Annotated in this window: 49 protein-coding genes and 1 other annotated feature (2 of these 50 cut by a window edge); of the genes, 44 read left to right on the top strand and 5 right to left on the bottom strand. The window is 46.3% G+C overall.

Annotated elements, in window-relative coordinates:
* The 5 genes from J2T20_RS05015 to leuS all read left to right on the top strand — a co-directional run.
* A protein-coding gene (locus tag J2T20_RS05015) for a cysteine desulfurase family protein (RefSeq protein WP_307586171.1) crosses the window boundary here: on the top strand, positions 1-152 show its final stretch. It extends 1,000 nt beyond the left edge of the window; the window shows 152 of its 1,152 coding nt (coding positions 1,001-1,152); the start codon falls outside the window, past its left edge; it ends in the stop codon at positions 150-152.
* A 31-nt stretch (positions 153-183) separates the two neighbouring features.
* Positions 184-705, top strand: a complete 522-nt coding sequence (locus J2T20_RS05010; RefSeq protein WP_307586169.1) for a PRC-barrel domain-containing protein — start codon at positions 184-186, stop codon at positions 703-705.
* Positions 706-719: 14 nt separating this feature from the next.
* The gene (locus J2T20_RS05005) at positions 720-929 is read left to right on the top strand and encodes a hypothetical protein (protein WP_307586167.1); all 210 of its coding nucleotides are present in this window, start codon (positions 720-722) and stop codon (positions 927-929) included.
* A 172-nt stretch (positions 930-1,101) separates the two neighbouring features.
* The gene (locus J2T20_RS05000) at positions 1,102-2,169 is read left to right on the top strand and encodes an AI-2E family transporter (RefSeq protein ID WP_307586165.1); all 1,068 of its coding nucleotides are present in this window, start codon (positions 1,102-1,104) and stop codon (positions 2,167-2,169) included.
* Positions 2,170-2,243: 74 nt separating this feature from the next.
* Positions 2,244-2,504: a binding site (T-box leader), on the top strand.
* A gap of 141 nt (positions 2,505-2,645) precedes the next feature.
* Complete coding sequence (gene leuS / locus J2T20_RS04995; RefSeq protein ID WP_307586279.1) at positions 2,646-5,096, top strand: leucine--tRNA ligase; 2,451 nt, start codon at positions 2,646-2,648, stop codon at positions 5,094-5,096.
* Between the two features lie 84 nt (positions 5,097-5,180).
* Here the strand turns inward: leuS and comER are convergent, their stop codons facing one another.
* Positions 5,181-6,032, bottom strand: a complete 852-nt coding sequence (comER, locus tag J2T20_RS04990) for a late competence protein ComER (protein WP_307586164.1) — start codon at positions 6,030-6,032, stop codon at positions 5,181-5,183.
* Positions 6,033-6,178: 146 nt separating this feature from the next.
* Here comER and J2T20_RS04985 point away from each other — a divergent pair, with 146 nt between their 5' ends.
* The 6 genes from J2T20_RS04985 to J2T20_RS04960 all read left to right on the top strand — a co-directional run bounded on the left by J2T20_RS04985 (position 6,179) and on the right by J2T20_RS04960 (position 12,736).
* On the top strand, positions 6,179-6,643 hold the full coding sequence (locus tag J2T20_RS04985) for a ComEA family DNA-binding protein (RefSeq protein ID WP_307586162.1): 465 nt from the start codon (positions 6,179-6,181) through the stop codon (positions 6,641-6,643).
* A gap of 55 nt (positions 6,644-6,698) precedes the next feature.
* A complete protein-coding gene (locus J2T20_RS04980; RefSeq protein WP_307586161.1) occupies positions 6,699-7,217 on the top strand; it encodes a deoxycytidylate deaminase in 519 nt (172 codons plus the stop codon).
* 81 nt (positions 7,218-7,298) lie between these two features.
* Complete coding sequence (locus J2T20_RS04975) at positions 7,299-9,947, top strand: ComEC/Rec2 family competence protein (RefSeq protein WP_307586159.1); 2,649 nt, start codon at positions 7,299-7,301, stop codon at positions 9,945-9,947.
* A 102-nt stretch (positions 9,948-10,049) separates the two neighbouring features.
* The gene (locus J2T20_RS04970; RefSeq protein ID WP_307586157.1) at positions 10,050-10,589 is read left to right on the top strand and encodes an RNA polymerase sigma factor; all 540 of its coding nucleotides are present in this window, start codon (positions 10,050-10,052) and stop codon (positions 10,587-10,589) included.
* Positions 10,586-11,653 (top strand): hypothetical protein, encoded by a 1,068-nt coding sequence (locus tag J2T20_RS04965; RefSeq protein ID WP_307586155.1) that lies wholly within the window; start codon positions 10,586-10,588, stop codon positions 11,651-11,653. The genes J2T20_RS04970 and J2T20_RS04965 overlap by 4 nt, the downstream gene beginning before the upstream one ends.
* Positions 11,654-11,719: 66 nt before the next feature.
* Positions 11,720-12,736 (top strand): LacI family DNA-binding transcriptional regulator, encoded by a 1,017-nt coding sequence (locus J2T20_RS04960; protein WP_307586154.1) that lies wholly within the window; start codon positions 11,720-11,722, stop codon positions 12,734-12,736.
* Positions 12,737-13,400: 664 nt separating this feature from the next.
* On the opposite strand, the gene J2T20_RS04955 is transcribed toward J2T20_RS04960, so the two are convergent.
* Positions 13,401-14,351: a sugar kinase gene (locus tag J2T20_RS04955; protein ID WP_307586152.1), complete on the bottom strand. Its 951-nt coding sequence runs from the start codon at positions 14,349-14,351 to the stop codon at positions 13,401-13,403.
* Between the two features lie 339 nt (positions 14,352-14,690).
* On the opposite strand from J2T20_RS04955, the gene J2T20_RS04950 reads away from it, so the two are divergent.
* The 4 genes from J2T20_RS04950 to holA all read left to right on the top strand — a co-directional run bounded on the left by J2T20_RS04950 (position 14,691) and on the right by holA (position 19,043).
* A complete protein-coding gene (locus tag J2T20_RS04950; protein WP_307586277.1) occupies positions 14,691-15,329 on the top strand; it encodes a bifunctional 2-keto-4-hydroxyglutarate aldolase/2-keto-3-deoxy-6-phosphogluconate aldolase in 639 nt (212 codons plus the stop codon).
* Positions 15,330-15,959: 630 nt separating this feature from the next.
* Entirely contained in the window at positions 15,960-16,508 is a 549-nt protein-coding gene (locus J2T20_RS04945; protein WP_036658113.1) for an RNA polymerase sigma factor, read from the top strand.
* Positions 16,505-17,725, top strand: coding sequence for a zf-HC2 domain-containing protein (locus tag J2T20_RS04940; RefSeq protein ID WP_307586150.1), 1,221 nt, complete (start codon positions 16,505-16,507; stop codon positions 17,723-17,725). The genes J2T20_RS04945 and J2T20_RS04940 overlap by 4 nt, the downstream gene beginning before the upstream one ends.
* A gap of 298 nt (positions 17,726-18,023) precedes the next feature.
* Entirely contained in the window at positions 18,024-19,043 is a 1,020-nt protein-coding gene (holA, locus tag J2T20_RS04935; protein ID WP_307586148.1) for a DNA polymerase III subunit delta, read from the top strand.
* 146 nt (positions 19,044-19,189) lie between these two features.
* Here the strand turns inward: holA and rpsT are convergent, their stop codons facing one another.
* The gene (gene rpsT, locus J2T20_RS04930; protein ID WP_307586146.1) at positions 19,190-19,462 is read right to left on the bottom strand and encodes a 30S ribosomal protein S20; all 273 of its coding nucleotides are present in this window, start codon (positions 19,460-19,462) and stop codon (positions 19,190-19,192) included.
* 179 nt (positions 19,463-19,641) lie between these two features.
* On the opposite strand from rpsT, the gene gpr reads away from it, so the two are divergent.
* The 19 genes from gpr to J2T20_RS04835 all read left to right on the top strand — a co-directional run bounded on the left by gpr (position 19,642) and on the right by J2T20_RS04835 (position 41,117).
* Positions 19,642-20,643, top strand: coding sequence for a GPR endopeptidase (gpr, locus tag J2T20_RS04925; protein ID WP_307586144.1), 1,002 nt, complete (start codon positions 19,642-19,644; stop codon positions 20,641-20,643).
* 200 nt (positions 20,644-20,843) lie between these two features.
* Positions 20,844-22,187, top strand: coding sequence for a stage II sporulation protein P (locus J2T20_RS04920; protein WP_307586143.1), 1,344 nt, complete (start codon positions 20,844-20,846; stop codon positions 22,185-22,187).
* Positions 22,188-22,222: 35 nt separating this feature from the next.
* Positions 22,223-22,630: a hypothetical protein gene (locus J2T20_RS04915; protein WP_307586141.1), complete on the top strand. Its 408-nt coding sequence runs from the start codon at positions 22,223-22,225 to the stop codon at positions 22,628-22,630.
* 139 nt (positions 22,631-22,769) lie between these two features.
* Positions 22,770-24,581: a translation elongation factor 4 gene (gene lepA, locus J2T20_RS04910; protein WP_307586139.1), complete on the top strand. Its 1,812-nt coding sequence runs from the start codon at positions 22,770-22,772 to the stop codon at positions 24,579-24,581.
* Between the two features lie 418 nt (positions 24,582-24,999).
* Positions 25,000-26,175: a radical SAM family heme chaperone HemW gene (gene hemW, locus J2T20_RS04905; RefSeq protein ID WP_307586137.1), complete on the top strand. Its 1,176-nt coding sequence runs from the start codon at positions 25,000-25,002 to the stop codon at positions 26,173-26,175.
* A 122-nt stretch (positions 26,176-26,297) separates the two neighbouring features.
* A complete protein-coding gene (locus tag J2T20_RS04900; RefSeq protein ID WP_307586275.1) occupies positions 26,298-26,756 on the top strand; it encodes an N-acetyltransferase in 459 nt (152 codons plus the stop codon).
* Positions 26,757-27,059: 303 nt separating this feature from the next.
* Positions 27,060-27,359 carry a hypothetical protein gene (locus J2T20_RS04895; protein ID WP_307586136.1) on the top strand — a complete coding sequence of 100 codons (300 nt, stop codon included), beginning with the start codon at positions 27,060-27,062 and terminating at the stop codon, positions 27,357-27,359.
* A gap of 163 nt (positions 27,360-27,522) precedes the next feature.
* Positions 27,523-28,554 carry a heat-inducible transcriptional repressor HrcA gene (hrcA, locus tag J2T20_RS04890; RefSeq protein ID WP_307586134.1) on the top strand — a complete coding sequence of 344 codons (1,032 nt, stop codon included), beginning with the start codon at positions 27,523-27,525 and terminating at the stop codon, positions 28,552-28,554.
* Positions 28,555-28,591: 37 nt separating this feature from the next.
* On the top strand, positions 28,592-29,176 hold the full coding sequence (gene grpE / locus J2T20_RS04885; RefSeq protein WP_307586133.1) for a nucleotide exchange factor GrpE: 585 nt from the start codon (positions 28,592-28,594) through the stop codon (positions 29,174-29,176).
* Positions 29,177-29,311: 135 nt separating this feature from the next.
* A complete protein-coding gene (dnaK, locus tag J2T20_RS04880; RefSeq protein ID WP_307586131.1) occupies positions 29,312-31,159 on the top strand; it encodes a molecular chaperone DnaK in 1,848 nt (615 codons plus the stop codon).
* 108 nt (positions 31,160-31,267) lie between these two features.
* The gene (gene dnaJ, locus J2T20_RS04875; RefSeq protein WP_307586129.1) at positions 31,268-32,392 is read left to right on the top strand and encodes a molecular chaperone DnaJ; all 1,125 of its coding nucleotides are present in this window, start codon (positions 31,268-31,270) and stop codon (positions 32,390-32,392) included.
* Between the two features lie 506 nt (positions 32,393-32,898).
* On the top strand, positions 32,899-33,270 hold the full coding sequence (locus J2T20_RS04870; RefSeq protein WP_307586127.1) for a hypothetical protein: 372 nt from the start codon (positions 32,899-32,901) through the stop codon (positions 33,268-33,270).
* Between the two features lie 34 nt (positions 33,271-33,304).
* Complete coding sequence (locus tag J2T20_RS04865) at positions 33,305-33,496, top strand: YfhD family protein (RefSeq protein WP_307586125.1); 192 nt, start codon at positions 33,305-33,307, stop codon at positions 33,494-33,496.
* A 169-nt stretch (positions 33,497-33,665) separates the two neighbouring features.
* Positions 33,666-34,031: a hypothetical protein gene (locus tag J2T20_RS04860; RefSeq protein WP_307586123.1), complete on the top strand. Its 366-nt coding sequence runs from the start codon at positions 33,666-33,668 to the stop codon at positions 34,029-34,031.
* A 151-nt stretch (positions 34,032-34,182) separates the two neighbouring features.
* Positions 34,183-35,280 carry a GntR family transcriptional regulator gene (locus J2T20_RS04855; protein WP_307586121.1) on the top strand — a complete coding sequence of 366 codons (1,098 nt, stop codon included), beginning with the start codon at positions 34,183-34,185 and terminating at the stop codon, positions 35,278-35,280.
* A 636-nt stretch (positions 35,281-35,916) separates the two neighbouring features.
* A complete protein-coding gene (gene araD / locus J2T20_RS04850) occupies positions 35,917-36,606 on the top strand; it encodes an L-ribulose-5-phosphate 4-epimerase (RefSeq protein ID WP_307586119.1) in 690 nt (229 codons plus the stop codon).
* 25 nt (positions 36,607-36,631) lie between these two features.
* On the top strand, positions 36,632-38,305 hold the full coding sequence (locus J2T20_RS04845) for a ribulokinase (RefSeq protein WP_307586117.1): 1,674 nt from the start codon (positions 36,632-36,634) through the stop codon (positions 38,303-38,305).
* A gap of 66 nt (positions 38,306-38,371) precedes the next feature.
* Positions 38,372-39,862 (top strand): L-arabinose isomerase, encoded by a 1,491-nt coding sequence (gene araA, locus J2T20_RS04840; protein ID WP_307586115.1) that lies wholly within the window; start codon positions 38,372-38,374, stop codon positions 39,860-39,862.
* Positions 39,863-39,953: 91 nt separating this feature from the next.
* Positions 39,954-41,117 (top strand): sn-glycerol-1-phosphate dehydrogenase, encoded by a 1,164-nt coding sequence (locus tag J2T20_RS04835; RefSeq protein ID WP_307586113.1) that lies wholly within the window; start codon positions 39,954-39,956, stop codon positions 41,115-41,117.
* Positions 41,118-41,632: 515 nt separating this feature from the next.
* On the opposite strand, the gene J2T20_RS04830 is transcribed toward J2T20_RS04835, so the two are convergent.
* Positions 41,633-42,577 carry a helix-turn-helix domain-containing protein gene (locus J2T20_RS04830; RefSeq protein WP_307586111.1) on the bottom strand — a complete coding sequence of 315 codons (945 nt, stop codon included), beginning with the start codon at positions 42,575-42,577 and terminating at the stop codon, positions 41,633-41,635.
* Positions 42,578-42,712: 135 nt separating this feature from the next.
* On the opposite strand from J2T20_RS04830, the gene J2T20_RS04825 reads away from it, so the two are divergent.
* From J2T20_RS04825 to J2T20_RS04790, 8 genes are all read left to right on the top strand, one after another.
* The gene (locus J2T20_RS04825; RefSeq protein ID WP_307586109.1) at positions 42,713-44,497 is read left to right on the top strand and encodes an ABC transporter ATP-binding protein; all 1,785 of its coding nucleotides are present in this window, start codon (positions 42,713-42,715) and stop codon (positions 44,495-44,497) included.
* A 31-nt stretch (positions 44,498-44,528) separates the two neighbouring features.
* Positions 44,529-45,095, top strand: a complete 567-nt coding sequence (locus tag J2T20_RS04820) for a DNA-3-methyladenine glycosylase I (protein WP_307586107.1) — start codon at positions 44,529-44,531, stop codon at positions 45,093-45,095.
* A 39-nt stretch (positions 45,096-45,134) separates the two neighbouring features.
* Positions 45,135-46,193: a 50S ribosomal protein L11 methyltransferase gene (gene prmA, locus J2T20_RS04815; RefSeq protein ID WP_307586105.1), complete on the top strand. Its 1,059-nt coding sequence runs from the start codon at positions 45,135-45,137 to the stop codon at positions 46,191-46,193.
* A 2-nt stretch (positions 46,194-46,195) separates the two neighbouring features.
* A complete protein-coding gene (locus J2T20_RS04810; RefSeq protein WP_307586103.1) occupies positions 46,196-46,876 on the top strand; it encodes a site-2 protease family protein in 681 nt (226 codons plus the stop codon).
* Positions 46,877-47,018: 142 nt separating this feature from the next.
* Positions 47,019-47,783 carry an RsmE family RNA methyltransferase gene (locus tag J2T20_RS04805; protein WP_307586101.1) on the top strand — a complete coding sequence of 255 codons (765 nt, stop codon included), beginning with the start codon at positions 47,019-47,021 and terminating at the stop codon, positions 47,781-47,783.
* Positions 47,784-47,786: 3 nt separating this feature from the next.
* Positions 47,787-49,136, top strand: a complete 1,350-nt coding sequence (gene mtaB, locus J2T20_RS04800; protein ID WP_307586100.1) for a tRNA (N(6)-L-threonylcarbamoyladenosine(37)-C(2))-methylthiotransferase MtaB — start codon at positions 47,787-47,789, stop codon at positions 49,134-49,136.
* Between the two features lie 101 nt (positions 49,137-49,237).
* The gene (locus J2T20_RS04795) at positions 49,238-49,672 is read left to right on the top strand and encodes an NUDIX hydrolase (RefSeq protein ID WP_307586099.1); all 435 of its coding nucleotides are present in this window, start codon (positions 49,238-49,240) and stop codon (positions 49,670-49,672) included.
* 119 nt (positions 49,673-49,791) lie between these two features.
* Entirely contained in the window at positions 49,792-52,029 is a 2,238-nt protein-coding gene (locus J2T20_RS04790; RefSeq protein WP_307586098.1) for a hypothetical protein, read from the top strand.
* A 228-nt stretch (positions 52,030-52,257) separates the two neighbouring features.
* Here the strand turns inward: J2T20_RS04790 and J2T20_RS04785 are convergent, their stop codons facing one another.
* On the bottom strand, positions 52,258-53,244 hold the full coding sequence (locus J2T20_RS04785; protein WP_307586096.1) for a Na/Pi cotransporter family protein: 987 nt from the start codon (positions 53,242-53,244) through the stop codon (positions 52,258-52,260).
* Between the two features lie 99 nt (positions 53,245-53,343).
* Here J2T20_RS04785 and J2T20_RS04780 point away from each other — a divergent pair, with 99 nt between their 5' ends.
* Both J2T20_RS04780 and addB read left to right on the top strand, forming a co-directional pair.
* A complete protein-coding gene (locus J2T20_RS04780) occupies positions 53,344-54,723 on the top strand; it encodes a class I SAM-dependent rRNA methyltransferase (RefSeq protein ID WP_307586094.1) in 1,380 nt (459 codons plus the stop codon).
* Positions 54,724-55,100: 377 nt separating this feature from the next.
* On the top strand, positions 55,101-57,671 hold the 5' portion of the coding sequence (gene addB, locus J2T20_RS04775) for a helicase-exonuclease AddAB subunit AddB (protein ID WP_307586092.1). Its footprint extends 927 nt past the window's final position; only the first 2,571 of its 3,498 coding nucleotides appear in the window; its start codon is at positions 55,101-55,103; its stop codon lies beyond the right edge, outside the window.

The raw sequence follows: 57,671 nt of genomic DNA, 5'->3' as shown, positions 1-57,671 counted from the left end.
TATCCCATGTATTGAAAGCTATGGGTCTCTCATCAAATCTTTTGAATTCTGCGATTCGATTTAGCACGGGTTTGGGTAATACTAGTGAACAAATGGAATACGTTGCCCAAAAAGTTGAAACTATTTTGAAGAGGCTACGTAACAGAGACTAAGGTATTTTCCTTTGCGAGGGGACTAACCGATATGAAACTTCAGGATATGATAGGACTAGCTGTATTTGAGGTAGAAGAAGGTCAAGAAATTGGCACAATTGTCGACTGTATTGTCGATTCAAACTTGAATATTACGGGTATTGAACTTGAAAGTAAATCTTTCTTCACTAGTCATGTGAAAGTTGTAGCATGGAAAGACATCGTTGCCTACGGTGAAGATGCTGTCATGATTGCCAGTAAAGAGTCCATTGACAAGGCTGATTCAGACAACATACCCCATACTTTTCTTCTGGGGAAGAATAAATTGAAGGATTTGCAGGTAGTAACTACTGCCGGAGCGATCATTGGAAAAATATCCGATGTTTATTTTGACCAAAAGATGGGAAATACAATAGTAGCGCTGGAAATCAGTGATGGATTAGTGACTGATTTAATCGAAGGCCGCAAATGGCTGCCTTGTTCTGAAGATATGTCCATTGGGGAGAATGCATTATTGGTTCCGGCAATGAGCGAAGAACGGCTACAAAAAGCCATTAATATTGTTAACGGATAGGTGGAATGTTTTATATGAAGTGTCCAAACTGCAACTCCAAAGATATCGGAAAGATCGGCTCCCACCAGTTCTATTGCTGGGGCTGTTTCATCGAATTGACGGTAAACGGCGAGAAAATGTCGGTTTATCAAGTTGAAGAAGACGGCACACTCAGTTCTCTCGACGATTTGTTCTCCGGAGAGGAATACGTACAGGAATTTCCTCATATCCACGCGTCATCTTAATCTTTAGTAAACTATTAAGAAGTGTGGGTACATACAATAAACGTCTGATGCCTTACTGTTGTTATAACAGTGAGGTATTAGGCGTTTTTTTGTGATGATGGTTATTTTGCAGCAGCCTTACATATACTTATTTAGGAAAGCCAGTCCAGTTTTAGCCGCAGGAGGGAACGGAATGGAGCAATGGTCCCAAAGTAAGTGGCTTCGCCCAATGATCGGAGTACTCTTAACTTTGATTATCTTATACTTTGTTTGGCAGCTTCGTCCGATGCTGCAGTATATCTTTTTATTTTTGAAAGCCATTCTGGCGCCTTTTTTGGCCGCTATGATTATCTCTTATGTGCTTAATCCTGTTGTCAGTATGCTGGCCGCCCGCAAAATGCCGCGAAGTATTGCAGTGCTTTTAATTTACGCTGTTTTTTTAACCACGTTAGCGGTAATAGCCATCAACCTTATTCCAATGTTTATCACTCAGCTTGAGGAGTTGAATGAACACTTACCTGAAATGACACTGCATGCCCAAAGTCTGATGCGCAATATGAATACCCGTTTAATTCCCCCAGGTGTGGAAATGGGGATGAACAACTGGTTTTTTCAACTTGAAAACCGTCTTGCAACAGGGATATCCCATTTTCTTGATAATATCGGATCCACCATAAATTTGCTGTTTAACGCGTTTATCGTCCCGTTTTTGGTGTTTTACATCTTGAAGGATTTTGATGTATTCGAACGAACCGTAGTGTCGTGTCTGCCACGTTCCCGGCGTAAATCCATTGTTACAATGTTAAAAGATATAGACGAGGCACTGGGGAACTACATCCGCGGACAGTTTCTGGTTTGTATAATTATCGGGGTGCTTGCTTATATCGGCTATGCGTTAATTGGTATGCCATATGCCCTGCTTTTTGCCTGCGTGGTGGCTTTATTCGATATTGTGCCTTATCTGGGCCCTTTTCTGGGGGCGGCCCCTGCAATAGTAATGGCGTCGACCATTTCCTTTCGTTTGGTTCTGCTGGTTGCGGTTGTGAATACCTTGTGCCAAATGCTTGAGAGCAATGTTATCTCCCCGCAGGTCGTGGGCCGGACTCTCCATCTGCATCCTTTACTCATTATATTTGCGCTGCTTGTGGGTGGAGAAGTGGCTGGCATAGTAGGTCTAATTCTGGCGGTACCGTTATTTGCAGCAGGTAAAGTGGTTCTTCAGCACTTTATAGCTTATTATATGAAAAGAAAACATGTCTAGGGAACATTCACATTGACTGGGGCTGCAGCTTTTGTATATAATATTGTGGAATATTACGATTAGCATCGTGAATATATTTATCGTTGATGAGGAGCATTAATTTCGAAATCGTCAATACAGAGAGCCGGCGCTGGGTGCGAGCCGGTTGACGGAGCGGAATGAACTCACCTCGGAGTAACGGCGCAAATGTTGCAGAATCCGTCAATAGCGGACACCTGCTGGTTGAACGCCGTCGCCTCACCCCCGTTAAAGGGTGCAAAGTGAGTGGCAGAACAAAGCATGTTCAGCCGCTAACTAGGGTGGTACCACGGGAATTTAAACCTCTCGTCCCTAGCGTTTACGCTAGGGATGGGAGGTTTTTTTGAAATATAAGAAAGTATAAGTTTCACTTCATACTTGTTCCTTATATTTTTACGTTTCATGATATTTAACTAGGGTAGCAAACTTAACAGCAACACTCCAAGGAGGAGCCTATGATGAGCGACAATAAAGCAAGTGTAACTGCCGGACCTGGATACCGGGCACAGAACCTGGAGCCGAAATGGCAGCAGTTTTGGGAAGAGAACAAAACCTTTAAAACAGGTGAAGACCCGGGGAAACCGAAATTTTATGCGTTGGATATGTTTCCATACCCTTCAGGTGCCGGGCTCCACGTAGGCCATCCAGAAGGTTATACGGCTACTGACATTGTTTCCCGCTACAAGCGGATGAGAGGCTATAATGTACTTCACCCCATGGGTTGGGACGCATTTGGATTGCCTGCCGAGCAGCATGCTTTGGATACAGGTCAGCATCCGCGTGAAATTACATTTAAGAACATCGACAATTTCCGTCGGCAGATCAAATCGCTTGGTTTCTCTTATGATTGGGACCGCGAGATCAGCACTACTGACCCGGCGTACTATAAATGGACACAGTGGATTTTTATACAGCTCTATAATCGCGGTTTGGCTTATGTAGCAGAGGTTCCTGTAAACTGGTGTGAGGCGCTCGGAACCGTGCTAGCCAATGAAGAGGTTATTGATGGAAAAAGTGAACGCGGTGGTCATCCGGTTGTCCGTAAACCGATGCGTCAGTGGATTCTGAGAATTACGGAGTATGCAGAACGTTTGCTGGATGACCTGGAGGAACTGGATTGGTCCGAGAGCATCAAGGATATGCAGCGCAACTGGATTGGCAAATCAGTAGGAGCGGAAGTTACCTTTGCTATTGAAGGTTACGAAGCGAATCTGACAGTGTTCACGACTCGTCCGGACACATTGTTCGGAGCCAGCTATTGTGTGTTGGCCCCTGAGCATGAGCTGGTAGAAGTCATTACAACAGAAAGCCAGCGTACAGCTGTGGCAGAATACAAGGAGAAAGCTTCTCATAAGAGTGATCTGGAGCGTACTGACCTTGCTAAGGATAAGACAGGAGTATTTACTGGCGCTTATGCGATCAATCCGGTGAATGGCGCTAAGGTACAGATCTGGATCGCGGATTATGTTCTGGCCGGATACGGAACGGGAGCAATCATGGCTGTTCCAGGTCATGACACGCGGGACTGGGAGTTTGCGAAGCAGTTCGGTCTGGAAATCCTGGAGGTTGTGCAAGGCGGGAACATCGTGGAAGAGGCCTACGCAGGAGATGGACCGCACGTTAATTCCGACTTCCTGAATGGACTGGAAAATGCAGAAGCCATTGCAAAGATGATCTCTTGGCTGGAGGGAAAAGGAAGCGGCAAAGGCAAAGTGACCTACCGCCTCCGTGACTGGTTATTCAGCCGTCAGCGTTATTGGGGTGAGCCTATTCCAATTCTGCATCTGGAAGATGGATCAATGAAGACAGTGCCGGAAGACCAGCTTCCATTGCTGCTGCCGGACGTAGATCAGATCAGACCTTCTGGTACTGGTGAATCTCCATTAGCAAATGTAACGGATTGGGTAGAAACCGTGGATACAGAAACGGGAATGAAAGCACGTCGTGAGACCAATACAATGCCGCAATGGGCAGGCAGCTGCTGGTATTACCTGCGCTTCATAGATCCGCTTAATGATCGTGAGCTATGTGCGCCAGACAAGCAAAAGGAATGGCTACCCGTAGATCTGTACATCGGTGGAGCTGAACATGCTGTACTTCACTTGCTCTATGCCCGGTTCTGGCACAAAGTACTGTATGATATTGGAGTTGTACAGACTAAGGAGCCTTTCTACAAACTGGTCAATCAAGGTATGATTCTCGGAACGAATAACGAGAAAATGAGTAAATCCCGCGGGAATGTCATCAACCCGGATGAAATCGTAAACGAATATGGTGCGGATACACTCCGTCTGTATGAAATGTTTATGGGACCGCTGGAAGCCACCAAGCCATGGAATGAAAAAGGAACGGAAGGGATTCACCGCTTCCTGTCCCGTGTATGGCGTCTGTTCGTGAATGAGGATGGCAGTCTTAATGCCAAGATTACAGACAATGGCGGCAGTGACGAATTCAAACGGACATGGCATAAAACGCTTAAAAAAGTAACAGAGGACTTCGAAAGCCTACGTTTCAATACAGCGATCAGCCAATTGATGATTTTCACGAATGATGCCTACAAACAGGATACACTCCCGCGTGAAGCGATGGAGAATTTCGTGCAAATGTTATCTCCGCTGGCACCGCATCTTTCAGAAGAATTGTGGCAGTTGCTTGGACATGAAGGGGGCATCAGCTATGTAGCCTGGCCTTCTTACGATGAGTCATGGACAGTGGATGCAGAAGTTGAAATCGTCGTGCAGGTGAACGGCAAAATTATCCAGCGTGCCTCGATACCACAAGGTATGGGTCAAGAGGAAATGCAGGCCCATGCATTGGCACTTCCGAATGTAAGTGCAGCTGTAGAAGGCAAAACTGTACGCAAAATTATTGCAGTTCCCGGTAAGCTTGTAAATATCGTAGTGGGTTAAGCGAAGAACGCATGATTGCCCGCAGCAACGGATTATTCCGTGCTGCGGGCTTTTGTTTTCCTGGGAACAGAAGGTAATCCCGGATTAACGGTCCACTGGACTTTGGACAATACCGTCCCTTCCGAACAACATATCTAGCTTAAAGACATCCTCGTCATATTTGTCATGCGTAGTGGTGATTAGACGTTCAAAGACACCTTCCAGACTACAACGGAGATGACTCAACGCTTCAGCTGTGATGCCGCCGGGAACGGCTACACGTTCCTGAAGCATTTGCGGGGTGAAGTCACCCTTGGTCAGAAGTTTTCCAGTGCCTAACATCATTTCACCCGCCAGCGTACTAATCAGTGATTCATTGATGCCTGTCGCTTCGACTGCAGCTTCTATCCATCGTTCAATGAAATAGCTCAGGAATGCAGGTCCACAGCTGGAGAAGTCTGAGGCAATTCGGGTATGATTTTCGCTAATTTCGACCGGAACGCTGATAAATGACAATAGCTGAATCAGCATAAGCTTATCTTTTTTACTCAGTCGTTCTCCGAATACACAAAGAGAGGAGCCTCCTTTCATACGATGGGTAATGCTAGGGATGACTTTGGCAATCTTGGATGGCAGAACAGACTCCAGGTGATACAGCTGAACAGGACTCGTAATAGATACTACTATTTGATCTTTATGCAGAAGAGGGCCTATTTCATCGGTTATCGCTTTAAATTCCATAGGTTTGATACATAAGAAAACAATATCACTCAGGGTCGCAGTTTCACTGTTGCTACCACATATCAACATTCCCGGATGGCGTTCCGCAAGCTGAACCAATCTGTGCGGGCTCCGATTGCTGGCAAGTACTTCCTGAGGCTGCAATGCCCCGGAAGAAAGAAAGGCGTCAATCAGCAGGCTGCCCATACTGCCCGTTCCGATAAATCCCACCTTCATCCTGTGGTTCCCTCCTTCCATACTTATCCTTTTGGCATGAATTCTCTTCGTTAAATGTATGCGGCATAGACTTGGACACATGTCAGGTTAATGCGGTAAAAGTTATGAAAGAAAATAGGGTATCTCATAATAAGGAGGAATATGCGGTGAATATAAGAACTATAAGCATCGGTATTGCAGCGGCACTGCTTGGCACCGGACTATTATGGTATAGCGGAAACGGACAAAACAAGGGTATCGCCGGATGGGAAACGCTGAATTCAAGTATTGAACGAACCCTTGCTGAAGATAAGTCCAGCGGGACCCAGAACAAAGCCACAATTGCGGTAGAACCTATACAGAACCTTGATGAGGCCAACACAGACATGAAGGCTGCTGATTCTTCAAAAGAGGGGGAAGTTGTGGCCCCGGCATCTGAGGGTAAGGTAAATGTAAATACAGCAGAACAAAACGGGTTAATGGAGCTGCCGGGCATTGGAGCCAAGAAAGCGCAAGCCATCCTTGAATACCGCCAAAGCCACGGACCCTTTAAGGGAATGTCCGATCTGGGAAAGGTGAAAGGAATTGGACCTAAAATGCTGGAAAAGCTGAAACCCATGGTTTCGTTTTAAAGGGGATATGATACAATAGTTAACAACTTATTCTCGAAAAGATGGAGATTGAACAATGACGCAAGCCAACCGTAAAAATTGGGATACTTATTTCATGGATATTGCCTGCATGGTCTCAACCCGATCACGTTGTACCCGTCGTCATGTCGGGGCTGTGCTGGTTCAGGGCAAAAAGCTGCTGGGTACTGCCTACAACGGAGCTCCCATGGGGGTGCCGGATTGTTCAGAGGCCGGATGTATGGTTTCAGAGCAATATGAAATGGAACTGGTAGACGGTACTGAGACAATGGTGAAGAAACAACGCTGCATACGTACGATTCATGCCGAACAGAATCTGTTGTTGTTTACAGACCGCAGTGACAGGGAAGGAAGTACTGTGTATGTAACGGACGAGCCCTGCTGGACCTGCGCGAATATGCTGGCTAACAGCGGTGTCGTAGAAATCGTATATTACCGTCCGTATCGTAAGGATATGGAGAAGGTTCGGTCGATGATGGCATCTCAAGGAATTGTTTTTCGTCAATTGGAGAGCTACGAACCGCCGCAGGAAACTATGATCACAATTAAAGATTAGTTAGATCCGGAGGAGGAACCTCTGTTAACGCAGTTCGCTGCGAAGACAGGGGTTCTTTTTGCATTATTGAGGAGGATTGTTTTGAAAAGAAGACCACTTATGAGCTTCACTGTATGCTGGGTAGCCGGAAACGCCGTTGCTTGCGGAGTATCAGGCAGTTCTCTGTTAGTGGCGTGGGCTGGTGGGTTACTACTACTGGGTGCCTGGGCGATCTTGGGGGGATTGAGCTGGAAATACATAGCTGTCTTAGGGTTAGCTTTTATATTGGCTGGTGTGTACTGGGAGTGGACTGAGAGACATAATGTGACTGCTCTCCCGGCATCTTTAGTATTGGAATCAGTGGAGCGTGCCGAGGAAATTCCAGTCCAAGCTGAGGGATCTATTATTTCAACGGTTGAACGGGACGGTGACCGAGTGGATTTTACAATAAGAATTATAAGCATGTCCAGCCCTCCGTTTCCAACACCACCAACAAATGGAGCGTGGGTGAAGGTGAAGGGAGAAAAGGTGATTGTCCAGGTCAAGCTGGAAGCTGAACCTGAGATTATGGTGGCGGCAAAGTGGCGCAGAGGGGATCAAGTGGTTTTAAGCGGTTTACTGGTGCAGCCCTCGGCGGCTAGGAATTTTGGAGGCTTCGATTATCAGGCTTATTTGCTGGCGAAGGAAATTCATTGGATTCTAAAAGTTAATGGGACCCAACAAGTGGACGCTGTACAACCTACCTCCTGGAGCTTAACGACCCTTTTACGCTGGAATGATGGATTAAGAGCTGCCCTAAGTGAGGAAATGGATCGATTATATGAAAAGCGCAACGCCGGCTATATGAAGGGCCTTGTCATCGGAATCCAGCAGGATTTAGACCCGGAGACATTCAGGCAATTCTCTCAACTGGGATTAACTCATATTTTGGTGATCTCAGGTATGCACGTAGCGGTCTTTGTAGCCGTCCTTTTATTTATACTGATGCGGTTTCTACGTCTGACTAAGGAAACGGCTCAAACCCTTGTTCTGCTTCTGGTGCCGGTGTACGTGCTTTTATCTGGAGCGGGTCCCTCAGTCATCCGTGCTGGAATTATGGTCATGATTACGTTGTTGGCGGCCCGTGCAGGAGTGTTAAAAGATGGTTTGAATATTCTAAGTGCGTCTGCACTTTTGATGCTGGTCTGGAATCCGTACTTTTTACTTAGTGTCAGCTTTCAGCTATCCTTTCTGGTGACGCTGGGATTAATGACTTATGTGCCTCTAGCCAGCTCCCTACTGACAGGATTGCCCCGTTGGTTAGGAGGTGCTATAGCAGTTACTTTGATTGCCCAATTGGTCTCCTTCCCGTTAACGATTTATTACTTCAATCAATTTTCATTGCTTTCGATTGCGGCTAATTTCTTGCTGGTTCCACTCATCACTTTTGTCGTCCTGCCGTTAGGTGTGGCTGTTCTACTTCTTGGAAGGCTTTGGGGAGGGGCAGCCAACCTATTGGCCACTGTTGCGGAGTGGATTAACAACCTTACTTTTAATGCGGTGGAATGGATGAACGGCTGGTCAGTCGGGGTGACGATTTGGCAATCCCCTTCGCTATATTGGATCGGTGCGTATTACTTATTATTATATGGTTTGCTGTATGCATGTAAAAAACTACTCGAAAACCGCTATACACATTTGCCGTTGTATATGGAGGATGAGACGAGGCCGCTTGCGGGGCTTCATCCCCATCTGCTGTCAGACGGAGGAAGAACCAGACTGCCTAACTTTGACACTTCTTTCCCTTACCCCAATTTGCTTCCTTTACTTTGGAGTCCGGGTTCAGTATCCCTGCTGATATTGTGTTTCGCATTACTGATCTATAGAGGCTACCAGCCCGAGAACTATTCCGGTAACGGAGCGATAAGCTACTTTGATGTAGGGCAGGGCGACAGTATTCTCATTACAACCCCGGGAGGTTCTAATATTCTTGTAGATGGCGGGGGAACGATCAGCTTTGGTGAAAAAGAAGAATGGCGTATCCGCCGCAGTCCATTCGAGGTAGGTGCTAAAGTGCTGCTGCCCTTACTTAAAAAGCGCGGTATTCACCGTCTGGATGCGATCATTCTGACACATGGGGATCAGGACCACGCAGGAGGCCTGCAGGCTGTGCTGGAGGGAATCCCCGTCTCCGCGTTACTGTTCAATGGAACGATTGCAGAGGGTGAACCTTACATAAAGCTGATGAGGACAGCCTTGGATCGTAATGTACAGCTGTACGGGATTCATCAGGGAATGAAGGTCTCGCCGGATAGGAACACAGAGCTTTCCTTTTTGTGGCCGGAGTTGGAAGAGGGAGGCAAGCCGGGTGTTCTTCCCGTGTTGGAGGAGCAAAACCATGATTCTGTTGTATTCAGGCTGAGTATGAATGGCAGCCATTTTTTGTTCACGGGGGATATGGATAAAGAAGCGGAAGAAATGATTATAGAGAGGGATTCCAACAATTCAGCATCCTCACAACAGCATGTTGACGTTTTAAAGGCGGCACACCACGGAAGCAAAAGCTCCAACAGTGACGGTTGGTTAAAATATTGGAACCCGTCAACTGTGGTTATATCTGCTGGAGTCAATAATCTATATGGGCACCCTAGCGGCGAGGTTTTGGATCGGTTAGCTGCAAACAAGATACCTATATTACGTACGGATCAGCAGGGCGAGATTCAGATGGAAGTACATAAGGGAATTATTCGAGTACGGCATAAGGTGAATTAGGAGTCCTCTAGTCACTAAAGCAAAGATCTTTGTAATTATTTTTACAATTAGGGAACTTTTTACTCCTTCGAAAGTCTTATTAAGCAAGAGGTGAGATAACCATTGCAAAGGGATAACTTGCAGTTTGCCACGGCGTACGCACCGGAGATGACCTTGCGGGATTTGATGGAGGATTATGGAACAGATGTGTGGAATTATGCTTTTTTTCTGACGCGAAGCCGTGAGCAGGCCAATGATATCAGTCAGGAAGTGTTTCTGAAGGCGTTCAGAAATATCAGCAAGTATCGAGGACAATCTTCGGTGAAGACGTGGTTGCTGACAATCACAAGGAATACAGCCTTTAGTTGGAGTAAAAATAGCTTTTGGCGCAGATTTACAGCTCTTGGTAATCATCAGGGAACTATAAATCATTTCTCTGCCGAAAAGGAAGCGCTGGGAAAGCAGTATGCAAACCGGATCTGGGAGATCATCATGGAGCTGCCAGATCGTAACAGAGAAGTTCTGGTGTTGGATATTCAGTATGGGTTATCTATATCTGAAATGTCAGATTTGCTGAAGGTGGTTCCGGGAACGGTAAAATCCCGTTTAGCCCGGGCAAGAGACAAGGTACGAATGGCGTTAGAAAAGGAGGAGAAGGAATGAAGGGGCGATCCGAGGATAAGGAGCATGTAATGGTCGGTCACACAGACTGGTATAGACAGGCAGGCCGCAGACCTTTACGTGAGGAGGGTTTCACGCCTGAACTTATGCAGAGGATTGAAGCAGCGTCTGTCAGCCCTCATAAAGGAAACGCCAGATTTTCTAGAGGAAAAAGGCCTGTCTTCCTTCTCTTAGCGTCTGCTTTTGTGATTTGTATTCTAATTTGGCAGGCGGGCGGAATAAACGGTCTTCAAACCTTGATTCCAAAAGGACACCCTCTTCAAAAAGCTGCTGCTAGACCATCCTCAGAACCTACAGTTGAACCGCAGGTATATTCACCACCCGTTGGTTCCGCCGAATTTGAGTTTAGTGGTAAAAAATATTATATGCCGTTGCCTCTGGATCGGGATAAAAGAATCGCTTACGCGGTAGAAACCTCTCAGGGAATCCTGTGGTCACCGGCACCACATGGTGTGAATTACAATAAGTATTTATTTTTTCATCCGACGGAGCCTCGTGTCCTATATTTAAGCAGTAAAGAGAATTCAGAGCTATCCGCTACCTCCGCAACTAAAGTTTATAGTTACCCGCTTTTTGCCAGCGACGAGAATACCTATAATTATGTATCTGGAGTGTTTGGTGTTGGAGATTATGCGATTGTAATGAGCTATTCAAAAACTGTAGGAACTAAAGCCTCCTCAAAACAGATACTCTCGGTCGTGGATGTCAGAAAGGTAGTGCCAGGTGGAACCGTTGTTCCGAGGGAGTTATTTACTCTTGATGACCCAGCGTTAAATGTATACAGGTCTTTGACTGCTATTGATAAGCAACATGGGGAATTTATCATGCTCTTTAGTGTTGCTGACGGAGAAGGTGGGTATGGTTATAAGGCTGTTGTGTATGATTTTGATTCGGGACAAAAACATGAGCTAAACGCGCAATTTCAAATTCAGGAATCTACGGTTACTTATGAAACTGATGGAGAGAAACGGAATATAGAAATTTTTATAAAGACGGGGGAACAGTGGTATTTGGACTGGATGAATGAAGAACAGAACAGTAGATAATTTACTAAAAAAAAGCTATACTTTTTGATAAAGTGTTTTTCTTTAGAGAAGAGTGGAGCGAAACGGATGAAGAAACTAACGATTGAAGATGTGGCTCAAAAGGCGGGGGTGTCGAAGAGTACAGTCTCGCAATTTTTGAACAAACGTTTTAAATATATGAGTGAAGCGACGAAGAACCGGATTGCTGCGGTGATCGAGGAGTTGAATTATCAACCCAATGGACTGGCTCGCAGCTTGAAGCAGAACCGAACGCATATGGTCGGTATCATTGTCGCTAATATTGATTATTCATTGTCTATACAATGTATTCGTGCGATTGAAAATGAACTGCAGAGCCGCGGTATACAGGTTATTATTTGCAATGCTGATGAGAATGCAGAGAAGGAAAGCAAATACGTGGAGACACTGGTTGCCCGCCAGGTAGACGGATTAATTGTATTCCCGACAGGGAATAATCCATCCGTGTATACCCGGTTAATCGAGGCTCAATATCCGCTTGTATTTATGGACCGCCTTGTTGAGGGAGTCACTACGCAGAGCCTGCTGTTGGATAATGAAATGGCCGTTAAATTAGGGATTAGTGAATTGGCACGGAACGGGCACAAACGGATAGCACTGCTGTCACTTCCCCTTGGTGAGTATGCTATTACTCCTCGCAAGGAGAGAATGAGCGGCTACAAAAAAGCGATGGAAGAGGCTGGCCTCGCCCTGAATGAGGAGTATATCTGCAGTGTGCCGCGGGAAGAAATTGCAGGGGAAGTGAAACGTCTGTTGGGGCTGCCGCAGCCACCTACAGCACTGCTAGCCTCGAATGATATCGTCCTTGCTGAGATCTTAAAATATGCAAATCGAGACTCCATCGCCATTCCAGGTGACCTATCTGTAGTGGGAATAGACGACGCTGAATTCGCTCATATCTATAACCCGGTAATCACTACAATCCGACAACCGGCTTATGAAATGGGTATGCAGGCCGCCAAAATCATGCTCTCCAGCATTGAAGCTAATGGCTCCCACGTACCGATCACTTATCGTTTTCCGCCTTCGTTGCAGCAGGGGCAATCGGTTAGATCCATTAAGTAGCAATGAGATATAAAAGGAAGTAGAAGCAATTAGCAGCAAGCAGCAGTAAGTAGCAAGCCTTGCGCATTAAGCAGTAGAGGTCTAATTGGTAACTAAACAGATTATTTAGTGGGATTTCACTAGCAGATGGACTTAAACGGTCACTGGAGATAGGTAAGGGGAATTTTTCCCACTTAGAGAGTATAAATGGCTCCTCGGTTATCCGCGACAAATACGGTAAATCGTCTACCTATATAGGTTTCAATATATATAGTTGCATAACGTACACTTATAGTTCTCCCTTAGCACACTTTAGTGTGTTTAATTGCACTTTATACACTTATTTTTTGATATTCCGGGATTTAATCGGCATATTCGTGTTTTTAGTTGCACAAAGTACATCTATCCATACATCCAAGCGCCAAAAGCTAGAAATAAGTGTATAAAATACATCTATTTCACTGTTTGAACGTGTGAATGCTTAGAAGTGTGTATACGCGAACGTTTAGTTTAGGTGGATATGTGAATATGTGTATGTACAGGTCTACGGTTGCGTGAATGTACGAATGAGAGTATGTAAGCATGATGCATCTGTTTATCAATATCAATCTATATTTACTAAAAAAGGCCGTCCAAACATTAGTTTGGACGGCCTCTCTTCTATAATTGCTTATCTCCAGTTGTCTTACACTTCCTGATTCAAAAACGAAGCCAGACCTTCACGGGTAGGCAGGCCGTCCATGTCTCCAGGCGACATTACTGCCAAAGCGCCGATGGCATTGCCACGTTTGACAGCCTCAGCAACTGTGAGCTTCTCCAGCATTGCGCTGATGACTCCAACTGCAAAACCGTCCCCCGCGCCTACGGTATCAACAACTTCCTCTACTTTAAATCCTTGTACGTACCCTTCTTGCTCCTGAGACTTATAATATGCACCCTCAGGTCCCAGTTTGATAACAACGAGGGAAACACCGCGCTCCAGATAATAAGATGCGATTTCCTCCGGTGTATCCAGTCCGGTAAGGGTTTTACCTTCGCTTAGTCCTGGCAAAAACCAGTCACAGCGTGTAGCTAGATCATTAATGGTGTTCACCATGGTCTCGGTATTAGGCCACAGGGTTGGGCGGAGGTTAGGGTCTAGCGACACCGTTTTCCCTTGACCTTTCATAAATTCCATAGCATGTATGGAGAATTCATGACAGCTCTTAGATAGAGCGGAAGAGATGCTGGTTACATGCAGATGTCCTGCGGAAGCGAAATAGGCTTCGTCGAAATCTGCTAGGCTTAGCTTGGAGGCGGCGGAATTTTTACGGAAATATTCGACTTTAGGATCGCCAGTAAGGACCTTTGATTTAATCAGCATTCCTGTGGAATATTCTTTGGTAAAGGTAACGCTATCTGTGTTAATGCCTTCTTTATTCTGTGCGTCTACTATGAATTGGCCAAAGTTATCTTCACCAAGCTTAGTAACATAGCCTGTAGGATGTTCCAAACGGGATAAGCCGGTAGCTACATTGCTTTCTGCCCCTGCCAGTGCTTTGGAGAATGAAAATACCTCAGCCAGCGGTCCTGTCTCATTAGCATAAAACATAGCCATCGGTTCGCCGAAAGTGACTACATCCAGTTGTTTACTCATGTATAGTTCCTCCTCAGGGACTTATAATCCCTGTTTAATAAGTTGTAATTTGAAATTATCACATAAATCGGTTTTGTACAATAACGTATTGCTCATCTATTGAATGATTTAATAGATAAATTTATATCAAATAAATACCAAACCCTTTGTATATATCAGTTTTTAGACAAATTAATAAGATAATTATGTTTTTCACACAAAAATAGATTGACTGTTAGAGACATTATTATTACTATTTTCTTAGTGGTAATTGTGCTATTATTCGTAATTTAATAAAAAAGTTTATCAAAGTCAATGAATCAATGTTTATCATTGGTTACTGAAGAGAGGAAGTTAATGATGAAGAAGATAAAAGTGTTGCAAAATGTTGCCTCCGTCGGGGTAGTTGCTGTAATCCGGGCTGATAATGCTGAGGATGCCTTCAAAATGTCCGTAGCTTGTATCGAAGGTGGACTTAACAATATCGAGGTAACCTTTACTACACCGGACGCGGATGTTGCCATTAAGAAATTAGTTGCTGAATATGGCGAGCGTGCCGTAATTGGCGCAGGAACTGTGCTGGATCCGTTAACTGCAAGAATTGCAATTTTGGCAGGTGCTGAATTTGTAGTAAGCCCTTCTTTTGAAGAAGATACAGCTAAAATGTGTAACCTCTACGGGATTCCTTATATGCCTGGTTGCATGACACTGAGTGAAATGAAGGAAGCGCTGAAGCTTGGCGTAGATGTGCTGAAGTTGTTCCCGGGAAGTGCTTTTGGACCCGATTATGTAAAAGCAGTTAAAGGACCGATGCCTCATGTGAACATTATGCCAACGGGCGGCGTGGATCTGAACAACATGGATAAATGGATTGCGAACGGCTGTATCGCTGTTGGTATCGGCGGTAATTTGACCGCTCCTGCCAAGGATGGTCGTTATGATCTGATTACCGAACTGGCTGCAAAGTATGTAGCTAAGTTTCAGGAGATTAAAGGTTAATAAGTTTTCTTGGTGTTTGAATATATTTAACGGCTGTGAACCGCAGATTCGGTTGGCAGCCGTTTTTTTGTGCGGAATTTTAAGGAGTAAATTTACAAAATAAATCATATATCTAATCTGACTATTTAAATTAGTTGAATTCACTATGGCGTACATATAGAAGGAAGGGGTATTATGTTAGGGAAACGACGTGTACAGTTTTTATATCTGGTTTCATTACTATTTATAGTAGGCGGAATTATAAATCTGTTTAATGGCAATATAGGGTTTGCTGTGTTCTCTTTATTTATTGGGATTGTTTTTGGGATAGGCGGTAGGAAGGCAGCTCGTAAATAACTAATATAGAAGAGAGTGGGATTTGGTACACTCAGGGCCTCGGGTAATGACCTTGGGTCTTTTTTTGTGAACTATAATATTTGCCCGAGAAACGGTTGCCTCCTTATTTGGACGGTAAAGCTGTTTCTTCTTGATGTCAGTTTTGTAATGTAATTTACAGCAAGTTTTATTTGAATACCGGGTGCTTCCCCTGTATGCTTAATAAGGATTTATTTTTTAAAAATAATAATTACAGAATGCAACAATTCAGCAGTCTTGCGCGTCAGTAAGATTGCATAGAGAGGGGGAACCTTCGTGGTGGAGCAGGGACTCATCAGAGCCGCTCAAGCGGGCGATCGCGACGCTCTAATCACCCTATTGCGAGAAATTGAAGGACATGTATACAAAACGGCCTTCTACATTTTGCATAATGAACAGGATGCGTTAGATGCGTCCCAGGAGGCATTGATTCGGGTGTATACGAAGATTGGATCTTACGAGGAGAAAGCCCAGTTCAAGACCTGGGTTGGACGAATCGTGACCAATATTTGCATTGATAAGTTTAGAAGAGCTAAACCGACAGTGTCTATGGATGAACATGAAATGGTAATCAAAGACAAGCATGATGTTGAGCGTGAAGTGATGTCTGGTTATTTGGCCCAGGATATACAGGAGGCTATTGATCAGTTGCCTGAGCATCACCGAACGGTCATTGTACTCCGTTATATTCAGGACTTATCCTACAACGAGATTGCAGACTGTCTGGACTTACCCCTCAATACAGTGAAATCCTATCTGTTCCGAGCCAGACAACAGCTGCAAAATAGACTTCAAGAGTATCAGAAAGGGGGTGTGTCGGGATGAGATGCACGGAGGTGATTGAATGGATGCACCGTTATTTAGATCATGATTTGAGCATTGAAGAGAGTACTGAAATGTTTCACCATATAGATGATTGCCTTCCCTGTGCGGAAATCTTTGACAGGCTAACCACGCTTTCCAAGCAATTAGAACAGCTGCCGGACGTGAAAGCCCCTTTCAGTATAGTTGACTCTATTTTGCCTCGGCTTGATGAATTGGATCGCGGCCTTCTTGAATCTGGCAAGGGAGGATCAGAGGATCAAGTTGTAGTACCTTTCTCGCGTGAACCATTACAAGGCAAACGACAGAAAGGCTCCTCCAGCTCATCCATTGGTAGACGGACAGGTATTGGTGCGGTTGCAGCCGCTCTAATACTCGGGATTGCTATATTTAATATGCCGAAGGAAATGCCGGGTGCACAGGTAGATAGTATCATGATGAGCGACAGTGCGGCGTCTACGGATGAGAACAGTGCAACGGCTAGTAAGATGAACGAAAGTACTGAAGAAACTGGAGATCCTGCGGCAGACCAAGGAGCGGCGGAAAATAGCCCGGTTAACGACAACAGTAAGTTAGAAACGGCTATAATTGAGAGCCCCAACCCATCCATGGATGCTAAGGACGTTGCAGATTCCTCGCAAGGCGGGACGGAATTGGGTACGCCTGCAGCTGAAAATGCACCGACCGATAAGTCGTCCGATGTTATATCTCCGAAACAAACTGAGCAAGTAACCGATGCGCCGGAGGATGCCTCAGAGCATCGCAAGAGCGAACCGGCAGCGTCTGACCAGACAATCGCGCCTGATATGGATATCATGAAATCGATGAAACTCCCTCAGGGCGATAATTACGATCAAGGAATGATGAGTTTGCTTCCTCCTTCTAACGTTATAGGTGAATTATCATGGACTTCCCCTGATGGTCAATATGAGGTAATCGTAGAAGGTAAGCAGCTTATTATTTACACCGTTCCTCCGAATGGAATTGGCCTTGATAGGTTGCCTCTGACCTCTATTCCATTAGAGGGTAAATGGGTTACAGGGGAATGGGCGGCGAATAGCCTTGAGTTTAGATATGTGACCGATAATGATGGAACTATAGCTAAGAATGTGTATGTTATTCCAGATACGGGAACTACTACACCATTACCCAAGGGGACACCGGGTGTAACACCGGCAAATTCGGCAAGTAATGCCTCTGAGACACCGTCCGCAAAATAATTTATAAAGTGGAACTTTTTACGGGACTTCAGAATATACTATAGTAAGAGATCAGATGGTATATTTAGGAATATGGCCTTCTGATATTTAAAAAGTTTTGGAGAACATCGGTATGACCGTCGGCTGAGGAGTTTCTAGGGCTTCTCACGCCGTCGTTTATATAGATGCGCCGCTGGAACGGAGGAACTTTGGCCCTTGGGTTGGAGTTTCTCCGTTTTTGCATTTTAATATGTTACAATAAAAACTCATAAATAACTTAAAAAAGTGGAATACATGAATAGGAAAAGGAAGTGGCGGGATGGATGTCAAAACGGCGGTAAAAGACATCAAGCAAGGGAAGATTTCACCGCTGTATGTCCTGTACGGAAGCGAGAAATTTCGCATGAATGAGTTCGCAGCTGTTTTGGAGAATCAGCTTATTGCCAAGGAGGATCGTGATTTTGCGGTGATTCCATTCGATCTGTCGGAGACACCCATACAAGCCGTGATTGAAGAAGCGGAGACGGTTCCGTTTATGGTTCCACGTAAGCTGCTGTTGGTGCGGGATGCCTCTTTATTTACAGCTGGCAAAGAAAACGCCAAACTGGAGCATCGAATGGATTCCTTGACTGATTATATGCAGCAGCCTGCAGAGTTCAGTGTGATTGTATTTATGGTCAATAATGACAAGCTGGACGAGCGCAAGAAAATTGTTAAGGCTGTCAAAACAGCCGGAACCGTATTAGCTTTTAATCCACTCGGAGCAGATGAACTTCTTCGATGGGTAGAGAAGACGATCCGTGAAGGGGGTTGTGTCTCAGCCCCTGGAATGGCTGAGGCACTCATAGCGAGCGCTGGAACGGGACTGCAGGGATTATCCGGAGAGATTGATAAGTTATGCCTGTTTGCAGGTAAAGGCGGTACTGTGGATGCAGCGGCTGTAGAGAGTCTTGTCCACCGCGGGACAGAACAAACCGTATTTACACTGGTAGAGGATATTGCTAATCTACGTTTAGACAAAGCTCTTGACTCGTTGTATGAGCTGCTGAAGCAGCGTGAGGAACCTATTAAGATTGCCGCGTTGATTGCCAGACAGTTCCGCATTATTCTACAGGTTAAGGATTTATCGGGGCTGAGTTACTCCCAAGGGCAGATCGCCTCACAGCTGGGACTTCATCCTTACGCGGTCAAGCTTGCCGGTGAACAGGCGCGCAAGTTCGAGGGCAGACGGCTGAGACAAATATTAAGCGCTATGGCCGACCTAGATCACCAGATGAAGACGGGAGCTATAGACAAGGTATTGGGACTGGAGCTCTTCATGCTGCGCTTGGGAGCCTAATGACAAACAAAAGAGCCTATCAAACCCTTAGTAAAAGGGGATTGATAGGCTCTTTTTCCGTTTAGTCTTCGAAAATTGAGAACAAAAAAACCTAACCGTATGCAGGATAGCGGTCAGGTTCTTAAATTGCTCATTATGAGTACGTCTTACGCTTGCGCGCTAAGAGCGTTCAATTTCTTCGCCAAGCGGGATTTTTTGCGGGCAGCCGCATTTTTATGAACCAGACCTTTAGAAACGGCCTTGTCCAGCTTTTTGGAAGCAGCTAGGAAAGCAGCTTGAGCAGTTTCAACTTCAGTACCAGCCAGCGCGGTGTCAGCGGTTTTAACTGCTGTACGAAGCGCGGATTTTTGGGAAACATTAAGTGCACGGCGTTTTTCGTTCGTGTTGACGCGTTTTACTGCGGATTTAATATTTGGCATTGCATTCACCTCCTGTAAGACATTCGAAATCATCAAATGATTCACAACTTAAAATAGTTTAGCATGTGTGATAGTAAAAAGCAACACTAAAACTCTTCAAATTAAACCTTCCGGCTCTGTATAAACGACCGCTTTCTCTCGCACACTATCGACAAAAGAAAAAGGAGGCTGATATAACAATGGAACTGGATCTTCATCTGTACTCGGTGCGAACGGATTTGGCGCTGGAGGCGAAGGAATTAGCAGAAGGACCGCAAAGGAATCCCATCCCCGGTGTAAACGAAGAGGTGCAGGAAGCAGATGGCATCAAGATAACTCGGCTTCAAGTTGGCAATGAATCGGGCTCCCGGGCTATCGGGCGTACCATTGGGAATTATGTAACACTTGAAGTACCCGCATTGCGGGGAGGAGATACAGGTCTGCAGCAAAAGGTAACCGAGGTATTTGCCCGAGAGTTTGAGGATTTTATGACCCGTATCGGGATTGGTAAAAATTCTAAAGCCCTTATTGTGGGTCTTGGTAACTGGAATGTGACACCGGATTCACTGGGTCCGTTAGTGGTAGAGAATGCCCTTATTACGCGCCAATTTTATGAATTGGTTCCGGATCAGGTGGAGCCTGGATATCGGAACGTTAGTGCGGTAGCACCGGGTGTGCTGGGGTTGACGGGGATTGAATCCAGCGAGGTTGTCCAAGGGATTATTGATCGAACCCGACCGGATTTCATTATTGCTATTGATGCGCTGGCTTCGCGTTCATTGGAAAGAATCAATACAACGATTCAAATTGCCGACATCGGCATTCACCCCGGCTCGGGTATCGGGAATAAGAGAAGGGGATTAACTCGTGAAATTCTGGGTATCCCCTGTATCGCTATAGGTGTCCCGACGGTCTGCTATGCTTCAACTATTGTCAACAATGTTCTGGAAATGATGAAAACGCACTTTGGTCAGGGAACGCCTCATACCAAAAAAATCATGGGTATGTTGGATGAGATATCCGAGAATGAACGGCTGTCATTAGTTAAGGAAGTATTGGAACCGCTTGGACATGATCTGATTGTAACGCCGAAGGAAATTGACGAATTCATCGAGGAAATCGCCAATATCGTTGCCAGCGGACTTAATGCCGCTTTACATGAAGCTGTTGATCCCACTAATGTCGGTGCCTACACTCACTAACTAACAAGCGTAAATCCGCAAGCGCCAGATCAGGCGTAGGTGCGGGTTTGCGTTTTTTTAATAAAAAAATACAAACCATATCTATTAAATAGAATGAACTCTATTTTGTTTGTTATCCTATTCCGGTTCTAGCGATGCTCTTAAGTTCATAGATTTGAATTATAAGAGATTACAGAGGGCTTGGAGGAGGACACTGAATAATGAACAAAAAGTGGTTTCAGCTATGGAACATCGGTCGACTACGGGCAAGATTTCTGGATGTGTTGTCACTGGGGAAAACGATGCTGCTGCTTGCCGGGGGCTCTTTCGTATTTTTCATACTGTTAGGCGCGGGAGGTTTGGCAGGTCAGAAGCTGAACTCTTCCCCCATTCCTTCCATGAAAGGATTAGCTACTTCGCTGTCTAGCGGATTTTTTATGGAAATACTAGGGATGGAGATGCCGCATTTGCCTAAGGGAAAGGAATTTAGCGCCCTATCCGGTGACAAGGTTACTTCCTTTGTGTTTCAGCTCCTGACCAGTGTGAATCCTAATGATCCGAAAAGTCTGCTCTCACGCGAACTTCCAGGCCTTGCGGCTGATGAGCCCGTGCTGCTGCGGAATGCTTCTGGAGGCAGCGAGGACGCACCGGCTGATTACCACCCTGGCACCGATGAACTCACCATGGAAGAAGGTACCGCTACTCCAGATCCTTCTCTCAATGAGGGGGCGGACAAGCCTGAGGATACTGCTCCTCTTCCGCAAGCGACTGCATCTCCTGATACTGCAGGAAACGGAACGAAGGACAACAATGATAGTGAAACTAGCAATGGCCAGGATTTACTGGAGAAAAGAATCCTTATTTACCACTCACATCCCCGTGAAGCTTATAATCCGTTAATTGGAACAAATGGCGATAATCCGAGCTCCGCCCTGCCATCTAAGAATGTAATGCTTGTAGGATCCTACTTGGCAAAAAGATTGGAAATGCGCGGAGTCGGCACCATTCACTCGAAGGAAGATTACGCGACAGAAGTAGAAGACTACAGCTGGAACTTTTCCTATAAATATTCCAGGCAAATGATTAAGGCAGCCTTTGCCCAAAATGACGGATTAAATGAGTTAATTGACATTCACAGGGATTCTCAGCGGCATAAGAAGACGACCACCGTTATTAACGGAAAAAGTTATGCCCAGGTGTATTTTATCCTTGGACATGCGAATAAAGATTGGAAGAAGAATGAGGCGTTTGCGAACCAGATACACCAGCTCCTGGAGAAAGAATATCCGGGGATCTCACGCGGAATCTGGGGGAAGGCGGCAAACAAGGGCAATAACGGCGAATACAATCAGTCCTTGTCTCCTAACAGTGTGTTGATTGAGGTGGGCGGGATTGACAATACGGTGGAAGAACTAAAGCGTACCTCAGAAATCTTGGGTGATGCTATTGCGGATGTGTACTGGAGCAGTCATGAAGCTGAGAAAGTAAATGGAGCCAGTAAGTCAACGGACTCGGATACAACTAAAGGTAAGGCCACTGCGGGTACGGCCGCTGATGCTTCCTAGGCTATGGGGAGAACGTCTTCAGAAGGGGTGGAGAAATGTCTCGTTTCGGTAAAAAGTTATTTGTTGTTGGGATGTGGGCCGGTATCGGAATTCTGATAGGTATGCAGTTCGGCAGCATCGGTGAGGAGACGAAGGTCTCCCAGGTTCCCGGTTGGAATGTTGTAGCCGATGCAGCGCAGAACGCTAACACAACACCTCCTTCATCCAGTCCGACCTACGTATACGTCCCCGTAACTATAGACCCGACAACCGGAGCTGTTACAAGCCTGCCTCAACAAGAGGTAAAGGATTACAGCACACTAACGCCGGGGCAAATTCTTGTCCCCGAGGAGCAAAAGCCTAAGGTCGATGTTCTTGCAGACAAGACAGCGGGGCTGCTGCAGCAAGCCTCTCAGAAAAGCATCCGCTGGGTAGTTTCCTTGTTTGATTCCTCAGAAAATTAAGAAGATCTATGAAACAGCTGTCTTGCTGAGAAAGCGAGAGATGCTGTTTCTTTTTGGGAACGCAGATGCGGGATTGATGGGTAGGGCTTGTACTGTTATAATAGATGGATTAACAACAGGCTGTTTGTGGGGGTAAGGAATGACTGACGTACAGAAAAGACAACAACAAATTCGCAATTTCTCGATTATTGCCCATATAGACCATGGTAAATCGACATTGGCTGACCGAATACTCGAATATACCGGTGCGCTTAGCTCCCGTGAAATGCAGGAGCAGGTTCTCGATCAGATGGATCTTGAACGTGAACGCGGGATTACAATCAAGCTGCAAGCCGTTCGTCTCACTTATCGTGCGGATGACGGTCAGGATTATTTCTTGAATCTAATTGATACACCAGGGCATGTCGATTTCACGTATGAAGTGTCCCGCAGTCTTGCAGCTTGTGAAGGTGCATTGCTAGTAGTAGATGCGGCTCAAGGCATCGAAGCACAGACGCTGGCTAACGTATATCTTGCGCTGGATAACAATCTGGAAATTCTACCGGTTCTTAACAAAATTGATCTACCTAACGCTGATCCTGAACGGGTGAAGCAGGAGATCGAGGATGTAATTGGGCTGGATACCAGTGAAGCCGTTATGGCCTCCGCCAAAGCAGGCATCGGCATCAAAGAGATACTGGAGCAGGTAGTTAAGCAGGTTCCGGCTCCAACGGGTAATTCAGAAAATCCGCTTAAAGCGCTGATTTTTGATTCCCACTATGATCCGTACAAAGGTGTTATTGTTTATGTCCGCGTCATGGACGGAAGTATTCGTGCCGGCTCCAAAATCAAGATGATGGCCACCGAGAAGACCTTTGAGGTTATTGAGGTTGGTGCATTCATGCCGCGTATGACAATTGTAAATGAACTAAACGTAGGTGATGTAGGATTTATCGTCGCAGGCATTAAGCATGTGGGCGATACCCGTGTCGGTGATACCGTAACGGACACCAAGAACCCGACACCTGAGCCGCTGCCTGGTTACCGTAAGATCAATCCAATGGTTTATTGCGGTCTATATCCAATCGAGACTTCGGATTATAATGATCTGCGTGAAGCGCTTGAAAAGCTGCAGCTTAACGATGCTTCGCTCAGCTTCGAGCCGGAAAGCTCCAGCGCTCTCGGCTTCGGATTCCGCTGCGGATTCTTAGGATTGCTGCATATGGAGATTATTCAGGAACGGATTGAACGTGAATTCAATCTGCCGTTGATTACCACAGCACCGAGTGTTATTTACCGGATCTTGCTGACGAACGGTCAAACGATAACCATTGACAACCCGTCACACTATCCGGAAATCGGCACAATTGATTACATTGAAGAGCCATACGTAAAAGCTGCGATTATTGTACCTAACGACTTCGTTGGTACCGTAATGGAGCTTTGTCAGAATAAGCGTGGAGAGTTCGTCAACATGGAGTACTTGGATGCTAATCGGGTAACGATTACTTATGAGGTTCCACTGTCAGAAATCGTTTATGACTTCTTTGATCAGCTGAAATCGGGCACAAAGGGTTATGCATCCTACGATTACGAAATATCCGGCTACCGTCGCTCGAACCTTGTCAAAATGGATATCTTGTTGAATAACGAACAAGTGGATGCTTTGTCATTCATCGTTCACCGCGATCGTGCTTATAACCGCGGACGGATCATCTGCGAGAAGCTTCGCGGTATCATCCCCCGCCAGATGTTCGAGGTACCTATTCAGGCTTCCGTTGGCACCAAGGTGGTTGCGCGTGAGACCGTTAAGGCAATGCGTAAGAACGTACTGGCCAAATGCTACGGCGGTGACATTTCGCGTAAGCGTAAGTTGCTGGAGAAGCAAAAGGAAGGTAAGAAACGCATGAAGCAGGTCGGCAGCGTAGAGGTGCCGCAGGAAGCGTTCATGGCCGTTCTCGAGATCGACTAAACCAGTCATCTTAAGCGCGAACTTTGTTTGGCTGACCATGATGTATGTCCTCTGTCTACCTCAATGTGCAAAATACAGGTTGTAAGTCAACTTAGTTGCACTTTGTACACTTATAATGGGGTATACAGAGGAGTAACTCCCACTTAGTTGCACTTTATGCAGCTAAAAAGCAGAAAAAGGAACATGAAAACCCCAAATGCGGGATATAAGTGCACTAAATACAGTTAAACGGTTTACTCGGTGATTAAGGGGCTCGATAGTTGCAGAACATGCAACTATTGAGCCTTCATCTTCACCCGAAGGGGTACTAAACCGTTAAAAGCAGCTCATCCTTAACCATTGTCCTGCCAGGGAAGCCGTAAGGCTTCCCTTTTCTGCTACAATCAGAAGGAATTAATCTAAGCAAAGGAGACAGCTAATGTCTAACATCGCAAATAACAGCCGTCCCCCTGAGGCGGTATATATTCATATCCCATTCTGCACGAATAAATGCTTTTACTGTGACTTTAATTCATATGTATTGAAGGATCAGCCCGTCATGGATTACCTCCATGCTTTGGATCGGGAAATGGAACTTACGGTTAAAGAGAATCCGCCTGGAGTGATCAATAGTATTTTTGTTGGCGGGGGAACACCTACCGTACTGAAGCCGGATGAAATGGAATTTTTCCTGAAATCGATTCGCACACACTTTCCGAACTGGAATAAAGATATAGAGTTCTCTATGGAAGCTAACCCCGGAACTACCGTTCGGGATAAGCTGGAAGTAATGAAGGCTGGCGGAGTAAACCGGGTCAGCTTCGGTGTTCAGGCATTTCAGAATGAGCTTCTGGAGGGGATCGGCCGTATTCATAATGTCGACGACGTCTATCGGAGCTTGGAGAATGCGCGTGCGGTTGGACTGAATAATCTTTCAGTTGATTTGATGTTTGGTTTACCTAATCAAACGGTGGAGATGCTGGCGGAGAGTATCAAGAAGGCATTGGAGCTTGATCTTCCTCACTACTCTATATACAGTCTGAAGGTTGAGGAAAACACTCTTTTCCACACCCTATTCAATAAGAACAAGCTTCCGCTCCCTAACGAAGAGGATGAACTCCAGATGTACCTGCTGCTGATGTCTTCCATGGAAGAAGCGGGATACAACCAATATGAGATTAGTAATTTTGCAAAGCCTGGTAAAGAGAGTCTCCACAATATTACTTACTGGCGAAACGAAGATTATTATGGTTTGGGTGCAGGAGCACACGGTTATGCCCGACGCCAGCGTCACGTAAACATCAAAGGGGTTAATCCTTATATTGAGGCTTCCCGCAAAGGACTGCCGCGGTTGAATACCTATACCATTTCTGAGGAAGAGGCGATGGAGGATTTCATGATGGTGGGCCTTCGCATGCGTGCTGGGATATCAGGGGCTGCTTTCCAAGCGCAATTCGGTAAGACCATGGAGGATGTGTTTGGCAAGTCTCTGCATAAAATGTTGAATGCCGGCTTGCTTGAGCAAGAGAATGGCATCTATCGTCTAAGCAAGCAGGGAATTCTTTTTGGGAATGATGTTTTCGGAGAATTTGTAGGTGCGCTGACAGAGGTTTAATTTTAAAATAACTCTTGAATTCAAATTCACTCTGATGTATATTTATTCAATAATATCAACGGGGGGAGTGAAGCAGGGTGATTGCAAAGTTGGCCCGTCATGAATTTCACAACAAAAGTAGAATGGCGACATGCAGAAGTGCTACAGTGGAAGATATTGAGCCATTGTATCTTATGATAGAGGAGTATGCGCAAAAGGGGATTATGCTTCCCCGTTCCCGTGCTGCATTGCAGCGCCAGATTGATCTATTTGTCGTTGCTGAAATGGATGGAAAGGTTGTTGGCTGCGGATCACTCTGCAGGCTCGGCACTGACCTTGTTGAGATACGTTCACTTGGCCTCCGTGATGAATACCAAGGCAAAGGAATAGGCTCATTGATTGTGAAAGAGCTTACTGAAGAAGCCAGACGTCAGAAGATTCCGAAGATTATGGCGCTGACCTATGCCGTTGATTTTTTTCTCAGAAACGGATTTGAAATTGTAAAGAAAGAGATTTTCCCCGAAAAAGTATGGACCGACTGCGTGAACTGCTCGAAGCAGCATGCTTGTGATGAAATAGCGGTACTTAAAATGCTGAACTAATTCGATAAGTATATATAACAGACCACATTCTCATTGGACATTCAACTGTCTGCTGGGAGTGTGGTTTTTTGTTGCGGACATGTGCTACCTAGGACTATCTGGCATAATAGTAAATATACATACCTTCGTACTAGCTGTTATGGTAAAATAATCTTTTCAAAATAGATACAAAACGACTACATAACTGAACAGCTTCTATTATCATTTAAGGAGACGTATTGGCGACTCTACGCTTACTTACTTTAATTGCTACATTTATCCGGAGTATTGGTTTAAAAATAAACGAGTGGACTGGCGGTTATAGTGAAGCAAGGGGACGTTGTAGTACCTTTAGCTATATTTGAATTTAAGTATATGAACACTGCTTCGGACCGCTTGTTCTTTAAGGATGTAGATAAGGTACTAACCTTAGCGTATGAGGAAAAGTTATGTAAATTTTATCCAGGTTTTATTCAAGAGGCGGAATACACAGAAATGTCTGAGAACTACTCTTGGCTTACGGAGTATCAGAATACTCTAGGGTCAGGGAAGCTGATTGAAATGACAGGTGGCTTATACAAACCCAATGAACAGCCACAGTGGATTGTTCGCGAAGTGCTCTAAAGAAAGCTTCCTGCATCAGACATGATAAGAAAATAACGATACACAAGATACCGAACTGACTTGACAATGGCAATGTCAGTTTGGTATTTTTGTATTAGTGATTAGCACTCATCTCTGTCGAGTGCTAACGAATGTGAGCTACAGCCGATAGGAGGAAAATAACATGTTGACTGAACGCCAAAGAATGATACTTAATGCCATAGTTGATGATTATATTTCTTCGGCTGAGCCCGTGGGCTCACGCAGTATTTCCAAACGCGGAGATGTAGGATACAGTCCAGCTACGATCCGTAATGAAATGGCTGACCTGGAGGATCTGGGGTATCTCGAACAGCCGCATACCTCTGCAGGTCGAATACCGTCTCATAAGGGATATCGTTATTACGTGGATCACCTGGTACCGTGGAATTCCGCTGAATCTGCAGAAGTGGGCACCATCCGTGCTTTTTTCGCAGAGAAGCTGAATGCAATGGAGCAGGTTAATCAACACGCGGCGATGATTCTTTCTAATATGACGAATTACACTTCCATCCTGCTGGGACCGGAGGTTTTTCATACTTCTTTACGCCATTTTCAATTGCTACCTCTTAACGATACAACGGCAGTGGCCATTATTGTCACCAGCACGGGACAGGTAGAGAATCGCACGGTGAATATTCCGCCGGAGATTTCGGTTTCAGATATGGAGAAAGTGGTCAACATGCTTAACAGCAAGCTGGTCAATGTACCTCTCTACAAGCTGAAAAGTAGACTCTATTCGGAGCTTGGTGAAGAGATGCAGCGGCATATCTCCCACTATGAAGAATTAATGCAGGTGCTTGACACGGCACTTGAGAGTGATCAGGAGCAGCGGATTTACCTTAGCGGGGCAACGAATATGCTGAATCAGCCTGAGTTCAAGGATGTTGATAAGGTTAAACATATTCTTGATTTGCTTGAGGAGACACCCACTTTGCTTAAAATGCTGTCCCCGGTAGCCGGCGGAACGGGAATTCAAGTGCGTATAGGGACTGAGAACAGCCATGAAGCGATCGCCAACTGCAGTCTGATAACAGCAACTTATTCACTAGACGGGCAGGCATTGGGAAGCATAGGGATCTTAGGGCCGACACGAATGGAATATGCAAGGGTTATGGGTATTTTGGGCATTCTGTCTAGAGATTTGACAGCGATGCTGGCACACTGGTATAAGTGAACTTAAGTCGTGATTACTTTAAGGAGGTGAAGACAACTTGAAAGAGGAACAAGTTCAAGATTCCAACGAAATTCAAGATAATGCTATAAATGAGAACAAGGCAGCCGATACAGCTGAGACGGTCTCTGAGACCGATGCCTTCACGGCAGAGGAAATCAGTGAGGTTAGTGACGGGGATGAACTCAAGCGCCTGCAAGGTCTTGCTGACGAATTCCAGGGACGTACATTACGTGTACAGGCTGATTTCGATAACTTCCGCCGTCGTACTTTGAAGGAGAAAGAAGAATTAGCGCAATATGCTACTTCCAAGCTCGTAACGGAATTGCTTCCGGTTATGGATAATTTCGAACGTGCATTGGCAACGGCTCCGGCTACTCCCGAATTTGAAGCTTTTACAAAGGGCGTAAATATGATTTTCCGCCAGTTGGAAGGGGTTCTAAAGAACGAGGGACTTACAGCAATGGAAACAGTAGCACAGCCCTTTAACCCTGAATATCATCAGGCCATCATGCAGGTGGAGAGCGAGGAGCACGAAGAAGGTATCGTGACAGAGGAAGTCCAAAAGGGCTATCTCCTGAAGGGTAAAGTACTTCGTCCTGCCATGGTCAAAGTCAGCATGTAGTCTGTCTATATAGGCTGGCAGTTTCTGTCCGCCAACCAAGCGGCAGTATGATCTAATCGTGATTATAAGGTTACAGCACATAACTATTTTCCGAGGAGCACAGCTCTTAGTAAAAATTCAAGGAGGCAAAATACATTGAGTAAAGTAATAGGTATCGACTTAGGAACCACCAACTCTTGCGTGGCGGTTATGGAAGGCGGCGAAGCCGTTGTTATCCCTAACCCAGAAGGCGCGCGTACAACCCCATCGGTTGTAGGTTTTAAGAAAGACGGCGAGCGTGTTGTCGGTGAAACGGCAAAACGCCAAGCGATAACCAATCCGGATCGTACAATCAGCTCGATCAAACGTCACATGGGTACGGGCCACAAGGAAACTATTGATGGTAAAGACTATTCCGCTCAAGAAATTTCAGCTATGATCCTGCAAAAGCTGAAAGCTGATGCAGAAGCTTATCTGGGTCAGACAGTGACTCAAGCTGTTATAACGGTTCCTGCTTATTTCAACGACAGTCAGCGTCAAGCTACTAAAGATGCAGGTAAAATCGCAGGTCTGGAAGTACTTCGTATCGTAAACGAGCCTACAGCAGCAGCGTTGGCTTACGGTCTGGAGAAATCCGAAGATCACACCATCCTCGTATATGACCTTGGTGGCGGTACGTTTGACGTATCCATCCTGGAACTTGGCGATGGCTTCTTCGAAGTAAAAGCAACAAGCGGTGATAACCGTCTTGGTGGTGATGATTTTGACCAATTGGTTATGGATTACTTGGTATCTGAATTTAAAAAAGAACAAGGCATTGACCTTAGCAAAGATAAAGCTGCAGTACAACGCTTGAAAGATGCAGCTGAGAAAGCTAAAAAAGAACTTTCCGGTGTCATGACAACTACAGTTTCCTTGCCGTTCATTACCGTTGCTGACGGAGTGCCACAGCATTTGGAAATCAACTTGACCCGTGCGAAATTTGATGAGCTGACTGCAAGCTTGGTTGAGCGTACTTTGGGCCCAACACGTCAAGCATTAAATGATGCGGGTATGACTCCAGCTGATCTTCACAGAATCGTGCTTGTAGGTGGTTCTACACGTATTCCTGCAGTACAGGATGCCATTAAGAAGCTGACTGGTAAGGACCCTCATAAAGGTGTTAACCCGGATGAAGTTGTAGCCCTGGGTGCAGCTGTTCAAGCGGGCGTATTGACCGGTGATGTTAAAGACGTTGTATTGCTTGACGTAACTCCGCTCTCACTGGGTATTGAAACTGCAGGCGGCGTATTCACGAAGATGATCGAGCGCAACACAACGATCCCTACAAGCAAATCCCAAGTGTTCTCTACTTTTGCTGATAACCAGCCAAGCGTAGAAATTCACGTTCTGCAAGGTGAGCGCCAAATGGCGAACGGCAACAAGACACTGGGACGCTTTATGCTGAATGATATTCCACCGGCACAACGCGGAGTTCCGCAAATCGAGGTTACCTTCGATATTGATGCCAACGGTATCGTAAATGTATCTGCAACAGATAAAGGCACGAACAAGAGCCAAAAAATCACCATCACTTCTTCCAGCGGATTGAGCGATGCTGAAGTAGAGCAAATGATGAAGGATGCCGAGCTTCATGCTGAGGAAGACCGTAAGCGCAAGGAAATGGTTGAAGCGAAAAACGGTGCTGACCAACTCGTATATTCTACTGAGAAACTCATTAAAGACCTGGGCGATAAAGTAGAAGCTTCCGAAGTGGAAAAAGCAAACGAAGCTAAGGAAAAAGTAAAAGCGGCCCTCGAATCCGACAATCTTGAAGAAATCAATGCCGCTACAGAGGCGTTGACAGAGATTGTACAACAATTGTCCGCGAAGTTATACGAGCAGGCTGCAGGAGCCCAAGAGGGAGCGGCAGACGGTCAAGAAGCCCAGGACAACAACTTCAAGAAGGACAACGTAGTAGACGCAGACTATGAGGTTGTTGACGAAGATAAGAATCAAGGGTAACCTTAAACGATACCTGTGCTAAAAGGGGAAGGTCAAAACCGGAGCATCCCGTGTTTTGGCTTTCCTTTTGACTGTAATAGAGACATTTAATGTACGGAGGTGAAGGCAGTGGCAGATAAACGCGATTATTATGATGTGCTCGGCGTAGGCAAAGACGCTTCGGATGATGAGGTAAAGAAAGCGTACCGTAAGTTGGCACGGCAGTATCATCCGGACGTGAATAAAGCTAGTGACGCTGAGACGAAGTTCAAGGAAGTAAAAGAAGCTTATGACGTCCTTAGCGACGGACAGCAGCGTGCAAGATATGACCAATATGGACATATCGACCCTAATCAAGGGATGGGCGGCGGCTTCGGCGGCGGAGATTTCGGCGGTGGCCTGGGCGATATCTTTGATATGTTTTTCGGCGGTGGCGGCGGTCGTAGAGATCCTAATGCTCCGCAGCGCGGCAGCGATTTGCAATATACCATGACCATTGAATTCAAGGAAGCGGTATTTGGCAAGGAAACCGATATTACTATACCGCGCACCGAAACATGCGACACCTGCTTTGGCTCCGGGGCTAAACCTGGAACGAAACCAGATACTTGTAACGTATGTAAAGGCAGCGGCCAGCAGGAGTTTGTACAGAATACACCGCTTGGACAGATGCGAAATCGGCGTCCGTGCTCTCATTGTAATGGTTCTGGCAAGATTATTAAGGAAAAATGTAATACTTGCAGCGGTGCCGGCAAGGTGAAGAAACAGCGTAAGATCCATGTCCGCATTCCTGGCGGAGTGGATGACGGTGCACAGCTTCGTATGACGGGTGAAGGGGAAGGCGGCCATCGCGGCGGTCCTGCCGGAGACTTGTATATTATTATTCGTGTTAAACCACATGACTTTTTCGTGCGTGAAAATGATGATATCTTATGCGAGATTCCACTTACCTTCACACAGGCAGCCTTGGGTGATGAGATCGAGATCCCAACCCTGACGGAAAAAGTAAAACTTAAGATTCCTGCAGGAACCCAGACAGGTACCTTCTTCCGACTCAAAGGAAAAGGGGTTCCGCGTTTGCGGGGAACCGGTCAAGGCGACCAGCATGTCAGAGTAATCGTAGTCACTCCAAGCAAGCTAAGCGATGAGCAAAAGGAACTTCTGCGTCAATTCTCATCTCATGACGGCGCACATACGCATGAGCAGGAGCAATCCTTCTTTGATCGTATGAAGCGTGCTTTTCGTGGAGACTGATTAAGCGTTAATCTATAAAGTTTATGAAGGGGTGTCCCATAGCCATGTAATGGCTGCTTGGGACACCCCTTCGGCAAATTAGAGGGGAAAATGCTCATTAATACCGACCGAAACGCCATGAATTTGAGATTAAAGGGAAAATATCCCTAAAATTTCGCCCATATTGCTCCAAAGAGGTATATCCTCAAAATTAGCGGGCGAAATCCCCTCTAACTGCCTAAACGGGGTGCTGGGTGCAGAAATAAAGGGAGCAAACCCCTCTATTGGGCGTAACGGGTTTCTATCTTTCTCGTCACCTGTCAAGCATTGATTTTGGTGTTGAGGCGGAAAAGTTTCTACATTTCTTTCTAAGATTTCAAAAGAAACCGATCTGCTAAAGCCAGCCGTCCAATGGGACTGCTGGCTTTTTTGCTGTAATCTCTTGTATAAATGTAAAATGTTCTAGCCACACTAATTGCAGGTACGCTCCTAAGCGGTACTGACCTCAAAAGAGAGCGGGGATAAACTTGTCTGAAAAAAACATACTCGCATATTTTAAAAGTCCAGAGGAGGCTGAGGCGGTCTCACGTAAGCTGCAGTCGCTGAGAGTTATTGATATGTCCATTGACCGTTTTGGTAAATACCCGGGAGACCAGCGCTACTCGGGCCAAAACCCGCTTACAGGCGATATTACCAGTCTGGCAACCATGACACTCAATTCGTCGATCGACAGCCGTTCAGCCGGTATTTTGGCGTCTGCGGATGTAAGTGCCAGTGGGATGAGCCATGGCGGGGATGGGGGTCCTACAGGACGCGATATTTTATTGACCGTTGTAGTAGACTCGGAATCCTTTGATCAAGCTTTAAGGATCGTTGAGGAAGCCGGAGGATTGATTTGACCTATACATGTAATAGTAGAAAGGGGAGTGCGGAGTGGATAAACATTCGAAAATACCCTCGAAGACTGAAAAAATGAAAATGCTGTATGAAGCTAAAGCGGAGGATGTAGAGTTCTCAGCAGCCGAGGCGGATATGGATGATTTAGAGGCACAGGTTCGGGGTCAGCAAGCGGACAAACGGCAATTGCACGAGATTCTGCAAGAAGAACAAAAAGAGGTAGATTGACTTAAAAAATCTCTAGAAGAGTTTTCTTTACATGAGGAGAGCCCCTTACCCTTTTTACACATAAAGGGGTGAGGGGCTTTTTTAGGAGTAAGTCGCCCATTTTTCGGGCATTTTTGCATATAAGCATGTATAATTAGAGAGATATGTAAGCTGGGGGTGACATGGAAACATGATATTATGGATCGGTCTCGCGGTCGTCGTTATAGCACTTACCTTTTTAAATCAGAAGCAATTATATTCCTCAAAAGTAAAACGGGCATATCGTGAGCTTCGAGTCCTATCAGACAATGCCAGGAACGGTCAATCTACGCTTGAAGAATTGCCGAAGTGGGAGGCCAATCTGGCGGAGATGGAGAAGCATCCGAACGAGTATAACAAGCTGGAATATGAAGTTGGACTACGGCGCGCGTTTGTGATGTATTTGGAACGGCACTATCCACAGGATAAAAGACTGCCTGATCTACAGGAAGCTGCAGCCTACCAGAAGGATTCGGTCTGGGGGATTAAGATGGGCGATTACGGCCCCAAAAAATAAGGTGGAATCAATTAAAAGAGTCTGCTCACCAAGGATTTGAATACGGGAGTGGGCTCTTTTGTTATTCCTAAAAGATTAACATGTACATACAAGTGGCTTATGTTATAATAACTTGTATTACTTCTATTTCAGTAGCCTGAGGTGTATTTACATGACTGACAAACCAAAACCTAAATATATGCAGTTAAAGCTGGAGCTGCTGTCCTGGATTGAATCAGGGGTGCTGAAGCCGGATGACCAGACGCCTTCGGAGCATGAGATTGCCGCTCAGTTCGGCATGAGCAGACAAACGGTGCGCCAAGCGCTGGGGCAATTGGAGAAAGAGGGCAGACTGTATCGGCTGCAGGGTAAAGGGACTTTTGTCGCCCGGCAGGATACACGGCCCTTGCAGCAGAGCAATATGATCGGGATGATGACCACACATATCTCGGATTATATATTCCCCCATATCGTCCGGGGAGCTGAGGCCCAGCTGCGCAGCGGCGGGTACAGCATGATGCTGTCGAGCACAGACAATGACAAGGATAAAGAACGGGAGAATCTGGAGCTTATGCTGAGCCAGCCGTTCAAAGGCCTTATTATTGAACCTACCAAGAGCGCGCAGGGCAACCCGAATCTTAACTTGTACCTGTCCCTCGAAATTCATAGAATACCATTCATCATGATCAATGAACGCTACCCTGAGCTTCATTGTCCTTGCTTGAAGCTGGATGACGAAGCCGGCGGATTTATGGCAGCAGAACATCTTATGGAGCTCGGTCATCGGGACATTGCCGGATTCTTCAAAACGGATGATCTACAGGGCGCCAATCGGCTAAAAGGTTTTACAAGGGCATTTCATAAACATCGCCTGCCCTTAGGCAAGGATACGATTACGCACTACACCACAGAGGAGAAGCATACCGTGCCCTACAAGGCTGCGCTAACCATGCTTCAACAGCAGCAGCGACCTACAGCTTTCGTCTGCTATAATGACGAATTGGCGGTGCTTCTGCTTGAAGCGGCCCGTCAGACGGGACTTAGTGTACCGGATGATTTGTCTATTATCGGCTTCGATGACTCATCTCTGGCGACGGCGACTGAGGTCAAAATGACCACGCTGAGCCATCCCAAGATGGAAATGGGAGTGCAGGCGGCCAGTATGCTTATCGATATGATGGAGAAGCGGACGCCGGAGGCGCCGAAGGACATTATTTATAAGCCGGAGCTTATCATTCGCGGCTCCACGAAGTCTTTTGTAACCGTATAAAAGAATGTTAGCCATACAAATAATGAAAGAGGCTGTTCCATAAGTAGAATTTTCTACGAATGGGACAGTTCTTTTGTTTTTAAAACCGTAAAACGACAGCAGAGTAGGAATTCTCCTGTTGGTCCAAGGTATTTTAGATGTACAAAGAAATCGCTCCTTTATTTTGAAATGGTTGCTCGACACTTCCATTTTACGAAAGGGCGATTTCTTTTTGTGATTTTGGAAGAATTGTAGATACCTTTCCCACTTAAACAGCGGAGAGAACGGAATGATTGTGGAAAAGCGATAGCGTTCGCCCGAAAGTTTTCCGAAGGAAAACTAGCTTCGAAAGCATAAGCTGTGTCCGGATTTTCACCGCTAAGGGGAATAAATAAAATCTGGACTGGGCAGCGATTGGAGCAACGGTCCGTTCGTGGAGCGTCCTCACAAGCGCAACTGTCTATCCAACGCCAAAACAAGGGGTGTCCCAAGCAGCTATTCATGGCTTAAGGGATAGCCCTTTTTTAAAAAAAGGGTTAGTTTGTATGTACCTATTTATCATTTTCTAAAAAACTATAGATTAAATGTACGTACAAGTGTATAATGAGGTAGCAAAGTAAAACAGGATTCATACCTAACGCATAGGGAGGATTACGAATGTTAGAGCAGTTAAAGCAAGAGGTATTGGAAGCAAATCTAGACTTACCCCGATACAACTTGGTAACGTTTACATGGGGTAATGTGAGCGGTATTGACCGCGAAAAGGGACTTGTTGTGATTAAACCGAGCGGCGTGGAGTACGATAAACTGACCCGTGATGATATGGTGGTACTCGATTTGGACGGGAATGTCGTTGAAGGCAGCTATAGACCATCCTCTGATACAGCTACACACCTGGTGTTATACAAGGCTTTTCCTAATATCGGAGGAATTGTGCATACCCATTCACCTTGGGCGACAGGCTGGGCGCAAGCAGGTAGAGGTATTCCTGCTCTGGGTACCACTCATGCCGATTATTACTATGGTGAGGTGCCTTGCACACGGGCAATGACAGAAGCCGAAATTAAAGGTGCTTATGAGCTTGAGACGGGAAATGTCATCGTTGAGACTTTTGCGAATCTAGATCCGGATCGAATTCCGGGCGTGCTTGTACACTGTCACGCTCCGTTCAACTGGGGCAAGGACGCTCATACTGCGGTTCATAATGCAGTTGTACTTGAGGAAGTAGCTAAAATGGCTACCCAAAGCTATCAGTTGAATCCTAATTTACAGCCGATGAGCCAGCACCTGCTGGACCGTCACTTCCTTCGCAAGCACGGAGTTAATGCCTACTACGGACAAAGCTAATTTTATATAAAAGGAGAATTCACACATGAGCAAAAAATATGCAATCGGTGTCGATTATGGAACGCAATCCGGACGCGCTGTGCTGGTTGATTTGGCGGACGGTACAGAAGTTGCCGACCATGTGACCCCTTACCCGCATCACGTTATTGATGAGTTTTTGCCGGGTACCGGACAGAAGCTGGAATATGACTGGGCGCTGCAACACCCGGCAGATTATATAGAGGTATTAAAACGTTCTGTTCCTGAGGTTATCCGTGAATCAGGTATCGATCCTGCTGATGTTGTAGGGTTGGGTATTGATTTTACAGCGTGTACCATGCTGCCGGTGAATGAGAAAGGCGAGCCGCTGTGCTTGCTGCCGGAATATCAGGAAAATCCACATAGCTGGACCAAGCTGTGGAAGCACCATGCTGCGCAGGATGAAGCTAATGAGATTAACCGGATCGCTGCGGAGCGCGGCGAGAAATGGCTTCCTCGTTATGGAGGCAAAATCTCCTCCGAGTGGATGATGGCAAAGGTATGGCAGACCCTGAATGAAGCTCCTGAGATTTATGAGGCTGCAGATCAATTCCTTGAAGCAACAGATTGGGTTATTTCGCAAATGACAGGCAACATTGTTCGCAATAGCTGCACAGCAGGTTATAAAGCGATTTGGCATAAGGCTGACGGTTACCCTGACAAGGAGTTTTTTAAAGCGCTGGATCCTCGTCTTGAAAATCTAACCGAAACCAAACTGCGCGGTGAAATTGCTCCACTCGGAACGAAAGCTGGAGAGCTGACCCCGGAAATGGCTGAAATGATTGGCTTAGTAGCCGGAACTGCCGTAGCTGTCGGTAACGTGGATGCGCATGCAGCTGTACCTGCGGTAGGTGTGGTAACACCGGGTAAACTCGTTATGGCTATGGGTACATCCATCTGCCACATGCTGCTTGGCGATACTGAGCGTGAAGTTGAAGGTATGTGCGGTGTGGTAGAAGACGGCATTATCCCGGGCTACTTTGGATATGAAGCGGGTCAATCAGCGGTAGGCGACATTTTTGAATGGTATGTTGAAGAAGCTGTTCCATCTTATGTAACCAAAGCTGCAGCTGAAGAAGGCGTAAACGTACATGAATGGCTGGAGAAGCGGGCGGCTGCTTACAACCCGGGCCAAACCGGACTGTTGGCACTCGACTGGTGGAATGGTAACCGTTCTGTACTTGTAGATACGAATCTTACAGGCCTTTTGCTGGGCTGTACTCTTTTAACTAAGCCGGAAGAAATCTATCGTACACTGCTGGAAGCTACTGCCTTTGGTACTCGTAAAATCGTAGATGCATTCCACTCGAACGGTGTAGCTGTAGATGTACTGTATGCCTGCGGCGGTCTTCCGCAAAAGAACCGTCTGCTCATGCAAATCTATGCAGATGTTACGAATCGTGAAATCAAGGTTGCAGCTTCCAAGCAAACTCCTGCACTAGGTGCAGCGATGTTCGGTGCAGTTGCAGCAGGCTCGGAGAAAGGCGGATATGATTCCATCGTGGATGCCGCTGAGAAAATGGCTCGCGTTCGTGAAGAGTCCTATCTGCCAATTCCTGAAAACGTAGCTGTCTACGAAAAACTGTTCCAGGAATACTCCAGATTGCATGATTATTTTGGCCGCGGAGAGAACAATGTCATGAAGCATCTTAAAGCGATTAAAGAAGAAGCGACACAATAATATTTTCAACCATTCACTAACTCATAATTCATTCATTAGAACACTCATATATTAGGAGGAAATTATATGTTAACTATTAAACCTTATCAGTTTTGGTTCGTAACAGGCAGTCAGCATTTGTACGGCCCGGAAACCATTCAAGAAGTAAACGAACATTCACAGCAAATTACGGCAGGTTTGAATGCAGATGCGAGCGTTCCTTTTGAAATTGTGTTCAAACCGGTTCTGACCACAGCTGACGAAATTCGTAAAATGGCAATTGCCGCTAACAGTGACGAAGCATGTGCCGGTATCATCACCTGGATGCACACCTTTTCCCCTGCTAAAATGTGGATCTCCGGCCTGGCCCAGCTGCGTAAGCCGCTTCTGCACTTGGCTACCCAGTTCAACCGTGATATTCCATGGGATTCCATTGATATGGATTTCATGAATACCAACCAATCCGCACATGGTGACCGTGAATATGGTTTCATCGGTGCCCGTATGGGAATTGCACGTAAAGTGGTAGTTGGCTACTGGGAAGACGTTGAAGTAAGATCACGCATCAGCGGCTGGATGAATACTTCGGTTGCTTTTAATGAAAGCCAAACCCTGAAGGTAGCTCGATTCGGAGACAATATGCGTTCCGTTGCTGTAACTGAAGGAGACAAGGTTGAAGCGCAAATTAAGCTGGGTTGGACCGTTGATGGATACGGTGTCGGTGACTTGGTAGCACGGGTGGATGCAGTTACCGAAGCTCAAGTGGATGATCTGATGGCTGAATATGCTGAAGCTTATGATTTTGCACAAGGTGGAGAGAATGACGGTCCTGTCCGTGAATCCATCCGTTACCAGGCTCGTATCGAAATCGGTCTGAAAAGCTTCCTCGAAGAGGGCGGCTATACGGCATTCATTACTACCTTTGAAGATTTGCACGGATTGAAGCAGCTTCCGGGTCTTGCGGTTCAACGCCTCATGGAGCAAGGTTATGGCTTCGCAGGTGAAGGGGACTGGAAAACGGCTGCACTCGTTCGCTTGATGAAGATTATTGCCAGCAATAAAGGCACGTCCTTTATGGAAGATTACACGTATCATTTAGATCCTGCGAATGAGCTGGTTCTTGGTTCACATATGCTTGAAATCTGCCCGACCATTGCTGTGGACAAACCGAAGCTCGAAGTGCATCCACTGGGTATCGGGGGCAAAGAAGATCCGGCCCGTATGGTGTTCAACGGACGTTCAGGTGCTGCGCTTAACGCATCCATTATTGATATGGGCAACCGATTCCGACTGCTTGTAAATGAAGTAGAAGGTGTGGAACCGGAGGAAGCTATGCCAAACCTGCCAGTTGCTCGTGTGCTCTGGAAAGTACAGCCAAGCCTAAAAGAAGGCGTGGAAGCCTGGATTCTTGCCGGCGGCGCGCATCATACAGGGTTCTCGTATGTAGTGACTACCGAACAACTGCTGGACTTTGCTGAAATGGTGGGCATGGAGTGTGTAGTTATCGATAAAGATACGAATACCCGCGCTTTCCGCAATGAGCTGCGTCTGAATGATATCGCTTGGAAGCTTGCTTAATTTAATAGTCATTGAAGAAGAAACGGGTACCGCCCTTGAGTTAGAGTGCGGTACAGCCGTTTCTTCCTTTATAAAGGGAGGAATCAGTTACATGACCCAAATATTAGAGAGAATACAAGCAGCGGCAGCAGAGTTGGAAGGCGGGGCAGCCTCAGCCCTTCCGCAAGTGATTGTCGTAGAACCGGGTGCAGTGAATCAAGTTATTCCATACGTGAAGGAAAAAGGATGGCAGGTTCCGCTGTTAGTTGCTGATGAGTATACCTTTACGGTTGCCGGTAAGAGCTTGGAGCAGGAATATGCTAATTTAGGGAGTCCTCTCCCTATAACAATCGTCCTGCCTAATTCTCAGGGTGATGTTATTGCAGATGAGGCGTCGGTGGTTCAGGTGCTTTTGTCCATACAGCAAAATAAATCCGATGCCGTTATCGTCGTAGGCTCCGGTACGCTTCATGATGTTGCCAGGTATGCAGCTTATAGCGCAAGTGTTCCGTTTGTCTCCGTACCCACGGCTCCGTCCGTAGATGGATTTACCTCGAATGGATCGCCGCTAATCATCCGGGGCAACAAGATTACGATACCAGCGGCGGGTCCAGTTGCTATTTTTGCGGATACGGATATTTTGCGGGAGGCTCCTACGGCGATGATTGCTGCTGGGTTCGGAGATATGCTGGGCAAATATACATCCTTGTTCGATTGGAAGTACGGACGTTTGACGGCGGAGGAGCCTTATTCCCCGGTAGTTGCTAAAATCACCGAACAAGCGCTGTTGGCCTGTGTTGATTACGCCGAAGAAATCGGGAATCGTACTGAGCGAGGGATATCCGTACTGACTGAAGCCTTGATCGAGTCCGGCCTGGCGATACTTTTGTTCGGACAATCCCACTCCGCGTCCGGTGCAGAGCATCACCTGTCTCATTATTGGGAGATGGAGTACATTCGCACAGGGAGAAGACAGTTACTTCATGGTGCTAAAGTAGGCGTGGCGTGCGCGGAGATTTCAGCGTTGTATCATGAATTGGCGAAAAGTATGGTGCTGGAAGGCGCTCTATGGGAAGAAGTTCGTAAGGAAATCAGCAACCTTCCCCAGCCTGAACGGATACGTGAGCTGCTGAGAACCGTTCATGGACCCTCTACCATTGAGGAGCTGGGCGTAGATGAGGAACTGCTTGGCAGAAGTCTGGCGGAAGCACATTTCATACGGATGAACCGGCATACTTTGCTAAGAGCGCGGAATGAAGGGAAGGTAACCAAGTAAGCTTGAATAAGAACGACTTGATTAAAAGAAAAACCGCACCATCTCTACGGATTGTTATCGTAGGATGGTGCGGTTTTTAGGTATGTGGTGGCAGGGCCGATTCCACTGACTCCTTCGAAACCGGCCATTTGAGCGAATTATAATGTAAAAGTACATCTGATTCCCCATGATCGGCCGATGAGTATTTTCTCGAAGGCAGTCAGTGAAATAGATGCATTTTATACACTTATTTCTAGCTTTTGGCGCTCGGATGTATGGATAGATGTACTTTGTGCAACTAAAAACCCGAATAGGCCGGATAAACCCCGGAATACCCAAAAATAAGTGTATAAAGTGCAATTAAACCCCCTAAAGTGTGCTAAGGGAGAACTATAAGAGTAAGTTGTGCAACTATATAGTTTTGAAACCCATGTAGGTAAACGATTTGCCGTATTTTTCGCGTATACCCGAGGAGATACTTCTACTCTCATATACAAACTCCTTGACGCTACCATGAGCGTGCTACGAACATGATCCTATTTACTCTGCGGCAATGAAATCAAATAGTTAATAGTTTCTGGGGTGTTTTTTCGAAAAGCACCCGGCGTGCACCCCACCCAGGCGGCGAACTGGCGACTGAAGCTTTGAACGTTGATGTAACCTAATCTATAGGCGATATTTTCAATCGTTTCATTGCTGCTAGCCAACAGCTGCATGGCTTCCTGCTGCTTCAGGATCATTAGATACTGGCGTGGTGACATTCTATAAGCCTGTCGGAATAAACGGTGACAGTGTCTTGAGCTGATGTTGAGTTGCCGTGATATTTCCTCCAGCCAATTGCTCCCTAGGCCAGATCCTTCATCCGCATCCGAGAAAGAAGCAGAAGTTTCTTCCATTAGAGTAGATGCAGTAGGTTTTCGCATCAATTTCTCAATTTCCTTGGCAATTAGATAAGCAGGTTCTCGCTGTTGCGCAGGGCCTTTTTGGGCCGCTTTTTCCTTGAAATAGGAATGGATCGCTTCAATAATGTGAAGAACATCCAGCATGACTTTGGTCGGGCGCAGGGGGCTGTCCTGCAAAACCTCCATCAACTCTTTTATCCAAGGCTGCAGCGCTTCATTTAATGGATGGGATTTAGAATAAAAGGCCAGGTTCTCGTTCTCAAACAGATGCAATAAAACTTCATCCTCAATGATAATATGACCGTCAAAGAATGAGGCACCCTCCGAATGTACAACCTCGTATCCGTGAAGATGCATCGGTGATATGAGTACAAGATCCCCGGCTTCCAGCTCATGCTCAACATTTCCATGAAAAGCAGTAAGCCTTCCCTCAAGCACAAGTAGAAATTCGAACATCATATGGTGAAGATGCTTCCCGCAGGTCCACCCCGAAGGAACAGACCGTAAATGGGGCGCATATAGGCAAATGTCGGGCCGGATGTGCGGAAATGTAATATGGTTTGCCTTGAGAGTAGTCACAGTCTGATCTCTCCTTTCAGTCCGATTATGTTAAGGATAAGTGGAAATAAGACCGAATATGTTATAGCCCAATCTCACTTACCGTTCTATACTGACTAATGATTTGAATTATAGTCTAAAAAGCGGGTGGATAACATGGCAAAACCAGAAATAACACTGGACTATATGAAATGGTTCCAGGAAGAGAATAATCAAAGTGCCAAAGTCAATCCTTTCGCACTGTTGACGCGTTTGTTTAAGGATCATGGTCGAAAGGTAGGGCTTTCAGCCTTTTATTACATGCTCAAGGCTTCACCCGTATGGCTGCTGCCGCTTGTTACGGCTAACATCATCAACATTGTCAGCTATCCCGAGCGTCATACGATGGGTGAGTTTTGGCTTAATCTGATCGTTATTATCCTATTCATCTTGCAAAATATACCGACCCATACGCTTCACATCAGCTATATCAGCCAAGCGGTTAGGCATGTGGAAGCTGGGTTGCGGAGTACACTTGTTCGAAAACTGCAGCAGCTTTCCCTAAGCTATCACGGTGATATGAATGCTGGAAGATTGCAATCCAAGGTTCTGCGTGATGTGGAGGCTATTGATTTCCTGTCCCGGCAAATGATGATGACGATCATTCCAGCGGCGATCAACCTGATAGTGATCATAGGACTCACCCTTTACCATAGCTGGATTGTTGCATTATTTTTTGTACTAATGGCACCGGCTTCCATCTACTTAGTCAGAGTGTTCCGTAATAAAATGTCCAGCCGCAACCGCGAGGTTCGCAAGAATATTGAGGCTATGTCCGGCAAAGTATCAGAAACCGTGGAAATGATCCCTGTAACCCGGGCACACGGACTAGAGGATGTAGAAATACGGAAGGTCGATGCTGCCCTACAGGATATTCGGGAACGTGGGCATCGTCTTGACGTGCTGGAAGCCTATTTTGGCTCCTCCAGCTGGGTTGTATTTCAACTTTTTCAGGTAGGTTGTTTGTTCTTTACCGCCTATCTGGTGCATCTGGATTACATGGAGATCGGTGATATTGTAATGTATCAGGGCTTTTTTAATATGATCATCGGCTCTGTCAGTTCTATTCTTAATGTCTACCCGAACCTGGTTAAAGGAATGGAATCCCTGCATTCAGTGACGGAAGTTCTGCTGTCCTCGGATACGGAGGAGTATAAGGGACGTACGAAACCTGAAGCTTTTAAGGGAGCGTTCACATTCGACAATGTCTCGTTCCGTTATAAGGAGTCGGATAAGCATGTTCTGGATCATTTCAGCCTTAAGGTGAAAGTCGGAGAACGAATTGCGTTTGTTGGAGAATCAGGTTCCGGTAAATCAACGATTCTTAGTCTGATTATCGGCTTTTATAAACCTCAGAAGGGTGTCATTCGGATAGATGGAGTACCTATGGAAGAGCTCAGCATGAAAAAATATCGGCAATCATTGGCCATTGTTTTGCAAAATAATATTTTATTCTCAGGTACGATCCGTGAAAATATTTCCTACGGTCTGCCCAACATCTCGGATGAGCAGATTCAGCAGGCTGTATATATGGCAAATCTGCAGGATGTTATTGACGGTCTGCCTGAAGGGCTGGACACTTCGATTGGGGAACATGGGGGTCGCCTATCCGGCGGACAGCGCCAACGGATCGCCATCGCTCGTGCTCTGGTTCGTAATCCTCGGATTATTATTCTGGATGAGGCAACCTCTGCGCTGGACAATGTGTCTGAGCGGCATGTTCAGGGAGCGATTGAGCAACTGATGACCGGACGTACCACCTTTATCGTTGCCCATCGCCTGTCTACCGTGCGTAATGCTGACCGTATTGTCGTTATGAAGAAGGGTCGGATCGTAGAAGTGGGGACGTACGACGAGCTTCTGGCGATGAACGGGGAATTCTATAAGCTGAAGAATCTGTAAGGTGAAAATAAATCAAAAGGAAGCCGCAACGATGAACATAACAAGATGCTCTTGGGTAAATGAAGATCCTATATATCAATCCTACCACGATGAGGAATGGGGTAAGCCCCTTTATGATAATAAAAAGCTGTTCGAGCTTTTGATGCTGGAAGGAATGCAGGCCGGGCTCAGCTGGTATACGATTCTTAAGAAACGGGATCGCTATCGAGTTGTTTTTGATGGATTTGATCCGGCGAAGATTGTACTTTATGATGAAGAGAAGTTTACTGAACTGATGAAGGATCCAGGGATTATTAGAAACCGCTTGAAAATAAAAGCGATTATTCGAAATGCGGAAATCTATCAGCAAATAGGCATAGAAGAGGGCAGCTTCGCCGATTTTATGTGGAGCTTTGTAGGCGGTGCTCCGATTGTTAATCACTGGGCCACGAAAGCTGATGTTCCTGTGACCACCCCGGAGTCGGATGCTATGAGCAATGCTCTCAAGAAGAAAGGCATGAAGTTTGTCGGTTCGACCATTTGTTATGCGTATATGCAAGCTACCGGGATGGTAGACGACCACACACTGGACTGCTTTTGCCGGAACAAAATGTTATAATAGCTAATGGTCACAATTTTAAGGAGGATTTCATAAACAATGTTATGGCATGAACTGACGATACATACAACTGAGGAAGCGCAAGAGATGATATCTAATCTGATGTACGAAGCAGGTGCGGGCGGTGTTTCCATCGAGGAATCCGGAACGCTCAATAAAGTAAGAGACACACGCTACGGCGAATTATACGATCAGCCTCTGAATGATATCCCAGAGGGTGAGGCTGTTATCAAAGGTTATTATTCCGAATCCGTTTCAATGGAAGAGGTTATAGCTGAGTTTGCTCCTCGTGTCGAGGAACTTCGCGGGTTTGGCATTAATCCCGGCAAAGCATTAATTTCCTGGCAAACGGTTGATGAGGACGAGTGGGCCCATGCATGGAAGCAATACTTCAAACCGCTACGCGTATCAGAGCGCTTGACCATCAAGCCAACCTGGGAGGAATACACACCAACACATCCGGATGAAGCTATTATTGAATTGGACCCCGGTATGGCGTTTGGTACGGGCACACATCCTACGACCGCTTTATGTCTTCGGGCGTTGGAGAAGAACATTACCGGCGGTGAGGAAGTTATTGATGTCGGTACAGGATCGGGTATTTTGGCTGTAGGAGCGATGCTGCTCGGTGCCAAATCTGTGCTTGCTCTGGATCTTGATCCGGTTGCTGTAGAAAGTGCGCGGGAGAATGTACAGCTAAACCGTTTAGAGGATCGAATAACGGTCAAAGAAAGCGATCTATTATCACTGTTAGGCGGGGAGGGTGCGGCGGATTCAGCTGCAGGGGACATGTGGCCATCGGCCAGACCCGGTCATGTGTTGTCTGATTCCAGTTCCCATAACGAGCCTGTGTCACAAGACAGCCTTGGTGTTACCCTTCCTGTGAAGATTGTGGTAGCTAATATTTTGGCGGAAATTATTGTGCTGTTTACAGATGATGTCTATCGTGCACTGCAGCCAGGTGGTTTATATATTACATCCGGGATTTATAAGGATAAAGAGGGACTAGTTGAACAGGCTTTAACGAAATCGGGCTTCGATATCATTGAGGTGTCCCGAGAAGAAGATTGGGTGGCGTTTACAGCCGGAAAGAGGTAGAGATGGATACCTTACAGAGTTTTATTCGAGTTCCGCTTGATCAGCTGCCTTTCTTGCTGCTAAGCATTCTTATTGCTTTTACCGTTCATGAATTCAGCCACGCTTATTTTGCTAATAAATTCGGTGATCCGACTGCGCGTCTGCTGGGACGCATGACGCTTAATCCTGCGGTGCATTTTGACTTTATGGGTATTGTTTTGCTGCTCCTTGCCGGCTTCGGTTGGGCGAGACCCGTTCCTGTGAATCGGGAGAACTTCAGTCGCCCACGCCTGATGGGTGTAATTGTTTCTGCGGTGGGGCCGATCAGTAATCTCCTGCTCGCTACATTGGGAGCTTTGATTTATGCAGTGCTGCTTGCTACAGGAGCATTGAGTCCTATACCTGTTAGCCGGCTTCAGGAAGCAGGGGAGATCTTTTTCTATACCTTTATATCTCTGAATTATTTCCTGTTTTTCTTTAACCTGATCCCGCTGCCTCCACTGGACGGTTACCGGATCTTCGAGGATGTAGCTCCCCGTTCGATTAGAGGCAAGCTTCAGCAATTTGAGCAGTGGTCTATATTCATTTTCTTGATGATCTTGTTCATTCCAGTTCTACGGGATAACACGATAACTCCTTTATATACGTGGGCTTATTATATGTATATAGATTCCGTGAATTTCTTCTATCAGTTATTCACTTAAGAGTGAAATGGACTTCCAAGGTGGTTCAAATCGTTGTATTATGAAATTCGGTTCATAAAAATAGGTTACTAGGCGGCAGTGTACCTGACATCAGGGATGTCGCCTTTTCGCCTGAATAATAATATACAAGGTGTTGATATGGATGCAGCGGTATTTTGTTACACCGGAACAGTTCAGCGGTGATACAGTTAGAATTGACGGCGAGGATGCCCGTCATATAGCCAAAGTAATGCGAGGTAAAGAAGGGGACAAGCTTATTGTCAGTGACGGTATTTCGCGTGAAGCCTTAGTGGAGATTACCCTCATTGAAATAGGTGAAGTTACGGGAATCGTTCTGGAAAGCTTGAATATGACCCAGGAGGCGTCGCTGAAGATTACAGTGGCCCAAAGTCTGCCCAAAGGCGACAAGATGGAGACGGTAATTCAAAAGTGTACAGAAATCGGTGCGGTCGCCTTTGTACCCTTTTTATCCGAGCGGACCATTGTACAATACGACGAACGCAAAGAGAGCAAACGACTGGAACGGTGGCGCAAAATTTCCAAGGAGGCCGCGGAGCAGGCTCACCGGAACAGAGTTCCGGCGGTACACCCGCCGCTTTCGTGGAAAAAACTCCTGCAATCGTTCGGGGAATACGGTGCAGTTTATTTTTGCTATGAGAAGGAAGAAGGATTGCAGTTGAGAAGTGCGGTAGCCCCTTGGGTATCCTCGCTCACTGCAGAAGCGTCCCATTCGGTTCTTGTAGTGGTGGGTCCAGAAGGCGGTTTTAGTGTGCAGGAATGTCTTGAAGCAGAGAAAGCCGGTGCTATTTCAGTCGGCCTGGGACGCCGCATTCTGCGTTGTGAGACAGCGGGTATGGTTGCCGCGGCCTGTATTTTATATGAATCTGGTGAAATGGGGGGAGCTTGAGAAATGTCATCCGTAGCATTTTATACTTTAGGTTGTAAAGTTAACTTTTACGACACTGAAGCCATCTGGCAGCTGTTCAAAAATGAAGGTTACGAGCAGGTTGATTTCGAGGGAGCCGCCGACGTCTACTTGATTAATACTTGTACGGTAACAAACACCGGGGATAAAAAAAGTCGGCAAATGATTCGCCGCGCGGTTCGCCGCAATCCAGAGGCCATCGTGGCTGTTACCGGTTGCTATGCACAAACGTCACCCGGTGAAATACTCGATATTCCCGGCGTTGATCTGGTTATTGGGAATCAGGACCGTGATCAAATTATGACACATGTGAAGAATATTCAAGAGTCACGCCAACCCGTAAATGCTGTTCGCAACATTATGAAGACGCGTGAGTTTGAGGAAATGGATGTGCCGGGTTTTGCCGATCGTACGCGCGCTTTCCTGAAGATCCAGGATGGTTGTAACAACTTCTGTACGTTTTGTATTATTCCGTGGTCGCGCGGCTTGTCGCGCAGTCGGGACCCTAAGAGCATCGTGGCTCAAGCGCATCAGTTGGTGGAATCCGGCTATAAAGAGTTCGTTCTAACGGGCATTCATACCGGGGGATACGGTGATGATCTTGAGAATTACCGGCTATCAGATCTGCTTTGGGAGCTGGATAAAGTGGATGGTTTGGAACGTGTGCGCATCAGTTCCATTGAAGCCAGCCAGATCGATGAGAAGCTGCTAGAGGTATTGAACCGTTCCTCCAAGATGTGCCGTCATTTGCATATCCCTCTGCAAGCGGGACATAACGATGTACTGAAATCGATGCGGCGGAAGTACACAACTGAAGAGTATTTTGCCAAAATTCAGCTGATCCGCCAAGCGATGCCGGATGTCGGCATCACTACAGATGTGATTGTGGGCTTTCCAGGTGAATCCGACGAGATGTTCCGGGCGGGATATGATTTTATGAAGGCTGTTAATTTCTCGGAGATGCATGTATTCCCGTATTCCAAACGTACCGGTACTCCGGCTGCACGTATGGATAACCAAATAGAAGAAGAGATTAAGAATGCTAGAGTTCAGGAGCTCATTGATCTGTCGGAGGACATGCAGCTGTCTTATGCACAACAATTTGTGGGCAAGACTCTTACGGTCATTCCGGAAAGATCAGCGAAGGATGCTCCGAGCCGGGTTACTCAGCATGGATTCACTGATAACTACTTGCAGGTGTTATTCGAGGGTGATGATCAGCTCCAAGGCGAGTTATGCCAAGTTAAAATAACAGAAGCCGGTGTAAACGAATGCCGGGGTGAGCTGGTAGGCGTGGAAACCTCAGGCTTCCAGCAAGAACAAACGGTGAGCTAAGATATTTATCAGAGCAAGGCGACGAGGATTTTATTCTCCCACGGGGGGGAATGAAGTCCTTGTTGCTGTTAGGTTTATGCATTTTTTGAAGGGAGTATGGTATGGGATATAAAGAGATTTCAGCGGGAGGCGTAGTTTATCGTTCAGGTAGCAAGGGTCTGGAAATTCAACTCATTGTGGACCGCTACGGTAAATTATCACTTCCCAAGGGTAAGATGGAGTTTGGGGAGACGGTAGAGGAAACGGCACTGCGCGAAATTCAGGAGGAGACAGGCACGATTGGCGAGATTAAAGCCCCGCTCGATATCCTTAAATATACGTATAATCATCCGGTCCACGGCAAGGTGGATAAAGAAGTTCATTATTTTTTAGTGGAAGCCAAGGGCGGTGTCACTAAAGCACAGGAAGAAGAGATCAGTGCTGTAGAATGGCATGAACCAGCAGCGGCTTGGGATAGAGCGAACGGGAGAGCTTACGCTAACAATTTGGATATTTTACGGAAAGCATTTGCACTGTTAGATCTTGAAATTTCATAGGTAGAAAGTCCTGAACTCCAAATGAACCCAGAATAGGGTACACACTTGGACTGTAAATGTCGATATAAGTGGAAGAGTGTGGAAATCACCACCGGACCCTATTAAGCCTAAGGAGAGAAATGATGACACAGAATATGAACAGAACAATGACGAAAGTGCTCCTCATTATTGTACTATTAGCTACTGCTATTTTTCCGTCCAGTGTATTGGCGGCGACAGGCGATACCCTTTCCATTGATTTCGACAGTACAACCAAAGTAGATTTAGTTGTCGGTCAAACGCCGAAGCAGTTGAAGGTTCTGGCAACACTTGAAGGAGCAACTAGTAAAAAAGATGTAACAGGATCAGCCGTCTGGACCTCCTCAAACAACAGCGTGGTCAAAGTAACCGGTGGAATGCTTACGCCATTGGATGGCGGTTCGGCTGTCATTACAGCTACATATAATAGTGCAGTTACGACCATAGAAGTATCTGTGACTCATCCTTTTACTAAATTAGATCTGGTCTACTCCTCTGATGGCAAATATACATTGGGTGACCCAGACAGCAGCCTTACAGTTATCGCCAATGCAACGGGTGGACAATCAACAACAACTGTTAAGGATGTTTCTGATTCTGCGGAGTGGAGCAGCTCGGATGGAAGCGTATTGACGGTTTCCAAGGGGAAGTTGACCCTAGTAGGTGCTGGAACCTCAACGATCACTGCCAAATATAAAGGAGTAACAGACTCCTTCAAAGCAACGGTGAAATTACCTTATTCCTCTATTGTAATCAAAAAGGGAGCTGCTCTGGTTAATGAACTTGAAATGCTGGTCGGAGACCTCCCATTAAAGGTTACAGCTACGACTATAGATGCTTTAGATAATTCTGAAAATCTCGCTACAACAGTAGCAGCTTGGACATCCTCTAATGCGTCAGTGGCTACAGTATCAGCAGGCGAAATCAAAGTTTTGGCCACAGGTAAAACAGTTATTACTGTGAAGTATCTAGGCGTTAGCTCATCTGTGGATGTTTATGTTCGTGCTCCCTATGAAGCTCTGCTAGTTGAACCTTTGGAAGATCAATCATTGTTTATGAATGAAATGATCAAGGCTACTGCAGAAGTAAGAGATGCTGCAAATTCTACGAAGAACGTTTCTTCATCTGCGACGTGGAATTCAAGTAACCAGATGGTGGCAACTTTAGCAACCTACGGTGACTATGAGGGAATTACTGCTAAATCTGTGGGTACTTCAACGATTAAAATCGATTATTTGGGCTTGAGCAGAGATCTCAAGGTTACAGTATATCCTACACTCAAGAATTTGGTAGTTGATAAAAGCGAGTATGAGCTGTACACAAATGAATCTGTAACCTTACCTAAGGTTAGCGGTACTAAGCTTGATGGAAGTAAGATAGACATCAGTAGTGAAATGGAATGGACTTCTTCAAATGATGAAATTGCGAAAGTAGAGGATGGTAAGATTGTCGTTGAAACCTCTACGGGTTCTGCTACAATTACCGGAACCATAAAAAGTAATGAAATTGCTTCGGGAAGATCCTCCATCCGGGACCAACGAGTTGAATTGAAGGTAACTGTGAAAGACAAGGTTCTTGTCCTGATTGGACCAGAGGACTCATTCGGGATTGTCATTGGTGTAGAAGAATCACTTCCTCAGGTAACTGCCGTTATGGAGAGCGGAGAGGAAAAGGATGTTACCGATAGCATTCAATGGGTATTAAGCGGCTCTAACGCGGTTATCAAGCAAACATCCAAGGGTAAAATGATCAAAGGATTGTTGAAAGGTAGTGCTACTCTAAAAGGTACCTATGGCAACAAGACCATTAGCATTCCTGTGATTATTGAACAAAAGGTTGTTAAATTGGTTGTTGAACCTACTGCATTGGAAATGAATATCAAAGGCTCTAAAGCCATCAAAGTAACCGGTTATTTCTCGAACGGTAAAACTGCGAACTTCTCGAGTGCTATGAATTGGGTATCCTCCAATACATCTGCGGTTTCCGTCAAGGGAGCGACAGTTAAGGCATTGGCTGAAGGGACTTCCACATTATCTGGTTCCTACCAAGGTATTGCTGTAAGTGTCAAAATAACGGTGGTTCCTAAGTTGCTTAAGCTAACAGTTAGTGAAAACAGGCTTAAATTAGCACCTGGAGCAGCTTCATCCATAGTAGTAACTGCGCAGTTTGATACCGGTGTTGTTTCCGTGGTTACAGGGGTTGCAGAATGGACAAGCTCTAAGCCTTCCGTTGCCAAGGTATCATCCACAGGTGTTATCACAGCAGTAGCCCCAGGAACAGCTTCCATCAAAGGAAAACTCGGCTCTAAAACCGTTACTGTTTCTGTTACGGTGAAGTAGATTACATTAAAAATCATAAAAAGATCTGCAGGACCCTTCGGGTTTGCAGATCCTTTTTTTTGCCGTTTTGAGTATTTTTGACTCTAAGCAAAACATCTGTAGCAAAACTTGTATCTGCAATCAGGCCATTCGCTTAATTTCATCTTTGGATTAGAACTGTAGAACTAATTGAAGTATAATAAGACAGCGATAGGCAAAGTGTCGGAGTACGGAGCAGTCATTGAACAGTTACTGTTGAAGTTTCTTCTCCAGTTTGGACCAGATAGGCAGGTAGCAAAGCGGCAAAGCTAGGACGGAGCAAACTACATTGAAAATGGTCTGTGCATGAGCAATTTCTGAGGCTGGACCCCCACCGATCCAGGAGGCTACTTTCTCCAGGGGTTGGATAAAGGGCAGGAACAGAAGTGAGCCGCCAACATTCAGCGCAACATGAGACCAGGCAACGAAAACCCCGGAGGTCGAGCCGCCAATGGAGGCAATGACCGCTGTGACACAGGTGCCGATGTTAGCGCCGAGCACAATGGCGATACCGAGCTCAGGGGGCAAGACCCCCGAAGCAGCCACGCTCATTGCCATTGCGATAACCGCTGCGCTGCTATGCAGCAAGGCGGTTAGACAAGCTCCTGCGGCAAGCCCCCATAATATGCTTGTAGCTGCGTGGTTCAGAAACCAGCTGAACAGTCCGCTTTTCTGAAGAACGGGGCCAATCGATTGCATCACCGCGATTCCCCATAGTACCAAAGCGAAACCGGCCACCGCTAGACTAATGAACTGAAACGGCTGGGCCAATCTCGCGAAGAAAGCAGGGCTCTTGGGAGAATGCGAAACCTCATCAGCAATAACAGCGATACCCCACATGATTAGCGAAGAAGCCAGCAGAAGTCCGGCATAGTCACTGATTTGAAGCCCTATCAGTTCCGTGGTCAGACAGGTTCCAATGTTACTGCCAAGAATAATGCCCAGTGTCCGTGCATAGGTAAGCAGGCCGGCATTGACCATTCCGATCGTCAGAACCGTTACGGCAGTGCTGCTTTGTAAGAGAGCTGACAGCAGGCTGCTGGAGATTAGGCCTTTGAGCGGTGTGGATGTAGCTGTGTTCATCCCTTTGGTCAGCAAGGGTCCCGCCAGTTTAGACATTGCGGACTCCATCAGCTTCATACCGGCCAAAAAAATAACTAGACCATAAATAACAGGAAACAGCAAATCACGGATCATAAGGGCAGGCTCCTTTGGACGGGGTTGTACACATATATATGAAAGCTGTGTTAAGGACATGAATAAAACCATTTTTTTAAGAACAGGGAGTTGAAAAGATTGGCATCAGTTCGTTTAGAGCGTAATCGTAAAAAGAGGTTAGAGATGGCCCATCCATGGGTATTTGCAGGTGAAGTTGCCTCTGTAGAAGGTGAGCCGGAAGACGGTGGATTGGTAGATGTACTTAACCATCAGGGGCGTTTTTTAGCCGTTGGTTACTATAATCCAGCTTCACAGATCCGCATTAGAATTGTGTCGCAGACGCCTCTTGCAGAAATGAACAAGGCGTTTTTCGTAGATCGTTTTACTAGTTGTTTGCAGCACAGAAATCGTTTTGTGCCTGGTGCAGATGCTTACCGTTTGGTGTATGGAGAGGCAGATTTTCTGCCGGGTCTTATTGTTGACCGGTTCGGAGATATCCTTGTAGTTCAGCTGCTGACACTGGGAATGGACAAATGTCGCACTGAGATCGTGGAAGCACTCGTAGAGGTTATGGCTCCGCGTGGAATTTACGAACGAAGTGATGTCAGCGTGCGTGAACTGGAAGGACTGGCTCAGACAACCGGTGTACTCTACGGAGAATGCCCGCGTCATGTTACCGTAACTGAGAACGAGCTGAAGTTGATGATTGATATTGAACAGGGCCAGAAAACAGGCTATTTCTTTGATCAACGCGAGAATAGAGCTTCAATCGCTCCGCTTATGCGGGGTTGGGGAGAACGCAGCGGTATTGCCCTCAAAGAAGTTGAGGGTGAGGACGGTTCACTGCAGATGCTGCCGGTTAACAAAAGCGGCAAAACCGTTACCTTCCCGTATTGGGACGGTGCTACAGTGCTGGAATGCTTCGCGCATACGGGCAGCTTTACCCTGCATGCCTGTAAGTATGGAGCCAAAAAAGTAACCTGTCTGGATGTTTCTGCCCATGCGATTGAGAGTGCCAAAGTGAATGTAGAATTGAACGGTTTCACTGAACGGGTGGAATTCGTTGTAGATGATGCTTTTCAATATTTGCGTAATCAGGTTAAAGGGCTGGAAGAGCGTTCTGAGCGTGCGACCGTTTCAGCAGCGCCCAAAACCGATACCTCTAAACCTATGACTGCCGGCGGTGGACGCACATGGGATGTGGTCATCCTAGATCCTCCTGCTTTTGCCAAGACCAAGAGTGCGGTTGCAGGAGCATGCCGTGGGTACAAGGACATTAACTTGCAGGGGATGAAGCTGGTGAACGAGGGCGGTTACCTCGTAACCGCAAGCTGCTCGTATCACATGCAACCGGATTTGTTTCTGGAGACCATAGGCGAGGCCGCAAGAGATGCCGGAAAAATCCTCAGATTGGTAGAATGGCGGGCCGCCGGTAAAGATCACCCACAAATCCTGGGTGTCAATGAAGGACATTATCTGAAATTTGCTATTTTTGAGGTGCGGAGTAAGAATAAATAAACTTCAAAGCTAACAGCGGGGCTTCTCTATGATGGATTGTTATTCCATCTGTGAGGAGCTCTTTTTATTAGTGTTAAGTGCAGGAATTTGGATGATGAGGTGGCCGGGAGCTGGATTGTTGTATAAAGTGCAGGAATTTGAGTGGATATGGTGGCTAGGGAGCTAGATTGTTGTATAAAGTGCAGGAATTTGGGAGAGATTGTGGCCTCAGGTACCTAAAACATACTAGATTCTGATAAATAATGGATAGGTTATTGCCATTTATTCAGAACAAGTGTTCTGTTTTGTTTGGTGGAGTTATGCTATAATGTTGGGACGAGAGTTGAATTCATAGATTGAAGTAACTATTATTTTCCGCCATGGAGGGAGTCTATCATATGTCAGTAACCTTTTTACTAGGCCGCTCTGGTAGCGGCAAAACCTTGAAGATATGGGAGTCGGTATCCTCTGCCATGGAGCAGGAACCGCTCGGTGCACCAATTATAATGCTCGTTCCTGAACAGGGTTCTTTTAGCGCGGAACGTGGGCTTCTAACTACAGGGAGTGCCAAAGGAAGCATAAGGGCTCAGACGCTGAGTTTTTCACGTCTAGCTTATCGCGTAAAACAGGAGACTGGCGGCAATCCTAACATTCCGATTAGTGATGAAGGCAAGAAGATGCTGATCTACAAAATTATCAGCCGCCGCAAAGAGGACCTAAAGCTCTTCGGGGCCTCTTCGGACAGACCCGGCTTTGTGGACCGGTTGAATCGGCTACATACGGAAATGAAGCGCTGCTGTATTGGATCAACTGATCTGGAGCAGCAGCTGTCAGTATTGCAGGATTCAGTGGGGAGCAACCCTATTCTGCAGCATAAACTGCATGATCTTCAGCTATTATTCGGGGATTTGGAGAAGGAAATGTCACAGCTCTATATCGATCAGGAGGATCGATTGACTGAGCTTGCAGAGCACATATCTGAGTCCTCCTATGTGCGGGGAGCCGAGATTTGGGTAGACGGATTTCATGGCTTCACACCGCAGGAATTTATGGTTTTACGCCAATTAATGCTGTATGGCTCCAAAGTGACGATTGCACTTACCTTGGACAAGCCCTATCCGCATGGATTGCAGCCGCATGAGCTGGAACTGTTCCATCCTTCAGCGGTTACTTATATCAAGCTGCGTGGAATTGCTGAGGAGACAGGAGCAGAGGTGTGGGATGAAATTCTCGCTCCTCCTATTTTGCCACGCTTCACTGAAAGTCCTGTTCTTGCGCATCTAGAGCGGGGTTTTGATAGACGAAGCCGCTGGAACGGAACGGAGTCGGTAGAAAAATCGATATCTATTCAGGCTGCAGCATCACGAAGAGCCGAGGTAGAGGGAGTTCTGCGTGAAATCCTCAGGCTGGCGCGGGAAGATGGAGCACAATACAGTGAAATGGCTGTTATGATGCGTAATCTGGTTGATTATGAACATTTGGTGACCCCTCTTTTCCGCGATTATGGGATACCGTTCTTTCTGGACCAAAAAGTTAATGAAATGCATCATCCTCTAGTGGAATTTCTACGGGCATCACTTGATATAGTCCGCCGCCGTTGGCGTTATGAGGATGTATTCCGCTGCGTGAAGACGGATCTTTTGCTTCCAGTAGATGAGAGTCTTAGCAGATCCGATATGGACAGCCTGGAAAATTACGTGCTGGCTTGTGGAATTCAGGGTTACCGTTGGACTGATGGGCGTTCTTGGAAAGGAATACCCAGCCTAACACTTGAAGGTGACAGGAAGATAGACGAAGAGCATTTGATCGTAATGGAGAAATGCCGGACTGCGATTACCGATCCTTTGTTTGGTTTTGAGAAAAGAATCCAAAAAAGCCTCAATGCCCGTGAGTTATGTACAGCTGTGTACCAGCTTCTTATAGATACCGAATCCGCTACTAAGCTTGAGATAATGAGTGCTAAGGCTCTGGAAATGGGTCACCCCGAGAATGCCCGTGAGCACCGCCAGTTGTGGGGAGCAGTACTTGATCTATTGGATCAACTAGTTGAAATGATGGGCGAAGAGAAGATTGCTTTTGACGTATTCGCCGGGATTCTCGAGACGGGACTTGCCGAGCTCCGGATGGGCCTTGTTCCCCCTGCACTGGATCAGGTACTGGTAGGGAGTATGGACCGAACCAGAACTTCTGGTGTCAAATATGCCTTTTTACTCGGATTTAATGAAGGGGTCGTACCTGCACAATTTCAGGAAGACGGTGTCCTTTCCGAAGGAGAGCGTTTCTTTCTGGAGGGGGCAGGGATGGAATTGGCTCCTGGCTCATCCCGCAGGCTGCTTGATGAACGGTTCCTAATCTATAATGCGCTTACGACACCCAGCAAAAAACTGTGGCTTAGCTACGCCTGCGCAGACGAGGAGGGTAAAGCACTTCTACCTTCAGAGGTTATCCGTCATTTGCAGATTATGTTCCGTATGGGTGAACATCCGCTGCCTGGTTTTCCTTTATCCGGTCGTTCTTCCATGGAACATATGGACTTTGTCGGTAATCCGGAAGCGACGCTTCGTGTGTTAATTATGCAGTTACGGCAATGGCGGCAAGGTGTCGAAATCCCTGCGTTCTGGTGGGATGTGTACAATTGGTTTGCTGAGAGTGAAGAGTGGAGCCCGCGGCTGAACAAGCTGTTGCAATCCTTGTTTTACCGTAATGAAGGTGTCAAGCTTAAGCGCGGGACGAGCCTTCGGTTATATGGGGGAACCACACTGCGCGGCAGTGTCTCAAGGATGGAGAAGTTCGTATCGTGTCCGTTTTCTCATTTTGCCTCCTACGGCTTGAAACTGAAGGATCGTCAGCTGTACAAGCTTCAGGCACCGGATATCGGCCAGCTGTTCCATGCAGCTCTAAGCGAGATGGCGATGAATCTCCAGCAAAAAGGACGCGGCTGGGGTAGTATGTCCCCTGAGGAATGCCGG

Origin of the sequence: Paenibacillus wynnii, assembly GCF_030812855.1 — a bacterium.
GTDB lineage: Bacteria > Bacillota > Bacilli > Paenibacillales > Paenibacillaceae > Paenibacillus_AQ > Paenibacillus_AQ wynnii_A.
Note: the sequence above shows the minus strand (reverse complement) of the source record. Positions and strands in the feature narration are given on the sequence as shown.

Bases quoted from the DNA above. Each gene is read 5' to 3' on its own strand.
- J2T20_RS05010 (WP_307586169.1), top strand. From the start codon at position 184: ATGAAACTTCAGGATATGATAGGACTAGCTGTATTTGAGGTAGAAGAA.
- J2T20_RS05005 (WP_307586167.1), top strand. From the start codon at position 720: ATGAAGTGTCCAAACTGCAACTCCAAAGATATCGGAAAGATCGGCTCC.
- J2T20_RS05000 (WP_307586165.1), top strand. From the start codon at position 1,102: ATGGAGCAATGGTCCCAAAGTAAGTGGCTTCGCCCAATGATCGGAGTA.
- leuS (WP_307586279.1), top strand. From the start codon at position 2,646: ATGAGCGACAATAAAGCAAGTGTAACTGCCGGACCTGGATACCGGGCA.
- comER (WP_307586164.1), bottom strand. From the start codon at position 6,032: ATGAAGGTGGGATTTATCGGAACGGGCAGTATGGGCAGCCTGCTGATT.
- J2T20_RS04980 (WP_307586161.1), top strand. From the start codon at position 6,699: ATGACGCAAGCCAACCGTAAAAATTGGGATACTTATTTCATGGATATT.
- J2T20_RS04965 (WP_307586155.1), top strand. From the start codon at position 10,586: ATGAAGGGGCGATCCGAGGATAAGGAGCATGTAATGGTCGGTCACACA.
- J2T20_RS04960 (WP_307586154.1), top strand. From the start codon at position 11,720: ATGAAGAAACTAACGATTGAAGATGTGGCTCAAAAGGCGGGGGTGTCG.
- J2T20_RS04955 (WP_307586152.1), bottom strand. From the start codon at position 14,351: ATGAGTAAACAACTGGATGTAGTCACTTTCGGCGAACCGATGGCTATG.
- J2T20_RS04950 (WP_307586277.1), top strand. From the start codon at position 14,691: ATGAAGAAGATAAAAGTGTTGCAAAATGTTGCCTCCGTCGGGGTAGTT.
- J2T20_RS04940 (WP_307586150.1), top strand. From the start codon at position 16,505: ATGAGATGCACGGAGGTGATTGAATGGATGCACCGTTATTTAGATCAT.
- holA (WP_307586148.1), top strand. From the start codon at position 18,024: ATGGATGTCAAAACGGCGGTAAAAGACATCAAGCAAGGGAAGATTTCA.
- rpsT (WP_307586146.1), bottom strand. From the start codon at position 19,462: ATGCCAAATATTAAATCCGCAGTAAAACGCGTCAACACGAACGAAAAA.
- gpr (WP_307586144.1), top strand. From the start codon at position 19,642: ATGGAACTGGATCTTCATCTGTACTCGGTGCGAACGGATTTGGCGCTG.
- J2T20_RS04920 (WP_307586143.1), top strand. From the start codon at position 20,844: ATGAACAAAAAGTGGTTTCAGCTATGGAACATCGGTCGACTACGGGCA.
- J2T20_RS04915 (WP_307586141.1), top strand. From the start codon at position 22,223: ATGTCTCGTTTCGGTAAAAAGTTATTTGTTGTTGGGATGTGGGCCGGT.
- lepA (WP_307586139.1), top strand. From the start codon at position 22,770: ATGACTGACGTACAGAAAAGACAACAACAAATTCGCAATTTCTCGATT.
- hemW (WP_307586137.1), top strand. From the start codon at position 25,000: ATGTCTAACATCGCAAATAACAGCCGTCCCCCTGAGGCGGTATATATT.
- J2T20_RS04900 (WP_307586275.1), top strand. From the start codon at position 26,298: ATGGCGACATGCAGAAGTGCTACAGTGGAAGATATTGAGCCATTGTAT.
- hrcA (WP_307586134.1), top strand. From the start codon at position 27,523: ATGTTGACTGAACGCCAAAGAATGATACTTAATGCCATAGTTGATGAT.
- J2T20_RS04860 (WP_307586123.1), top strand. From the start codon at position 33,666: ATGATATTATGGATCGGTCTCGCGGTCGTCGTTATAGCACTTACCTTT.
- J2T20_RS04855 (WP_307586121.1), top strand. From the start codon at position 34,183: ATGACTGACAAACCAAAACCTAAATATATGCAGTTAAAGCTGGAGCTG.
- araD (WP_307586119.1), top strand. From the start codon at position 35,917: ATGTTAGAGCAGTTAAAGCAAGAGGTATTGGAAGCAAATCTAGACTTA.
- J2T20_RS04845 (WP_307586117.1), top strand. From the start codon at position 36,632: ATGAGCAAAAAATATGCAATCGGTGTCGATTATGGAACGCAATCCGGA.
- araA (WP_307586115.1), top strand. From the start codon at position 38,372: ATGTTAACTATTAAACCTTATCAGTTTTGGTTCGTAACAGGCAGTCAG.
- J2T20_RS04835 (WP_307586113.1), top strand. From the start codon at position 39,954: ATGACCCAAATATTAGAGAGAATACAAGCAGCGGCAGCAGAGTTGGAA.
- J2T20_RS04825 (WP_307586109.1), top strand. From the start codon at position 42,713: ATGGCAAAACCAGAAATAACACTGGACTATATGAAATGGTTCCAGGAA.
- J2T20_RS04820 (WP_307586107.1), top strand. From the start codon at position 44,529: ATGAACATAACAAGATGCTCTTGGGTAAATGAAGATCCTATATATCAA.
- prmA (WP_307586105.1), top strand. From the start codon at position 45,135: ATGTTATGGCATGAACTGACGATACATACAACTGAGGAAGCGCAAGAG.
- J2T20_RS04810 (WP_307586103.1), top strand. From the start codon at position 46,196: ATGGATACCTTACAGAGTTTTATTCGAGTTCCGCTTGATCAGCTGCCT.
- J2T20_RS04805 (WP_307586101.1), top strand. From the start codon at position 47,019: ATGCAGCGGTATTTTGTTACACCGGAACAGTTCAGCGGTGATACAGTT.
- mtaB (WP_307586100.1), top strand. From the start codon at position 47,787: ATGTCATCCGTAGCATTTTATACTTTAGGTTGTAAAGTTAACTTTTAC.
- J2T20_RS04795 (WP_307586099.1), top strand. From the start codon at position 49,238: ATGGGATATAAAGAGATTTCAGCGGGAGGCGTAGTTTATCGTTCAGGT.
- J2T20_RS04790 (WP_307586098.1), top strand. From the start codon at position 49,792: ATGATGACACAGAATATGAACAGAACAATGACGAAAGTGCTCCTCATT.
- J2T20_RS04785 (WP_307586096.1), bottom strand. From the start codon at position 53,244: ATGATCCGTGATTTGCTGTTTCCTGTTATTTATGGTCTAGTTATTTTT.